This window comes from Rothia sp. HMSC08A08, assembly GCF_001808385.1.
GTDB classification, from domain to species: domain Bacteria; phylum Actinomycetota; class Actinomycetes; order Actinomycetales; family Micrococcaceae; genus Rothia; species Rothia dentocariosa.
Genome location: NZ_KV793076.1, coordinates 1 through 55,700, shown reverse-complemented (window position 1 = coordinate 55,700; position 55,700 = coordinate 1). Strand labels below are relative to the sequence as shown.

Annotated in this window: 60 protein-coding genes, 2 tRNA genes and 1 riboswitch; of the genes, 36 read left to right on the top strand and 26 right to left on the bottom strand. The window is 56.0% G+C overall.

Annotation, left to right across the window (positions count from 1 at the left end; all coding sequences use genetic code 11):
- Positions 1-1,730: 1,730 nt before the first annotated feature.
- The 3 genes from HMPREF3164_RS07640 (at position 1,731) to HMPREF3164_RS07630 (ending at position 5,323) form a co-directional block, all read left to right on the top strand.
- Positions 1,731-2,624, top strand: a complete 894-nt coding sequence (locus HMPREF3164_RS07640; protein WP_048752850.1) for a DsbA family protein — start codon at positions 1,731-1,733, stop codon at positions 2,622-2,624.
- 320 nt (positions 2,625-2,944) lie between these two features.
- Positions 2,945-3,021 (top strand) — tRNA-Thr (locus HMPREF3164_RS07635).
- A gap of 145 nt (positions 3,022-3,166) precedes the next feature.
- Positions 3,167-5,323: an acyltransferase family protein gene (locus HMPREF3164_RS07630; RefSeq protein WP_048754520.1), complete on the top strand. Its 2,157-nt coding sequence runs from the start codon at positions 3,167-3,169 to the stop codon at positions 5,321-5,323.
- Here HMPREF3164_RS07630 and HMPREF3164_RS11520 read toward each other — a convergent pair.
- The gene (locus HMPREF3164_RS11520) at positions 5,320-5,451 is read right to left on the bottom strand and encodes a hypothetical protein (protein ID WP_256387507.1); all 132 of its coding nucleotides are present in this window, start codon (positions 5,449-5,451) and stop codon (positions 5,320-5,322) included. The two genes, HMPREF3164_RS07630 and HMPREF3164_RS11520, sit on opposite strands and share 4 nt — an antisense overlap.
- Positions 5,452-5,519: 68 nt before the next feature.
- Here HMPREF3164_RS11520 and HMPREF3164_RS07625 point away from each other — a divergent pair, with 68 nt between their 5' ends.
- The 18 genes from HMPREF3164_RS07625 (at position 5,520) to HMPREF3164_RS07540 (ending at position 21,814) form a co-directional block, all read left to right on the top strand.
- On the top strand, positions 5,520-6,356 hold the full coding sequence (locus HMPREF3164_RS07625; RefSeq protein ID WP_070450155.1) for an ABC transporter ATP-binding protein: 837 nt from the start codon (positions 5,520-5,522) through the stop codon (positions 6,354-6,356).
- Between the two features lie 193 nt (positions 6,357-6,549).
- Positions 6,550-7,380, top strand: coding sequence for an SGNH/GDSL hydrolase family protein (locus HMPREF3164_RS07620; RefSeq protein ID WP_070450151.1), 831 nt, complete (start codon positions 6,550-6,552; stop codon positions 7,378-7,380).
- A gap of 535 nt (positions 7,381-7,915) precedes the next feature.
- Positions 7,916-8,152 carry a 50S ribosomal protein L28 gene (rpmB, locus tag HMPREF3164_RS07615; protein WP_004005966.1) on the top strand — a complete coding sequence of 79 codons (237 nt, stop codon included), beginning with the start codon at positions 7,916-7,918 and terminating at the stop codon, positions 8,150-8,152.
- A gap of 3 nt (positions 8,153-8,155) precedes the next feature.
- The gene (gene rpmG / locus HMPREF3164_RS07610) at positions 8,156-8,326 is read left to right on the top strand and encodes a 50S ribosomal protein L33 (protein ID WP_004005967.1); all 171 of its coding nucleotides are present in this window, start codon (positions 8,156-8,158) and stop codon (positions 8,324-8,326) included.
- Between the two features lie 2 nt (positions 8,327-8,328).
- Positions 8,329-8,634, top strand: coding sequence for a 30S ribosomal protein S14 (rpsN, locus tag HMPREF3164_RS07605; protein ID WP_004005968.1), 306 nt, complete (start codon positions 8,329-8,331; stop codon positions 8,632-8,634).
- Positions 8,635-8,729: 95 nt separating this feature from the next.
- A complete protein-coding gene (locus tag HMPREF3164_RS07600; protein ID WP_004005969.1) occupies positions 8,730-9,050 on the top strand; it encodes an HU family DNA-binding protein in 321 nt (106 codons plus the stop codon).
- 317 nt (positions 9,051-9,367) lie between these two features.
- Positions 9,368-10,042, top strand: a complete 675-nt coding sequence (locus HMPREF3164_RS07595; protein WP_168160762.1) for a hypothetical protein — start codon at positions 9,368-9,370, stop codon at positions 10,040-10,042.
- Between the two features lie 639 nt (positions 10,043-10,681).
- Positions 10,682-11,524 (top strand): hypothetical protein, encoded by an 843-nt coding sequence (locus HMPREF3164_RS07585; RefSeq protein ID WP_070450139.1) that lies wholly within the window; start codon positions 10,682-10,684, stop codon positions 11,522-11,524.
- A 40-nt stretch (positions 11,525-11,564) separates the two neighbouring features.
- Complete coding sequence (locus HMPREF3164_RS07580; RefSeq protein ID WP_083297369.1) at positions 11,565-12,077, top strand: cell surface protein; 513 nt, start codon at positions 11,565-11,567, stop codon at positions 12,075-12,077.
- Between the two features lie 347 nt (positions 12,078-12,424).
- Positions 12,425-13,066 carry a hypothetical protein gene (locus HMPREF3164_RS07575; RefSeq protein ID WP_070450133.1) on the top strand — a complete coding sequence of 214 codons (642 nt, stop codon included), beginning with the start codon at positions 12,425-12,427 and terminating at the stop codon, positions 13,064-13,066.
- Positions 13,067-13,529: 463 nt separating this feature from the next.
- Positions 13,530-14,423: a hypothetical protein gene (locus tag HMPREF3164_RS07570; protein ID WP_070450130.1), complete on the top strand. Its 894-nt coding sequence runs from the start codon at positions 13,530-13,532 to the stop codon at positions 14,421-14,423.
- Positions 14,424-14,727: 304 nt separating this feature from the next.
- Positions 14,728-15,216, top strand: coding sequence for a hypothetical protein (locus HMPREF3164_RS07565; RefSeq protein ID WP_070450127.1), 489 nt, complete (start codon positions 14,728-14,730; stop codon positions 15,214-15,216).
- Between the two features lie 28 nt (positions 15,217-15,244).
- Positions 15,245-15,400 (top strand): hypothetical protein, encoded by a 156-nt coding sequence (locus HMPREF3164_RS11210; protein ID WP_004005976.1) that lies wholly within the window; start codon positions 15,245-15,247, stop codon positions 15,398-15,400.
- A gap of 65 nt (positions 15,401-15,465) precedes the next feature.
- The gene (locus HMPREF3164_RS07560) at positions 15,466-16,245 is read left to right on the top strand and encodes a hypothetical protein (protein WP_070450125.1); all 780 of its coding nucleotides are present in this window, start codon (positions 15,466-15,468) and stop codon (positions 16,243-16,245) included.
- A gap of 132 nt (positions 16,246-16,377) precedes the next feature.
- A complete protein-coding gene (locus HMPREF3164_RS07555) occupies positions 16,378-16,944 on the top strand; it encodes a copper resistance CopC family protein (protein ID WP_070450122.1) in 567 nt (188 codons plus the stop codon).
- A 203-nt stretch (positions 16,945-17,147) separates the two neighbouring features.
- On the top strand, positions 17,148-17,951 hold the full coding sequence (locus tag HMPREF3164_RS07550; protein WP_070450119.1) for a copper chaperone PCu(A)C: 804 nt from the start codon (positions 17,148-17,150) through the stop codon (positions 17,949-17,951).
- 172 nt (positions 17,952-18,123) lie between these two features.
- Positions 18,124-19,581 (top strand): Dyp-type peroxidase, encoded by a 1,458-nt coding sequence (locus HMPREF3164_RS07545; protein ID WP_371440320.1) that lies wholly within the window; start codon positions 18,124-18,126, stop codon positions 19,579-19,581.
- Between the two features lie 64 nt (positions 19,582-19,645).
- Complete coding sequence (locus tag HMPREF3164_RS07540) at positions 19,646-21,814, top strand: bifunctional copper resistance protein CopD/cytochrome c oxidase assembly protein (RefSeq protein WP_070450116.1); 2,169 nt, start codon at positions 19,646-19,648, stop codon at positions 21,812-21,814.
- Between the two features lie 221 nt (positions 21,815-22,035).
- Here the strand turns inward: HMPREF3164_RS07540 and HMPREF3164_RS07535 are convergent, their stop codons facing one another.
- Positions 22,036-22,719 carry a TetR/AcrR family transcriptional regulator gene (locus tag HMPREF3164_RS07535; RefSeq protein ID WP_048778413.1) on the bottom strand — a complete coding sequence of 228 codons (684 nt, stop codon included), beginning with the start codon at positions 22,717-22,719 and terminating at the stop codon, positions 22,036-22,038.
- A gap of 411 nt (positions 22,720-23,130) precedes the next feature.
- On the opposite strand from HMPREF3164_RS07535, the gene HMPREF3164_RS07530 reads away from it, so the two are divergent.
- On the top strand, positions 23,131-24,369 hold the full coding sequence (locus HMPREF3164_RS07530; protein ID WP_070450113.1) for an alpha-hydroxy acid oxidase: 1,239 nt from the start codon (positions 23,131-23,133) through the stop codon (positions 24,367-24,369).
- 291 nt (positions 24,370-24,660) lie between these two features.
- Positions 24,661-26,649 carry an NHL domain-containing thioredoxin family protein gene (locus HMPREF3164_RS07525; protein WP_070450110.1) on the top strand — a complete coding sequence of 663 codons (1,989 nt, stop codon included), beginning with the start codon at positions 24,661-24,663 and terminating at the stop codon, positions 26,647-26,649.
- Between the two features lie 16 nt (positions 26,650-26,665).
- Here the strand turns inward: HMPREF3164_RS07525 and HMPREF3164_RS07520 are convergent, their stop codons facing one another.
- Entirely contained in the window at positions 26,666-27,646 is a 981-nt protein-coding gene (locus HMPREF3164_RS07520) for a zinc ribbon domain-containing protein (protein ID WP_070450165.1), read from the bottom strand.
- Positions 27,647-27,778: 132 nt separating this feature from the next.
- Here HMPREF3164_RS07520 and HMPREF3164_RS07515 point away from each other — a divergent pair, with 132 nt between their 5' ends.
- Positions 27,779-28,480, top strand: coding sequence for a hypothetical protein (locus HMPREF3164_RS07515; RefSeq protein WP_070450107.1), 702 nt, complete (start codon positions 27,779-27,781; stop codon positions 28,478-28,480).
- Between the two features lie 125 nt (positions 28,481-28,605).
- Here the strand turns inward: HMPREF3164_RS07515 and HMPREF3164_RS07510 are convergent, their stop codons facing one another.
- Entirely contained in the window at positions 28,606-29,256 is a 651-nt protein-coding gene (locus tag HMPREF3164_RS07510; protein WP_013398507.1) for a class I SAM-dependent methyltransferase, read from the bottom strand.
- Positions 29,257-29,340: 84 nt separating this feature from the next.
- Positions 29,341-30,411: a TlpA family protein disulfide reductase gene (locus tag HMPREF3164_RS07505; protein WP_070450104.1), complete on the bottom strand. Its 1,071-nt coding sequence runs from the start codon at positions 30,409-30,411 to the stop codon at positions 29,341-29,343.
- A gap of 26 nt (positions 30,412-30,437) precedes the next feature.
- On the opposite strand from HMPREF3164_RS07505, the gene HMPREF3164_RS11515 reads away from it, so the two are divergent.
- Positions 30,438-30,569 (top strand): hypothetical protein, encoded by a 132-nt coding sequence (locus HMPREF3164_RS11515; RefSeq protein WP_256387506.1) that lies wholly within the window; start codon positions 30,438-30,440, stop codon positions 30,567-30,569.
- Positions 30,570-30,671: 102 nt separating this feature from the next.
- Positions 30,672-31,301, top strand: a complete 630-nt coding sequence (locus HMPREF3164_RS07500) for a DUF4097 family beta strand repeat-containing protein (RefSeq protein WP_004005989.1) — start codon at positions 30,672-30,674, stop codon at positions 31,299-31,301.
- Positions 31,302-31,445: 144 nt separating this feature from the next.
- Here the strand turns inward: HMPREF3164_RS07500 and HMPREF3164_RS07495 are convergent, their stop codons facing one another.
- A complete protein-coding gene (locus tag HMPREF3164_RS07495; protein ID WP_004005990.1) occupies positions 31,446-31,934 on the bottom strand; it encodes a hypothetical protein in 489 nt (162 codons plus the stop codon).
- A gap of 323 nt (positions 31,935-32,257) precedes the next feature.
- Here HMPREF3164_RS07495 and HMPREF3164_RS07490 point away from each other — a divergent pair, with 323 nt between their 5' ends.
- Positions 32,258-33,277, top strand: coding sequence for a zinc-dependent alcohol dehydrogenase (locus tag HMPREF3164_RS07490; protein WP_070450101.1), 1,020 nt, complete (start codon positions 32,258-32,260; stop codon positions 33,275-33,277).
- Between the two features lie 135 nt (positions 33,278-33,412).
- Here the strand turns inward: HMPREF3164_RS07490 and HMPREF3164_RS07485 are convergent, their stop codons facing one another.
- From HMPREF3164_RS07485 to HMPREF3164_RS07460, 6 genes are all read right to left on the bottom strand, one after another.
- Positions 33,413-33,901 (bottom strand): chemotaxis protein CheA, encoded by a 489-nt coding sequence (locus HMPREF3164_RS07485; protein WP_070450098.1) that lies wholly within the window; start codon positions 33,899-33,901, stop codon positions 33,413-33,415.
- A gap of 222 nt (positions 33,902-34,123) precedes the next feature.
- The gene (locus HMPREF3164_RS07480; RefSeq protein WP_070450095.1) at positions 34,124-35,179 is read right to left on the bottom strand and encodes a ThiF family adenylyltransferase; all 1,056 of its coding nucleotides are present in this window, start codon (positions 35,177-35,179) and stop codon (positions 34,124-34,126) included.
- Positions 35,170-35,925: a thiazole synthase gene (locus HMPREF3164_RS07475; protein ID WP_004005994.1), complete on the bottom strand. Its 756-nt coding sequence runs from the start codon at positions 35,923-35,925 to the stop codon at positions 35,170-35,172. The genes HMPREF3164_RS07480 and HMPREF3164_RS07475 overlap by 10 nt, the downstream gene beginning before the upstream one ends.
- A gap of 5 nt (positions 35,926-35,930) precedes the next feature.
- Positions 35,931-36,128 carry a sulfur carrier protein ThiS gene (thiS, locus tag HMPREF3164_RS07470; protein ID WP_023133218.1) on the bottom strand — a complete coding sequence of 66 codons (198 nt, stop codon included), beginning with the start codon at positions 36,126-36,128 and terminating at the stop codon, positions 35,931-35,933.
- 58 nt (positions 36,129-36,186) lie between these two features.
- Positions 36,187-37,242: a glycine oxidase ThiO gene (gene thiO / locus HMPREF3164_RS07465; protein ID WP_070450093.1), complete on the bottom strand. Its 1,056-nt coding sequence runs from the start codon at positions 37,240-37,242 to the stop codon at positions 36,187-36,189.
- Positions 37,243-37,244: 2 nt separating this feature from the next.
- A complete protein-coding gene (locus tag HMPREF3164_RS07460; RefSeq protein ID WP_070450090.1) occupies positions 37,245-37,859 on the bottom strand; it encodes a thiamine phosphate synthase in 615 nt (204 codons plus the stop codon).
- 71 nt (positions 37,860-37,930) lie between these two features.
- Between HMPREF3164_RS07460 and HMPREF3164_RS07455 the strand changes: the two genes are divergently transcribed.
- From HMPREF3164_RS07455 to HMPREF3164_RS07445, 4 genes are all read left to right on the top strand, one after another.
- Complete coding sequence (locus HMPREF3164_RS07455) at positions 37,931-38,359, top strand: recombinase family protein (RefSeq protein WP_070450086.1); 429 nt, start codon at positions 37,931-37,933, stop codon at positions 38,357-38,359.
- A gap of 156 nt (positions 38,360-38,515) precedes the next feature.
- Positions 38,516-38,629, top strand: a complete 114-nt coding sequence (locus HMPREF3164_RS11565) for an antirestriction protein ArdA (protein WP_168160761.1) — start codon at positions 38,516-38,518, stop codon at positions 38,627-38,629.
- Between the two features lie 136 nt (positions 38,630-38,765).
- A complete protein-coding gene (locus HMPREF3164_RS11075) occupies positions 38,766-38,993 on the top strand; it encodes a hypothetical protein (RefSeq protein ID WP_141744116.1) in 228 nt (75 codons plus the stop codon).
- Between the two features lie 154 nt (positions 38,994-39,147).
- The gene (locus HMPREF3164_RS07445) at positions 39,148-39,858 is read left to right on the top strand and encodes a BglII/BstYI family type II restriction endonuclease (protein WP_070450080.1); all 711 of its coding nucleotides are present in this window, start codon (positions 39,148-39,150) and stop codon (positions 39,856-39,858) included.
- On the opposite strand, the gene HMPREF3164_RS07440 is transcribed toward HMPREF3164_RS07445, so the two are convergent.
- The 4 genes from HMPREF3164_RS07440 to HMPREF3164_RS07425 all read right to left on the bottom strand — a co-directional run bounded on the left by HMPREF3164_RS07440 (position 39,833) and on the right by HMPREF3164_RS07425 (position 42,367).
- Positions 39,833-40,684 carry an MT-A70 family methyltransferase gene (locus HMPREF3164_RS07440; protein ID WP_023133224.1) on the bottom strand — a complete coding sequence of 284 codons (852 nt, stop codon included), beginning with the start codon at positions 40,682-40,684 and terminating at the stop codon, positions 39,833-39,835. The two genes, HMPREF3164_RS07445 and HMPREF3164_RS07440, sit on opposite strands and share 26 nt — an antisense overlap.
- 453 nt (positions 40,685-41,137) lie before the next feature.
- The gene (locus tag HMPREF3164_RS11205) at positions 41,138-41,302 is read right to left on the bottom strand and encodes a hypothetical protein (RefSeq protein WP_168160760.1); all 165 of its coding nucleotides are present in this window, start codon (positions 41,300-41,302) and stop codon (positions 41,138-41,140) included.
- A 558-nt stretch (positions 41,303-41,860) separates the two neighbouring features.
- Positions 41,861-42,046 carry a hypothetical protein gene (locus HMPREF3164_RS07430; protein WP_070450076.1) on the bottom strand — a complete coding sequence of 62 codons (186 nt, stop codon included), beginning with the start codon at positions 42,044-42,046 and terminating at the stop codon, positions 41,861-41,863.
- 250 nt (positions 42,047-42,296) lie between these two features.
- Positions 42,297-42,367, bottom strand: a tRNA-Gly gene (locus HMPREF3164_RS07425).
- A 141-nt stretch (positions 42,368-42,508) separates the two neighbouring features.
- On the opposite strand from HMPREF3164_RS07425, the gene dcd reads away from it, so the two are divergent.
- Together dcd and HMPREF3164_RS07415 are read left to right on the top strand one after the other, a co-directional pair.
- Complete coding sequence (gene dcd / locus HMPREF3164_RS07420) at positions 42,509-43,105, top strand: dCTP deaminase (protein ID WP_004005998.1); 597 nt, start codon at positions 42,509-42,511, stop codon at positions 43,103-43,105.
- A 33-nt stretch (positions 43,106-43,138) separates the two neighbouring features.
- Positions 43,139-44,368: a hypothetical protein gene (locus tag HMPREF3164_RS07415; RefSeq protein ID WP_246822646.1), complete on the top strand. Its 1,230-nt coding sequence runs from the start codon at positions 43,139-43,141 to the stop codon at positions 44,366-44,368.
- A 90-nt stretch (positions 44,369-44,458) separates the two neighbouring features.
- Here the strand turns inward: HMPREF3164_RS07415 and HMPREF3164_RS07410 are convergent, their stop codons facing one another.
- Positions 44,459-45,853, bottom strand: coding sequence for an MFS transporter (locus tag HMPREF3164_RS07410; protein ID WP_070450070.1), 1,395 nt, complete (start codon positions 45,851-45,853; stop codon positions 44,459-44,461).
- Between the two features lie 225 nt (positions 45,854-46,078).
- Positions 46,079-46,312, bottom strand: a complete 234-nt coding sequence (locus HMPREF3164_RS07405; protein ID WP_070450067.1) for a DUF4235 domain-containing protein — start codon at positions 46,310-46,312, stop codon at positions 46,079-46,081.
- A 299-nt stretch (positions 46,313-46,611) separates the two neighbouring features.
- Positions 46,612-46,714: riboswitch (TPP riboswitch) on the top strand.
- 56 nt (positions 46,715-46,770) lie between these two features.
- On the opposite strand from HMPREF3164_RS07405, the gene HMPREF3164_RS07400 reads away from it, so the two are divergent.
- The 3 genes from HMPREF3164_RS07400 to HMPREF3164_RS07390 all read left to right on the top strand — a co-directional run bounded on the left by HMPREF3164_RS07400 (position 46,771) and on the right by HMPREF3164_RS07390 (position 49,923).
- Complete coding sequence (locus HMPREF3164_RS07400; RefSeq protein ID WP_004006002.1) at positions 46,771-47,370, top strand: ECF transporter S component; 600 nt, start codon at positions 46,771-46,773, stop codon at positions 47,368-47,370.
- Between the two features lie 90 nt (positions 47,371-47,460).
- Complete coding sequence (locus tag HMPREF3164_RS07395) at positions 47,461-49,119, top strand: ABC transporter ATP-binding protein (protein ID WP_070450162.1); 1,659 nt, start codon at positions 47,461-47,463, stop codon at positions 49,117-49,119.
- Positions 49,120-49,122: 3 nt separating this feature from the next.
- Entirely contained in the window at positions 49,123-49,923 is an 801-nt protein-coding gene (locus tag HMPREF3164_RS07390; protein WP_070450064.1) for an energy-coupling factor transporter transmembrane component T family protein, read from the top strand.
- Between the two features lie 89 nt (positions 49,924-50,012).
- Here the strand turns inward: HMPREF3164_RS07390 and HMPREF3164_RS07385 are convergent, their stop codons facing one another.
- The 8 genes from HMPREF3164_RS07385 to HMPREF3164_RS07350 all read right to left on the bottom strand — a co-directional run.
- Entirely contained in the window at positions 50,013-50,912 is a 900-nt protein-coding gene (locus tag HMPREF3164_RS07385; RefSeq protein WP_070450061.1) for an aminotransferase class IV, read from the bottom strand.
- Between the two features lie 17 nt (positions 50,913-50,929).
- Positions 50,930-51,355 (bottom strand): regucalcin, encoded by a 426-nt coding sequence (locus tag HMPREF3164_RS07380; RefSeq protein ID WP_070450058.1) that lies wholly within the window; start codon positions 51,353-51,355, stop codon positions 50,930-50,932.
- Between the two features lie 161 nt (positions 51,356-51,516).
- The gene (locus tag HMPREF3164_RS07375; protein WP_070450055.1) at positions 51,517-51,720 is read right to left on the bottom strand and encodes a hypothetical protein; all 204 of its coding nucleotides are present in this window, start codon (positions 51,718-51,720) and stop codon (positions 51,517-51,519) included.
- Positions 51,721-51,884: 164 nt separating this feature from the next.
- Positions 51,885-52,532, bottom strand: a complete 648-nt coding sequence (locus HMPREF3164_RS07370) for a nucleoside/nucleotide kinase family protein (RefSeq protein ID WP_083296721.1) — start codon at positions 52,530-52,532, stop codon at positions 51,885-51,887.
- A gap of 3 nt (positions 52,533-52,535) precedes the next feature.
- On the bottom strand, positions 52,536-53,024 hold the full coding sequence (locus tag HMPREF3164_RS07365; protein ID WP_070450052.1) for a low molecular weight protein-tyrosine-phosphatase: 489 nt from the start codon (positions 53,022-53,024) through the stop codon (positions 52,536-52,538).
- Positions 53,025-53,179: 155 nt separating this feature from the next.
- A complete protein-coding gene (locus HMPREF3164_RS07360; RefSeq protein ID WP_070450049.1) occupies positions 53,180-53,707 on the bottom strand; it encodes a DUF2247 family protein in 528 nt (175 codons plus the stop codon).
- Positions 53,708-53,806: 99 nt separating this feature from the next.
- Positions 53,807-55,123: a hypothetical protein gene (locus HMPREF3164_RS07355; protein WP_070450045.1), complete on the bottom strand. Its 1,317-nt coding sequence runs from the start codon at positions 55,121-55,123 to the stop codon at positions 53,807-53,809.
- A 76-nt stretch (positions 55,124-55,199) separates the two neighbouring features.
- Positions 55,200-55,700, bottom strand: a 501-nt coding sequence (locus HMPREF3164_RS07350; protein WP_210398378.1) for a pentapeptide repeat-containing protein, incomplete at its 5' end; no start/stop codon positions are given.

Below are 55,700 nucleotides of genomic sequence, written 5' to 3'. Positions count from 1 at the left end.
TGTGGTTTTTACTCAACAACCCCAACCCGGTAGCAGCATCCCCTTGACCATGAGTGCGGTTGGGGTCTTGGTAAGCTATTCCGGGGGAGGGTCGGTTGCCCTCTTCTAATGTGTTCTGGTTGAACGGGTTTTCTTAGAACACACAAAGGTAACGGAGTATAAGACATATTGTGTCTGCCCTGAACCATCTCGCCCTGTCATGACAGCGAACCATCCTATCTAAGGTACGGATCAAAGGCTTGTAGGTAAAATTGTGTGTCTGCTACCGGGTACTTTGCCCTGTCACCACAACGGATACAGCCTTGAATAACCACTCAATTAGTGGTTAACTCCGGTACAACACCCAAGAATGGTCCTCAAAACCTCCGCTACCGATGCCCTACCTCTGACGGACCTCTGAAGAAAAACGGTACCACCAGCGCAGGAAAACCCGATAACGATGCACCAACTGCGGGGTCTCAACAACCATTCAACACCTCAAATTCACCCAACGGAATTAGCTATGCTTTTATCGCCTGGAATACCAGCATTAGCTTTCAACACGCAAAGCCCCGTAAAAGTACCCGCCAATTCCAGCTGTATATGTAAGCCGGTACTGGGACGTCATGTATTCATACTCCCGTTCACCCCTGTTACGAAGTACAGCTCGACGGGATCTACTTTGGTGCAGATTATGGCATATGTCGCCATAGCCGCGTCGTTCTTATATCGTCTATACAGACAGGAAATTGGGTTACGGAATAGAATGTTGCCTGTTCTAATGTTCCTAACCTGAAGTGTGGGTGGGGCTAAGCCGTATTCTGTTGAAGCTCTTACACAGTATCCCTTACCCACTAGAAACCCTGAACAAGTCAGAATTGTAGGATGATTACTCTGAATATCTATAGCGGTTCTGGAGGTTTTGAAGGTGCCGATACTCTGCTAGAAACTCGCTGAGGAGCACTGCTTGCGGCGTGTGTAGCCATAAAGTACTGCGAGGCTTGTCCACTATTACTGTCCACTAGCAGGGTGCTCATGAAGGAGAACGGCTGGATTACAACGTAGATAACCGCTAAGTGCACAGGGGGACTATAGGATAAAGGGATAGGCGATGTCCCAAGGCGCCCGTGATAAGGTTCGTCAAATTGTGGCTAAGCAAGTAAGATACTGTCAGCATGAGACATTGACATCGCCGATGAAACTAAGCTGATTGTAGTAGAGCCATCGCATGCTAGTATCCCCTGGAATCTTAGGGTGAAACTAATTGGTTAAAAGCTGTTTTAGTAAATATGGGGTTTATTGCTAGCCTCGACTTCTGACTCGGTCTGCGGTCGAAGCTGTCCTACGATCTTTCCTTGGTAACGCAGTCTTGCAGTATGAGGGTCTTATCCGTGGAACTTATAAGCTATAAACGGGGGTCTCTGGAAAGGTATGGTTCACATACATACATGTCACCCGGAGAATAGGGGAACGAGGCAATTTATAAGGCACCAAGTCTGCTTTTGCTCATACCGCTAAGTTTATCCTGAGATGCTATCCCGCAGAATAACGAGTCTTATAATGGTACGCGCGGCTTATAGCCAGCGCAGGTGACTGTGGTTGCCCCGTAAAATAAGCTGTGAGCGTGAGAAAGCGACACAAAGTGTAGAAAACCTGGCTATGACTGGCAGCTACCACCAACCTTCGGTAGGCTAGAACGGGTTAGCGGTAGGCGCATCCACCGCGTCGATCACAAGATAAAGGAGCAGGCAATGTCCCAGGACGCCCGCGAGAAGGCCCGCCAAATTGCGGCTAAACAATCAAAGCGCGGCAATGTAGCGACGAACCGTCGATGGATACAACTTACCGTACTCGGCGTAGTCGTTGTTATTGTTTTCGTTATTGGTTTTGTTTATATCAACGGTCAGAACAATAAAGTACCCGAATCGGGTCCTGTGCCTGCGAGTTCGAATGAGTACGGCGGAATTGTGCTGACTAAGGATGGAATCGTCCAAAACTCCTCAACACGAGACACCCGTAACTATAAGGAACTAGGGGACTCTAACGCCTCCTACACTCCCTCGGTGAACGGTACCCCGCAGGCGGGCAAGAAACTGCCGCTCGGCGTTCAGTCGGCAGATGAAGCCTCTAAGAACGGCAAACCGGTGCGCGTGACGATTTTCCAAGACTACAATTGCGTGCACTGCCATGAGTTTGAGGATCAGTACGGCGAGGAACTGAAGAAACAGGTTCAAGAGGGCAACATCGAACTCGAAATCCGTAACCTGACCTTCCTCGATCAGAATTCGCCCACCCAGTACTCGGCACGTACCGCTAACGCCGCATACGCCGTTGCTAACCAGGTGAGTGCAGATAAATTCTTGGACTTCCAGAAAGAACTGTTCAGTCACCAGGGAACCGGTGACCTGAACAACCAGCAGATCGCCGATATAGCATCTAAATACGGTGCAAATATCGGTTCGGATATGAACGATAACAAGTGGCGTTCTCTTGTGGATGTCGTGACCGCAGAATCCTCGAAGAACGACATTGGGGGCACCCCGACCGTTTTTGTGGATGGTGAACAGTACACCAGCAATGACTTCACTGGCTTCCTGAAGGGGAAGATCGACGCCAAGAAGAATAACAATAATCCGCAGCAGTAATATAAAAGGATTCGCCCGCAAGCGCTAAGCCTGCGGGCGAATCCTTTCTATTGTGTAGCCTCAAAGGATACTGACACACTAGTTTAAGATTCCAATGCATGATTCTACATGAGAGGGCATCTCTGTTAAGGCTCATCGACCGTCTAACATTTTCTGAGTCGTATGAACATAGTTCGAAATCTAAAAGACTTAAAAAGTATAGTAATACGGGAAAATAGCGTTTAAGTAGACACATATAAAAACAGTGAACACGATAAACTTTTATAACATCCACTTTTGAATTAGCATCCCTGTGCGTTTGCTGTACACTAGAAGACGTTGCCTCCTTAGCTCAGCTGGCCAGAGCATCGGTCTTGTAAACCGAGGGTCACCGGTTCGAATCCGGTAGGGGGCTCCACGAAAGTCCTGATTCATGCGTTACGCAGCTGATGCGTTGAATCGGGACTTTCCCCTTACAGGTCGTTAGCATTATATGAGACCACACACACCGATTTACAGAGCAGCACAGGACACGCGATATTATGGCAGCAGGTCAACCCGCAATGCATCAGCAAGCGGCGCAAACCCCGACTGTATCATCACCCTCAAACTCTTACCCCCTCGAAAACTTTATTGAAACTCGGGGATTCCGCCCCGAAATTCAGGGTCTGCGTGCATTCGCAGTACTCCTGGTAGTGCTATACCATGTCTGGTTTGGTAGGGTATCCGGCGGCGTGGACGTCTTTCTATTCATCTCGGCGTTCCTGCTCTCACTCTCGAATATGCGCAAAATCAACGAGGGCAGGCCGCTTAACCTCTTCACATACTGGCTACACGTGTTCCAACGCTTGCTTCCGGTAGCGACCGTAACCATTGCGGGAACGACCATCGCATCATTTTTTATCCTACCGCCAAGCCGCTGGGCCGATATGCTCGCGGATGCGAAGGGATCCCTCTTCTATTACCAGAACTGGCATCTTGCTTTTAACTCGGTAGATTACTATGCGCAAAACGCAGCATCGAAAACCCCGTTCCAGCACTTCTGGTCGCTGTCTATTCAGGGACAGATTTTTATTCTGTGGCCGTTGCTCTTCGCGCTGGTCGCATACCTTGTGCACCGTTTCCGCTGGAATCTGTTCACGACAACCATTTTGGTTTTCGACACGGTCTTTGTGGCATCTTTGACGTTTTCGATTATCGAAACTGAGACGAACCAGGGGTTTGCGTACTTCGATACCCGCACCCGTCTCTGGGAGTTTGCTGTCGGGACGCTGCTCGCCATGGTAACCCTCAAATGGAAGGCCCCTGAGAAGGCGCGCGTCATCATGGGGTGGATCGGCGTTTTTGGGCTTGTGACCTGTGGCGCCTTCCTGCCCGTGCAGCGCTCCTTTCCCGGATTCTTAGCGCTGTATCCAGTAGTTTCAGGCGCTCTCGTCATTATGGCGGGCCGTACCAACAGCCGGTGGGGTGTAGACCGCTGGTTGGTTTCTAAACCTCTGCAGAGTCTCGGCAATATCTCCTACGCCCTGTACCTAGTACACTGGCCCATCCTGATCCTGTACAGCACTGCTGTAGAGAAACCCCACGTGAACTTTCTCGAAGGAACCGCCATTATTGCGGTATCTATTGGCTTAGCCTGGGTTCTGATCCAGTTCGTGGAGAAACCGCTGCGTTACCGTAAAGACCCTTTCATTCCCTGGCTGATGAAAATACTGCGGTTTAAGAGGGTTTTCGCGGTCAAAACGTGGGCCGATCAGCTTGCCTTCCTGGCCGCAACCTTTTTACTGGCAGGAATACCTCTTGCCGGTGCGCAGGCGTGGGTAAACTACTCCAATACTCAGGCAAGTATTCAGGCAGAAACACAGACCCAGACTGCAACCGATAATCACCTAGGTGCTCGCGCCATCGGCACAGATCAGGCACTCATGCACGACGACCCTATCCCCAATGGTGATTTGAAGAATCAATACGAGATGTTGAGCGACGGCAAATGCGAAGGCAATTTTGCCCTCTCTCATGACTCACTCAAGAAGTACTGCTCTTCGCAGAAGAACGGAACAGATGATTCGCCGCTTATGATGGTCGTCGGTAACTCCCACGCGGAACAGGCAATGGCCATGTTCAAACCCGTTGCCGAGCAGTCCAAAGTTAATATGCAGTCGATCCTCTTAGGCGGATGCCAGTATCCGCAGCAGGATGCATCATCCTCGAACGAGTGCGCCGAGTTTAACCGAGACGTCACCGAAGAAATTCTGCAGCGTAAGCCGCAGACCGTGGTGATTATCGCAACCATCGCGGAGGCGCGGTCTAATGAGGAGCGCATCGACCCGGCCTTGGAGGAAACGGTCAAGAAATTCACGGACGCCGGAATACAGGTGGTCGGCGTGCGTGATAACCCGCGGTACGACTACAACGTATATGAATGTGCGCAGAAGGCAGGAGACAGCCTGGAATCCTGTGCACGCCCGGTCTCTGAGAAACTGGCTGAGAAGAACCCCGCCCAGGAAGTTTTCGATAAATATAAGGATAAGGGCGCGGTACTGGTAGATATGACCGACCTGTACTGCCCGGACGGAATGTGCCAGCCGGTGATCGGGAACGTCTACGTATACATGGACGAGAACCATGTGAGCAAGGCATACGGGCGTACCATGGCGAAAACTATGCTCGAACGCGCCGTCAAGGGTGGCTGGATACCCACCGGAATGCTCTCGCTCTAAACACGTGCCAAGAATATACGATGCCGTGTCTTCTTACCGGAAGGCACGGCATCGGTACGTCCGGAGTCTTGAGTCTCGGTGAACGGCAGCCGCAAACCTATTCCGGCATATAAAATTTCTGTAGGCATTTTTATGGTGTCTTCAGTACCCTCATACTTATCTAGTTGCTCGTGCAGAACCGAAAGGAAGGTAAATCATGAAAACCGTAACTGAGCGTACTCTGCGCGTAGACAACGTGAGCCTAGGATACGGCGCACAGCCTATCGTCAAAGACCTGAGCTTAGATTTCCCGCAGGGCAAGGTCACCGCCATTATCGGCCCCAACGGATGCGGTAAATCCACGCTTCTGCGGGGTGTTTCGCGACTCTTGCATCCCCTTGACGGCGAGTTTTTGCTCGATGGTAAGCCTACGCATCAGTACTCCATGAAGGGGTTCGCACGCATGGTCGGGCTTATGCCGCAGCATCCTATTGCGCCTGAAGGCATTACTGTTGCCGATTTGGTTTCGCGGGGACGCTATCCCTATCAAGGGCTTTTCAAACGTAATAGTGCCGAAGATGATGAGGCGGTAGCCTGGGCTCTGGAGGCCACCGATACGATGTCGCTCGCCGAACGTCAGGTAACCGAGCTTTCCGGCGGTCAGCGCCAGCGTGTGTGGATTGCGATGGCGCTTGCGCAGGAGACCGATATTCTGCTGTTGGATGAGCCGACCACGTACCTTGACCTGGCGCATCAGGTGGAGCTGCTGGATTTACTGGCGGATCTGAACGAAGAACGCGGCACCACCATGATTATGGTGCTGCACGAGCTGAATCTCGCCGCTCGCGTTGCAGACTATCTGGTCGCCATGAAGGACGGGCAGATCGTCAGTCGCGGATCTGCTCACGAGGTGCTGACCTCCAGAAATCTTAACGATATTTTTGGGCTCAAGGCCGAGGTTGCCGATCCATTTAGTGACGGGAGCGTGGTGGTGGTGCCGCATCATCGGTCTGCGCACGCTTCGCAGAAGATACTGGACGACGTGAACCCGTGAAATAAGACTTAATAAAACAGGAGCGAGAAACCCGAACAAAACGCGGTTACGGTATGTTTGAGTTTGCTGCACGATTGGTTTGTCCTGCCTGAAACCGCACGCAGCTGGATGTCTGCGGTCGATACCTAAGACAGACATATTATTCATGGGATACTGGCGGGTAGATAATACCAAAAGTTAGGAAGTACCTACCATGCTCAAACTCGATAAAAATGCCAGACTGCACGGCGAACCTGTGCGTTATGTGGCAATGGGCGACTCGTTTACCGAAGGCGTGGGTGATGTCGATACCGACCGTCCCAACCAGGTGCGTGGCTGGGCAGATCGCGTTGCGGAAGCTATCGGCTCAGTCGATGCTCAGGCGCAGTACGCTAACTTGGCGATCCGCGGGCTTTTGATGTACCAGATTGTCGATCAGCAACTGGAGGCAGCCTTAGAACTGAGACCGAACCTTGTTAGCTTCTACGGCGGCGGCAACGACATTATTAGCCTAAACGTGAATATAGATGAGATTATCTCGCACGCAGAGCGAGCCTTTGCGGCTCTGCGCGCGCAAGGAATCGAGGTTCTGACGATTACGGGTCTGGACGTGAAGGGAGAGGGACCCTTTGCTCGAACCCGTCCGCGTACCGCCCTGTATAACGAGCTTCTGCGCACGGTGGCGGATGAATACGGTGTGCACATTATCGATTACTGGCGTATGGACGATTTTCTGGACTGGCGGCTGTGGGCTGATGATCGTCTGCATATGAATGAGTTGGGGCATCAGCGCTTTGCATACCATGTGCTGACGCAGCTTGGGCTGGGGCATCTGGCGCAGGATGTGAACCTTATCGCCGGTGAAGAAGAGCCTCCGCCGCTGCGTGAGAGAGTTGCCGAAAGTGCGTATTGGGTAAGAACGCATGCTCTGCCTTGGATGGGCCGGCAGCTGACTGGGCGCAGTTTGGGGGATGGACTAAGCGCGAGGTACCCGAATTTGGTTCCTGCCGCTGGTCTTGGCGAGCCGGTAGAACTCGAAGAATAACCTGCCGTATGCCGTAAAATACGGGTTTCTACGAGTTAAGATGTTAATCTCACATTTAAAATTTCAACGATGTAATTAGACGTTTGTCACATGGATATCGACAAGGGATGAAAACTTCGTCATGAACTACCTTAAACTCCCTTGTGACTTGAGGAAACAGCGAGAACTGGTAGAATAAGCGGGTAACTCTATCGCGGCCTTTCGGCGTGCCCGGAAGAAGTCTGTATCAAATGGTTACCCCTCAAAATCCAAAAAATCCTTGGTTTTTAAGGGGAGTTTCTGGCGTGCAGGCTTGCGTGAGTTGCTGGATTTACCTAGAATTTAACGCTGTTCGTAGTGGTGGAAACGCCTCTCGACACTAAATTATGCTTCACCGTTTTTCCCGCGGCGGGGATTGACATCTGGATCTCACCCAGATGCCGGTCTCAAACACTCTAGCCCGGAGAATAACCCGGTGCTTCTACATTGGTGACGGGACGTACGAGTAACATCGACTGCGCATCCGTCAGAAAAGTCAATCAATAAGGAGTGAAACATGGCAGCAGTCTGCCAGGTGACCGGAGCTGTTCCCGGCTTTGGACACAGCATTTCGCACTCGCATCGCCGCAATAAGCGTCGATTCGATCCGAACGTTCAGAAGAAGACCTATTGGGTTCCTTCGCTTCGCCGTAAGGTGACCCTGAACGTGTCCGCTAAGGGCATTAAGGTTATCGATGCTCGTGGCATTGATGCCGTGGTCGCAGAAATCATCGCACGCGGGGAGAAGATCTAGTACATGGCATCAAAGGCTAAGGACCTGCGTCCTATTATCAAACTCAAGTCCACTGCAGGCACCGGGTACACCTATGTAACCCGTAAGAATCGCCGCAATAATCCTGACCGTATGGTGCTAAAGAAGTACGATCCCGTGGTTCGCAAGCACGTTGACTTCCGAGAGGAGCGCTAAGAATGGCTAAGAAGTCAAAGATCGCTCGTAACGAGCAGCGCAAGGTCATCGTCGCTCGCTACGACGAGAAGCGTCGAGAACTGAAGAAGACGCTGGTGAACGAGAACGCTACCCCCGAGGAGCGCGAAGCAGCACGTGTAGCTTTGCAGAAGCTACCCCGCAACGCATCTCCCGTCCGCGTTCGCAACCGTGACCAGATCGACGGTCGTCCGCGCGGTACCTTCCAGAAGTTTGGTATCTCCCGCGTACGCTTCCGCGAGATGGCACACCGTGGCGAATTGCCCGGTATTACTAAGTCAAGCTGGTAATTTCTGGTATTTTGTACCTAGGCGAGTTATTTTTCCTCGTGAAAAGCAGCTCGACTTAGTCTGAAAAAGATAAGTCTCAGGAAGGGGCACCCCAAATGGCTAAGAACCGTACCGAACTTGTTGCAGAGGTAGCAGAGAAGTCTGGCAAGAGCCAGGCAACCGTGAACGCAGTGCTCGACGCAGTGTTCCAGGCTTTCGAGACCTCCGTCTCTAAGGGCGAGAAGATCACCATCCCCGGCTGGTTGGCTATCGAGCGTACCGACCGTGCAGCTCGTACTGGTCGCAACCCGCAGACCGGTGAAACCATCCAGATTCCCGCTGGTCACGGTGTGAAGCTGACCGCAGGCTCCAAGCTGAAGGCAGCAGTCGCTACCAAGAAGAAGGCCACCAAGGCCACCTCCAAGAAGAAGAAGTAACTTCTTGAGACTTCTAGGACCTGATAGGGGCTCCCACCACACGGTGGGAGCCCCTATGTTTATGGTTTGTTTTCTCTGTCTGAGAGCTTCTGCCCCCGATACCAAACTCCGTTTGAAAAGGTTGTCAGGACGGGATAAACTACCGGGGACGGAATCTTATTTTTCTAAAAACTTCACGTTGAACATACGCGTCGCAACATTACGCTGTAATGCCTTTCGCCCCAAGAAAAGTGGACAACACCTTGTCGCCTAAAAGTCTCAATCAGGTTAGCTAAAATAGTAGTAAGTAATGTTGCAGCCTGAAAATATATCCTGTTATGACACAGAAATACTCAGAAAGACATACCGTGACCATCGTACCGAGAAAGTATAGCGCTCTTCCGTTAGCCCTTGCAGGGCTTGGTTTGTTGAGCGCGTGTGCATCCTCCGAACCTCAGGATCCGGTGACTCCCGCCGTGGTGACAGTGACTGCATCCCCCTCAACACATGGTACGGCTGCGGAACCTTCGGCAACCTCTAACCCCTCGGCAGATCCCGCCCATGCCCCCGCCGCGACCCAGGGTAATGGGGGAGAAGGAAATACTGCTGGCGGCTCGGTGAATGGTGATACTAATCAGAATCAGCCCGGAACCGGCGGGAACAATACGCCCGCGCAACGTAACAACGGTGGATCTCCGACCGAACCCAAGGTGAATGTGAATGGCTCCTGGACCCACACGAACTCCGAAGGCGATAAAATCACCGTTGAGACGAGCGGTGCGTGGGAGGTTATCAAGAGCGACGGCGAGGTCATTAGAGTGAGCGCAAGCGGCGCATGGACCCAGACCGACCATGATGGCGAGGTTATTACGGTTAACGCCGACGGCTCGTGGTCAGTCTCCGAGAATGGCATTGTTGAGGATGAAGAAGACCGGCCTGAAATCCCTGCAATTCCTGGAAAACCCAATAATCCGGAGGCGGCAACTCCGGTAGCCCCTGCAGCTCCGCGTTAAGATGCGGTTCTATGTAGAAAACTGGTATACACAACATATAAATATAAATGTGTAAGTATTATTAAATACTTTATATGTAAACTTTATAAGTATTTCACCCTGTTCTCAAAATATCTATAAATCAAATGGTCCTTGCGTAAAGATCTCTGTGGTCGACTGCTCGGGTGATATTCTACTAAGCTGAGCTTTCTTGTGTTTCGGCATTTCTTGTTGTTGGGTGTATGCCTCTTGGTGCGCGAATGAAGTTTTTCCTTGTGGGGCAGGGGTTTGCGTGTCGGGAGGATAGAGATCTTCACATAGAACTCTCGTAAGTGTAAAGAAAATATATATAAAAATGCTGATTAACTTTAATCAGTAGTTTCACGTCCGAGATTTTGAAGTGTTTCCCAAGATATTCTTGAGGGTACCCGCAGAAATTAACGTGATATTTTTCAAGAAACGTGTTAATGGATAGCTTCAAGAAGCGGAACACCTTTAGAATAGATGTATCCCTTCTTCCGGAAGGACTATTTATCCCGCAACGACGCTCTTCAGTGGGGATCGCTATAACACCATGTTTTTCGGTGCTGTGGTGCGCTCATGCTGAACGTCTGGGTGGTCGCAACGGGACGTCATCACCGGTTTATAGAAAGAAATGCAATGAGCATGAAGAGAACCTACGCCGTTGTATCGGTGGCTGTGGCGAGTATTCTTGCCCTGAGCGCCTGCGGCTCCTCAAATGAGGCGTCTTCCTCCGTAACGTTATCGCCCAACAGCAGCTCCTCAAGCTCAAAATCTTCTCCCACGAAATCTAAGTCTCCAAGTCCCAGTTCCTCGGCGAGTCCATCCCCTTCTGCGACGGCGACTGAAACCGCAACCCCCGAGCCTGCGGATGTTACTCCCTCTTCAACCGCCGAGAGTAATACTACAGGTGAAGCCGTGAATGCTCCCACGCTCACGGATGCGGCAACAGCCCCCGAATCTCCGGCTGCTAATTCTCCTGAGGAAAGCGCAGCAGCTGGTGGTGCAGATGCGAATAAAAATGTCGATGAAGCGGCGAAGCCGGCTGACGACTCTGGTGGAAGCAACTCCGGGCAGCAGGGAAATTCTGGAGATCAGGGAGGAGCAGGATCCGCAAATAAAAATGGCGGTTCGCAAGGATCTACCGGCAACAAGGGAAATGGCGGTGCTTCTAGTATCAAGGTGAACCGCGATGGTTCGTGGTCTCAGACCGCTGCGGATGGAAGCACTATCAAAGTTGATTCCGATGGCTCGTGGAAACGCAAGAATGCCGATGGAACCCGAATTCGTGTGTACGACGACGGATCGTGGGTGCAAAAGTATCCGAATGGAAGCGAATTCGGCGTCACCGATAACGGCGAATGGTACTCCTCTAATGGATGGCGAATCTCGTCCTACACGCCCCCAGCGCCCACGCATCCTGGGCGGGGGACGGCTCGTCCAGCACAGCCTAAGCGCGCTGTTTGGCAGGGACGCGGGTAATAAAAAACGGCTGACTGTCTGCCCTGAGATGGGAAAATACGTGAAAACTGTAAAAATTATAGCGAGTCTTGCTCTGGCATTTGCTTCTGCTCTGACGCTAAGCGCTTGCGTTGCTCATAGCTCCAGCGGTTCGGCCGCCTCTCCATCGGTGTCGAAAACCCCTAAGCCTTTTCCGTCCGTAACGGTACGCAGTATGGAGGAACAAACCACACAGGTTTCCTCGGATGGTTCATGGTCTTATGTGTCCAATGATGGTTTGCAGGTGAAAGTCAATGCTGACGGTTCTTGGACTAAAACCGGGATTATGGGCGAGGAAACTGCGGTGTCGGCAGATGGGTCATGGACCCATAAAGCTCGAATCGAGATTGCAGAGCAGGGAACAGTGCAAGGCTCCCAGGCTAGGGTGCAGGCGGATGGTGGCTACACGACTGTGAAGAAAGGCGGGCAGCCCGGAACTACGAAACCTACGGTTCCTCAGATGCCTGAAAAACCTGCAAACCCTCAGGCGGTAACGCCTAAGACCCCGGTTGAGCCCTCGTATGCTCTGCAATAGTTTGTGACTGCGACCTCTGTCGTGAGGACTTTCAGGAGTTGAAGCGCCACATCCATGAAAGCTAGGATGCGGCGCTTCGGTTTTTCATCCGCCCGCGATAAGAGTGTGCGGTACGGGGGTATATCCCCTTTTATTCCCGGGGAAATTCGGGGTTTACAATAGGTACATAAAACCTTAATATGATCTTTAAGTTTCTTAGGATAAATACAGGTTTGTATAGGGTCAACATAGGTAGATCCCGTAGAATGAGGGTATTTCCGGGCAGGGTATAGCCCCTATAATTTCAGTTTTGTGACGCGAAATTTTCGGGTACTGAACAGTAATTCATCATCAGAAAGATTACGCACATGATCACCAAGAAAACTTCCGTCCTTCTTTCTCTAGCTGTAGCAGGCGTTGTAGCCATTAGCGCATGCGGTGCCAATAACTCCAACAACGCTTCGAACTCTTCATCGGCATCCGCCTCTGCATCTGAGACTCCCAAGGTCTCCGCCTCCGATGGTTCGGTCACTGTGAATAATGGCGATACCTCTGTTACCGCTGGGGCTGACGGTAATATGCAGATGAAGAACGGCGATTCCACGGTATCTGCTGGTACTAACGGCAGAGTGCAAGCGGATAACGGCTCGGGGTCGAGTGCATCCGTATCCGCTGGAAATAAGGGCGGCGGTGCTGGCTCGCATACTGTTTTATCTGATGGGTCGTGGACTTACACTGAGGCTGATGGCGATAATACTACTGTGAGCTCCGATGGCTCATGGGTTCGCACCGAGACTGATGGCGATATTACCACTGTGAGTTCCGATGGCTCATGGACCGTTAAAGATGGTGGTGATGTAACAACTGTAAGCGCTGATGGCAGCTACACCGTTCAGGAGGATGGCAAGCCGTCCACGAAGAAGCCAAGCCTTCCGGATCTGCCCAATAAGCCCGGCGACTCTAAAGCTGTAACTCCTAAGTCCCCAGTTCAGCCAACCACTGCCGGCTAGATTATTCTAGATAGAGAGTCGATATGCCGTGCGTTGCCTCTGACGCGCTACGGTAACTACTGGTCTAGAAGGCTCCACCCGGACGTAGCATCACGGTATACGGCGCGATAATTCAAGCGGTGCGCATCCTTACGATGAGGATGCGCACCACTTTATTGTGTGCGGATAAAGGGCGGCAAAATAAAAACCCCGAAACTATAAGAGGTACTTGTATAAGTGCAAGGTATGCTCTAAGTTTTCTGAGATCTACGAGAAGGGTAAATATTTTAAAATATTAATTAATTTTAATAACACAAGGAAATACAGTTAATTGTTTGGGCTAGAAATGAGTATGCGTTAAAGGGTCTATTTATTGCTCTTAGCATAAAATGAGCCACAGGGAGGGGAAAATTCCTGAAAAATACCGTCAGTGTGTGAGAGAGTTGAAAACCAGTCAATAATCACCGGCAGAAAGGATAGGCGTATGATCGCCAAGAAGACTTCCGCTTTTGTATCTCTGGCTGTTGCGAGCATGGTGGCGCTGAGCGCCTGTGGCTCGGACAATTCTAACGGCTCCTCCTCAAGCTCTTCCGCAGGAAGCGGGGCGTCCGATTCCGCATCGGCAAACTCTTCAGCTTCCGCTTCCGGCGGCTCAGACTCCTCGAACGCTAGCGGTGGTTCCAGCGGCGATGCTTCGGCAAACTCCAGTGCCGGTTCTGACGCTAGCGGCGGTGCAGACTCAGAGAAGGGGTCTGGTAGCGGATCTAGCGACGGCACAGGATCGGATAATAAATCTGATTCTGGTTCCGATTCTGGCTCACAATCAGGCAGCGAGGGCGGCTCCGGTGGAGGCTCGGGTGCTGAAGGCGGTGGTGGCGCTCAGGGTGGCGCACAATCGGGCAGCGGTGACGGATCGGGCGGCGGAGCGAACGGTTCTGGCGCTGAGGGTGGCGGCGGTGCCCAGGGTGGCAACACTCCTAACTCTGGTGGCGGTGCTGCTGGCGCTGACGGTAGCGGCGCACAGGGTGGTGGCGCCAATGGCGCTCCCGGTTCTGAGGGATACGTTCTGGTCTCGGAAGACGGCTCTTGGACTGCTACTGAACCCGACGGCGATACAGTCACGGTATACTATGATGGCTCTTGGACTAGGACCGACGCTTCCGACGGTCACACCGATCTGGTGGGCATCGACGGCTCCTGGGTTAAGAACGAAGGCAATACGGTGACGGCTGTGCAGTACAACGGCGCCTACAACGTGATGGTTAACGGTCAGGCTACGTCCGAAAAACCCACCGACCTGCCGGATCTTCCCGTGGTTCCCAATACTCCGGGAGCGGCAACTCCTAAAACGCCTCTCAACCCGACCACTGCGGGCTAGTACCTGCGGGCAGCCGTGAGGCGGCTGTGTAATTTGGCGCGCATCCTTAGTGTTTGAGGATGCGCGCCTTATTTCTGCTAAAAATACGGAAGATATAAATATGATGGGGGAATTTAACCATTGGATATGCAATTAAACTACATAATTTTATGCACGCCATTTCGAAAATATTTATGGAAATGCAATGTATTTACGGCTCATAGCATAAAAACGTTCCGCACCTGGGATAAATCCCTGAAAAATACTTTAGGTGTGTGAGAGGGTGGGTTTTGAACCAACAATTACCGGCAGAAAGGATAGGCGTATGATCGCCAAGAAGACTTCTGTTTTTGTGTCCCTGGCTGTTGCTGGCGTGGTGGCGCTGAGCGCATGTGGCTCTGGCAGCTCCGGTGGTGACTCCTCCTCAAGCTCATCCTCAGCATCTACATCGTCAAGTTCATCAGCCTCGCAGGGATCCGTGACCACGGACAACGGCGGCACATCAGGCGACTCCGGTTCAGGCGGTGGCGCTGGCGGCGGCTCGGGCGCAGAAAATAATTCTGGCGGCGGCTCACAGATGGAGAACGGCGGCGGATCCGGCGGCACTGGTTCAGAGCCTTCAGCTGGCGGCAACATGCAGACCGGTGAGAGCGGTACCGGTGGCCACATGCAGACGAAGCCCGGCAGTGAAGGTGGAGCCCGTATGGATAACCCGCCGGAGGAACAACAGCAACAACAGCCCCAGCAAGGGCAGCAACAGCAGCAGCAGCCTCAGCAGGGACAACAGCAGCCTCAGCAACAGCAAAAGCAGTAACCTGAGGCATTCGCCCCTCTGCGGCGGTATGCTGCCACCGAAACAGGCGAGTTTCGGCGTATCTGTGCATATGGCGCGCATCCTTGAACGTGAGGATGCGCGCCATTGCGGCGTTCAAAACGTTAACCAGCCGAACATGTCACATCTTCGCCGTGAAATACCTGGTCAGCTGACAAACCGGTAGAATGTGGGATATTGACAGGTTGCGGGTACGCCCGCATATGACGACTACGAGCGAGGGGGCGGAACATGCACACACGCGCAAAGACGCGCCACCATGCCCGCCTTCTCGCCGTTAAAGACTGTGCCGAGCGGGAATCATCGCCGCGTGAGGTACAGCCAGCAACCGCTACTAGGCGAGGCGCCCGTGTGATGCGTGCCTGGCTTATCTCGGCATCTGCGGTTCTGCTGGGCTCGGCGGGGCATACTCTTGCTGGAGGCGGCGCCGCGCATCCGATGATTCTTGCGCTTTGCACCGCGTTAGGGGCGCTCGCCGCTCTGGGGCTTCTAGCGCTTCTCGAACGTATAACGCGCTCACGGCAGCGAGCCATCTACCTGGGCACCGCAGCAGGCGCCATCACGGTGCAAACCCTGCTCCACGGTGTTTTCAACCTATCCCACGGATCCGCTCAGGCGGCGCATCGTGTGGCGGCACTGCAAGGAAACCACGCGCATGGTCATGCACATGCGCCCGGAACACCCCTTGCCCTTGAACACGGGAATGGGCTCAGCCACGCCGTCGCCCAGCACGCTACCGGCACTATGATCGGGGTGCACGCTCTTGCAGCCCTGCTAAGCCTTATACTTTTGCACCGTGGTGAACGCGCCCTCGCGCAGGCGTTGTGGGCTTTACACTGTTATCTGAATACACGTTTGCAGTCCGCTCTGCGCGTTCCGGTGTTGGCACCGCTTCCTGTCTTTCCCCGTATATACGGACGTTTTGTCATATCCGTTTATCTTCGTCGGCTGATGCTGGCGTTCTCCCGCGTGGAGCGAGGACCGCCTGCAGTCTTGGGAAACCCCGCGTAACCCCAACCATCGCCCGTGCTACGAGTCTGCCCACCGGCTGGCTCGCGTGAGTGTATACACCTTCCTCGACTGAAACCGAGCGTGAAAGCGCATGCAGCATGGGCATTCGATGCAGATAAAGGATTTACATATATGCGCACCATGATGCGTACCCTGGCGGCGGTTTTGCTCGCCAGCCTGATGCTTTTCGGCGGTGCCGCAGCGCAGGCGCATGACGAACTGGTCTCTTCCGACCCCGCCGCGAACGCAACTTTGACGCAGGCACCTGCCGAGCTGAACCTGACCTACAGCGCGAACCTCATGAATATTGAGGGCGGAAACCGCGTGCGCGTGGTCGATTCGACCGGCGCATCCGTAGCTGAAGGCGAACCACAGGTGAAGGGAACGACCGTCACCCAGCCGCTCAAGATCAAGGATGCTAGCGCCGACGAGACCTATACCGTCACCTGGCGCGTAGTCTCCTCGGACGGGCACCCTATTCAGGGAACCTATACGTTCAGCGTTGGCGCAGGTAAAGCCGCAGCGCCCTCGCAGGATGCGGGCACCGGCGAATCTTCGCAGGCCGCAGCTGATACCCAGAACTCCACTAAGTCAGATTCCGGTTCCGGGGTGAATTGGTGGTTGATTGGCGGCGGTGTAGGTGCCTTCGTCGTGCTGGCCGTGGGGATTCTCGCCCTGCTCAAAAAACGTTCCGCATAATACCTTGTACGTTCGTGACGTTACCGGGCAGCTTCCGGACGTCACATCCATTGGCAGGCGCCGCATCGGGATCTTCCCGCAGATTGCGGCACGTGCGATTAAAAGTCGCAGAATAATCGAACGCCGCGAACTGTCGCATGTGCCTGCCGAAGAATTATTCGCACACACAGGCGGGTTTTACCGCCAGAAAAGAGTAAAAGATCATGAAGAAATTTCAGGCTCACCACAAGCTGATGGCTTTGAGCTCCGTAGCTCTCGCCGGGATTCTTACCCTGAACGCTTGTGGCTCTACCAACACGAACTCTGATTCGAGCGCATCCGCAACGAGCTCTTCCAGCGCAGCGGCAAGCGGTTCGGCACAGTCGTCTTCAGGCCCGATCAAGATTGAGAATACTTGGGCTAAGGCAACCGACGGTGGTATGACCGGCGTTTTCGGCAAGATTACCAATACCAGCGATCACGATGTGAAGGTCGTCTCAGCAACCTCGACTGCGACCGATGAAGTGCAGCTGCACACCACGGTTAAGGATACCAACGGAAGCACCAAGATGCAGCAGGTGCAGGAATTTACGGTGAAAGCGGGGGAGACCCTGGAACTGAAGCCCGGAGGCAACCACATTATGCTGATGGGTCTGAACTGCTCGCTCTCGGCGGGTGCCAGCACCACGGTAACCCTCAAGACTGAGGACGGCGCAACCCTGGAGTTCAAGCCTGAGGCACGCGACTACTCTGGCGCTAAGGAAGAATATCAGGGCGATGCACAGTCCACCGGCTCGGCTTCTGCGGATGCATCTGCATCAGCTTCGGGTGACTCCCATGACGGACACGAGCACAGCCACGAGCATGGTCACGGGGATGGCGAGCACTCTGATCATGAGCATAGTCATGGGGATGGTGAACACTCCGATCACGAGCATGGCACACACGAACACGGTGAGCACAGCGACCACGACCATATGAGTGGCGAAGCTTCGGGGAGTGCATCCGCAAAACCGCAGTGTAAGTAGCCGCAGCGCTCGGCAACGGGTGTTCTGAACACATCAACCGAGCCTATGCAGGATGCGCGGCGCACGAAACCGCAACATTTGGGGGACTGGGCACCGCGCATCCTGCCCCACTCAACTGAGGCGCCGATAGCGCGCATGAGAGATAGCCGCAGGCATAGAGGAATGAAAGATTATGACGACGGAGAATGACAAGATGGGTACCCCGCAGCCTCCGCATGAGCCTTCTTCGACGGAGGCCAACGAGCCGCAGGAGGGTACCGCCGGGATGTCTGAAGGATCGGCAGTTGCGGACTCTGAACGGCATCAAGACACCCGGTCTGCGGAATCTCCAGGGGTGCGTCGCCGTACAGCACTCGCCGGTGCTTTCCTGGGGGTGGGGACCGGTGTGGCCGTTGGCGCCGGGGCACGCGGTCTGATAGCGTCGGGGCATGAAACGGGTGCGCACGAGCCTGTACCCGCGCAGCAGGCGCTGACCACTCAAACCGTGAATTTTTATGGCGATAAGCAAGCCGGAATTATGACCCCGGCACAGGCTCATGCGCGTTTTATTGCTCTTGATCTGAACGAAGGGCTGGAAGCCCCCGGGGTGCAGCGTCTGTTGAGGATTTTGACCTCCGATGCGGCCGCCCTGACTATGGGGGTGACTCCGCTGACGGATCAGGAACCTGAGCTTGTGCAGGCTCCCGCACATTTGACTATCACATTCGGGTTTGGCGAAAAGATTTTTGATATTGTGGCACCCGCCAAAAAACCGGCGTGGCTTAAACCTCTCCCAGCGTTCCCGAAGATCGACCAACTGCAGCAGAAGTGGAACGGCGGTGATCTGCTCCTGCAGATTTGCGGGGATAATCTGCTGACGGTCTCGCATGCCCAGCGGATGCTCACCAAAGACACCCGCTCCTTCGGGCGTATCCGCTGGGTGCAAGAGGGCTTTCTGAGCGCCTTCGGTACCGGTCAGGGCACTCCGCGTAATCTCTTCGGACAGGTAGACGGCACCGTAAACCCGGTCGAAGACCCTCACGAGACACCCGGGCGCGGCGGCGGGTCGGCACACGAGATCGTGTGGGGTGAGGGGAGCGCTGAGCAAAACTTCCCCCAGGCCTGGGAACCGGGCGGTACCTCCGTGGTGATTAGGCGCATCCATATGAATCTGGATACCTGGGATGAGGTCGATACCCCTGCTCGCGAAGACGCTATTGGGCGTAAGCTCTCTAATGGTGCGCCCTTGACTGGCAATGATGAATTTGATGACCCCGACTTTGATAAGCTCGATAACCTGGGCTTTGAGGTCATCGCCCCGTATGCGCATATTCGCCGGGCGCACGGCACCGAACTTGAGAAGAAGCCGTGGGAGCGCATCCTGCGGCGCGGCTATAACTATGACGAGCCGGTCTTTAACGCCTCCGGGTTCTCAGAACACGGGCAGATCAGCGGCGGCATTTCGGATGCGGGGCTGATTTTCGTGGCCTACCAGGCAGACCCGGTGGCGCAGTTTGTGCCTATCCAGAAACGGCTTGAACAACTGGATATGCTTAACACATGGACGGTTCCGGTGGGATCAGCCGTGTTCGCAATTCCTGCCGGGGTACGTGAGGAAGGCGGGTATATCGGCGAAAGCCTCTTCGCCTAGCCGCCCAAGATTTACGCGCATACCTAACACGCACCATCGCACACACCACAGATGAAAAAGAACTATGGCTACTACGTCTTCACAACCGCAGAAAACCGAGACTGACCCTCAGCGCGCCGCCGTGCGCCCCGGGCTGTCCGCGCCCTGGATTACCGCCTATGTTGGGGTCGGTCTGCTGACTCTGCTGGTCTCGTTAAGGCTAACCCTAGCGAACTCGGCGACCGAGCTTGCCGATGCTGGCAGTTTTGTCCGCTGGGCGCTGCCTATTTCCGAGGTTATTCATAATTTCTCGATGGCGACGACCATGGGTGCGCTGATCTTCGCGATGGGCATTATTCCCCGCTATGCAGCCGATGCCGCCGGAACACGCCGTGGCAAGCGCACCACGAAAAACGCCGTCGATAAAGAGTACAAACCATTTGCCGATGTGCTGAACCTTGCCGCCGCCTCCGCCGTGCTGTGGACTCTCGCAGCGCTTGCCGTTCTGATTCTTTCCTATGCCGATATTTCGGGGCGACCCATTGGCTCTGGCACCGATTACGCTAGTGAGCTCATCAGTTATATCACCACCTTAGATGCGGGCAAAGAAAAAGGTATGACCGTCGTGGTCGCCGTCGTGGTCGCCACCGCCTGTTTCGGGGTGCGCTCGCTTATGGGACTGTTTTTCATCTTCATGATCTCGCTCGTCGGTATCGCGGATATGGCGCTTTCGGGGCATTCCTCGGGCGGGCAGGACCATATGGGCGCCGTCAACTCCCTGGGACTGCACCTGCTGGGGGTGAGCATCTGGTGCGGTGGGCTGATCGCGTTGGCGTTTATCTCGCGCGGTATTTCGGGTAAGGATGCGGGCACCGGCACCATCGTCGAGGCACACCGTGGCGAACAAACGGCGGCGTCTCGTCGCGTGCCGATGGCCCAGGCGGTACTGCGCCGCTACTCGCTGCTTGCCCTCATCGGGTTCATTCTCGTGCTGCTCTCGGGTATTACGAACGCCGGGGTGCGCATGTCGTCGTGGCGGGATTTAGGTACCGACTACGGCAAGATTGTGCTGCTCAAACTGGGGTTAACGCTTCTGCTCGGGGTAATCGGGGCAGCGCATCGGCTTTATCTGATTCCCGCGCTCTCTGCCGGTAAGATGAGCGGCACCCGTGCCCTGTGGAGCGCCATCTCTGCTGAGCTCGTGATCATGGGGGCGGCCTCCGGACTAGGGGCTTCGCTCTCACGTACACCGCCACCGGTTCCGGAAACTCTCGCGCCGGATGCCACGCCGGTGCGCATTATCACCTGGTACGATATGCCGCCCGAACCGCATTTTCAGCGCTGGTTCACCGAGTGGCGCTGGGACTGGTTCTGGGTTGCCGTGCTCGGGTATTTGGCGATTGTATATCTGTGGGCGTTCGTGAAAGTACGTCGTGCGGGTGACTCTTGGCCCGTGATGCGCGCTGTCTCCTGGATGTTAGGGCTGCTCGTGCTGAACTACATCACCTCCGGTCCACCCGCCGTATATTCGCGTGTGCTGTTTTCGGTGCATATGTTTGAGCATATGGTGCTCACGATGGTCGTGCCGATTCTGCTCGTATTAGGCGCACCCGTAACGCTGCTACTTAAGGCGCTGGAACCCCGCCAAGACGGTACGCGAGGACCGCGCGAGTGGATTGTGCGCATCGTGCATTCGGGGTGGTCGAAAGTTGTTACACACCCTATTTTTGCCGCTGTCAACTTTGCAGGGTCGATTATTATCGTTTATTTCACGCCGCTTTTCGGGGTGATGCTGCGGTACCATATCGGGCACGAATTCATGATGATTCACTTTACGCTCACGGGCTATGCCTTCATGCTGGTGCTTATTGGTATTGACCCGATTCCACACCGCCCTCAGTACCCTATGCGTCTGATTATGCTGATCGCCACCCTGGGGTACCACGCCTTCGTAGGTATTTCGATCATGAACTCCAAGGCGCTCTTGGAAGCTTCTTGGTTCGGCAATCTGGGGCGCACCTGGGGTCTGTCGGCGTTGGATGATCAAAAGATGGGCGGCGCGCTCATGTGGGGTATCGGCGAAATCCCGACCATGATCGTGGCGATCGCGGTGGGTTTCCAATGGTCTATGGCAGATAAGAAACTTGCCGCACGCATTGACCGGCAGGCCGACCGCGACGGGGATGCCGAGCTGACCGCCTACAACGAGATGTTTGAGCGCCTGCATGAAGAGGACGCGCGCCACGGCTCCTAAACGGCTCTCATTCATTTGCTCTTCCAAGCCCCTCGCGAACGCGGTCAAGCTACCTTCGTAGTTAAGCTTTGTCACCGTGGCCGCGTGTGGTGTACCCGCAGCAAAGCTTTTGAACCCGGCCGTTGCCGAACATACTCATGGTGTAAAAAAGGGCGTAGGGGATCCCCAGAGGGACACCCCTACGCCACATAAGACAGGGTATCGGCAGATGAAGCCGTTCGTTATGACTTGAGCGAGTATTCGATGCCGTCGAGCAGAATGGTCATTTTATGCCGCAGCCACTCTAAGGGATCCGAGGTCACCGAATCCCGCAGAATAGTCCGGATCTCTTGACGCTCGGCGGAAGCACCTGGGTCTTGGAAAGACTGCAGGTCGGTTGAATTGCGCTGCATCTGATGCTGAATTTCTTCACGTCCAGCGCCGGTTTCAGCAATAAACGCATCGCTGTGTTCAACGCTTCGTCTGCTGTCGATAACCATATCCAGCAGCATATCGCAGGTGAGAACGGCCTTCTTTGCCGAAAAACCTTGTTTGATGAGAATTACACAAAGCTCTTCGAAAAAGTATGTAGCAATGGGGGGAACGATGCCGCGTGCCACTTCGGTTGCCGCGCCCGGGTATTTCTCAAGGCTGTGCCAGGTATTGAGGGCGTGTGCAGTCAGAACCTCACGCCAGGGACCTTCAAAGGAAGGAACCTCAATACCGGAATAGGCATATTCGAGCCCCATACGTACCAGTTCGTCGCGGTCCGGTGCGTAGCGATATAGGGTGGTTTCCCCTACCCCTAGACGGTCACGAACGGCGGCAAACGTGAGATTGGCAAAGCCTACGTCTAAAACGGTTTTGGCAATCTGCTCACGGGTTAGGCTTGGGGGACGTCCACGGCGGGCTTTGGGTTGGGTCATGGTTGGTTTCCTTGCACGGTGATTGCATATTCATATCTGATAATAGGTCTTTACGAGGCGGAATAAAAATAGCAGTTTGCCCGGGTATCTCAGGGTGAGACAAGAATGAAAATTCTTGTCACCTGATCAAAAAGTCGCAGATGCACTCGTCTCGCAGCGTCGCGAGAGCAAGGTTTGCGGGTCCTTCCCCCGAAAAACCGCCTCAAAAACGGTGTGTAGCACTCGGCGCTGGTTAATAAGTCAAGGGTTGCCTTATTTATTAGTATGGGTTAGCTTAAGATTACGGGCATTGTGTGGTCCGACCATAACTGTGAATGAACACACACCATACTTTTGCGTTATATCGCGGTATATGACGCTTTGAACCTCGTATAGCAATGAAGCGGCAACCCCGCAGAAAGAAGGCGCCCCATGGTACAACGTCAGTTCCCCAAGCCCAGCGAACTCAAAGAATTTATGACGTTCAAGAAGCCCAGCCTGGACTTCGCCGGGAACCGCCTCGAAAAAGCCCTCACCATTTATGATCTGCGCAAGATCGCCAAACGCCGCACCCCAGCTGCCGCTTTTGACTATACCGATGGCGCTGCCGAAGGTGAGTTCTCCATGAATCGTGCACGCCAGGCCTTCGAGGATATTGAGTTTCACCCCGGCGTGCTCACTGATGTTTCGACCGTAGACACCACCACCGAGGTCTTAGGCGGTACATCCGCCATGCCTTTCGGTATCGCTCCCACCGGCTTCACCCGCCTCATGCAGACCGAAGGTGAGATCGCTGGCGCCGGTGCAGCAGGTGCCGCGGGCATCCCCTTCACCCTGTCTACTCTAGGCACCACCAGCATTGAGGATGTGCGCGCCGCAGACCCCAATGGTCGCCTCTGGTTCCAGCTGTATGTGATGCGCGAGCGCGAAATCTCCTACGGACTGGTAGAGCGTGCCGCCAAAGCAGGATTTGATACGCTCTTCTTCACCGTGGATACACCTGTTGCTGGCGCTCGTCTGCGCGATAAGCGCAATGGTTTCTCTATTCCTCCGCATCTGACGATGAAGACCCTGCTGAACGCGATTCCGCGCCCCTGGTGGTGGTTTGACTTCCTGACCACGCCCAAGCTGGAATTCGCCTCGCTCTCCTCGACCGGCGGCACCGTGGGCGAGCTTCTGGATAACGCGATGGACCCCTCCATCAACTATGAAGACCTGAAGATTATCCGTGAAATGTGGCCCGGCAAGATCGTGATTAAGGGCGTGCAGAACCTCGAAGATTCTAAGAAACTCGCCGATCTGGGTGTGGACGGCATTCTGCTCTCTAACCACGGCGGTCGTCAGCTGGACCGTGCGCCCGTACCTTTCCACCTGCTCCCGGAGGTTGTGCGCGAGGTCGGTAACGACGTTGAGGTGATGGTCGATACCGGCATTATGAACGGTGCCGATATTGTCGCCTCTATGGCGCTGGGCGCGAAGTTCACCCTGATCGGGCGCGCCTACCTGTACGGGCTTATGGCCGGTGGCCGCCGCGGCGTGGACCGGACCATTGAGATTCTTTCCGACGAGGTGCGCCGCACCATGAAGCTGCTTCAGGTGCACAACATTGCCGAACTTGAGCCCAAGCACGTGACCCAGCTGCGCCGCCTGCAGCCGATCCCGAAGGCGTAAGTTCTAAACCTGATAACCTCCCTTTCGCTAGGGGATGATAAAAGGCTCTTGAGGTGAATACGGCGGAGTTTCTAACACTTCGTTCACCTCAAGGGCTTTTTAGTATGCGCATGGGGTAAAACCTAGGGTGATGTCTTCGCTTCTATGACAGAATATGACGGCGTATTGCGGGACGAGTTCATAAACTTTTACCGCCCGGTGAACATGCCCGCACCGCTGGCATAATAGGGTGAAACGAGCGCACCCTGTTACTAAGCGGGGTCTGGGCGCGAAACCATAGGGGAGAGAATCGTGATCGAAACCAGCAACCAGCATACCGGGCAGAAAACCGTGCGCGTGCGCGCCAGCGAACTGATCGGACGATCCTGGCTCAACACCGGCGAGAAGAGCCTAGACCTGCAGACTCTTCGCGGCAAAATCGTGATCCTCGACTTCTGGACCCTGTGCTGCATTAACTGCCTGCACGTACTCGACGAGCTGCGCCCCCTCGAAGAAGAATTCTCGGATGTGCTCGTCACCGTGGGCGTGCACAGCCCCAAATTCGAGCATGAGGCAGACCCGGTAGCGCTCGCCGCAGCCGTAGACCGCTACGACATCAAACACCCCGTACTCGACGACCCCGAACTCACCACCTGGCAGGCCTACACCGCCCGCGCCTGGCCCACGCTCGTGGTCATCGACCCCGAAGGTTATATTGTGGCGCATCTATCCGGGGAGGGACACGTGCAGGGGCTTACCTCACTCGTGCGTGAGCTCGTTGCCGAACACGAGAAAAAAGGTACCCTGCACCGTGGCGACGGCCCCTATGTACCCCGACCCAAAACCGAGGGAACATTCGCTTTCCCGGGGAAGGCTATTGAACTCCCCACAGAGTTCGGGCCCAAAAACCTGTTCGGCACCGGCTCACGCACCTACCTGGTGTCCGATACCGCTAGGCACCGCATCCTGCAGGTCGCCGAAGACCTCAACACGGTGCTGGCAACCTACGGCGGGGGAGAGGGTGGCGATAAAGGCTACGCCGACGGAATCGGAACCACCGCACGCTTTAACGAACCGCAAGGGCTTGCCCTGGTACCCGCCGAACTCCGCGAAAAACTTGGGTACGATGTGCTGATTACTGACACTGTGAATCACCGGCTGCGCTCGCTGAACCTGCGCACGGGCGAGGTTCGTACCCTTGCGGGCAACGGCGTGCAGCGCGTTATTGATGGAGATAATGCCGTCACGGGCAACGCAAACCATATCCCCGCAGATGCGCCCGCCACCGCTGTAGCCCTCTCATCCCCGTGGGATGCGGTCTACTCGCGTGAAGCCGGGCAGTTCGTGATCGCGATGGCTGGCACCCACCAGCTCTTCGGCTACGACCCCGTTTCTGAAACCATCAGCATTTTTGCGGGCGCCGGGGTTGAAGGGCTGCAGGACGGTACCGCCGAGGATGCATGGTTTGCCCAACCCTCCGGCATTATCGAGGCGCGTGACGGCAGTCTGTGGGTAGCCTGCTCGGAAACCAGCGGGCTGCGCCACGTAACCTTTACGCGGGATGAGCACGGGCACCAGAGCGTACAGGTGACTTCTGCCGTAGGGCTGGGTCTGTTCGATTTCGGGTTCGTGGACGGCGACTCGCAGACCTCTCGTATGCAGCATCCGCTGGGACTTGCAGAGCTTCCCGACGGTTCTATCGCAGTGGCAGACACCTATAACGGTGCGATTCGCCGCTGGGATCCTGCCGCGAAGGAACTGAGCACCTTGCAGCGCGGACTCGCCGAACCTGCCGACCTCCTGGTGGAGCATAGTCCGGGCGAGGACCCCCGCCTGATAATCGTGGAAACCAATGCGCACCAGTTAGTGCGTGCCGCAATTCCGGCGCAGGCGCAAAAAGTGGACGAAGGCGCGATCACAACCGCCCGACCCGCCACGAAACTCACCGGCGGAACCCTTAAATTCACCTCGCGGTTTACCGTGCCGACCGGGCAGAAACTCGATACCCGCTGGGGAGACCCGACCCAGCTGAAAATCTCATCCACCCCCGAAAACTTCCTGCTGGACGGTGCCGGTACCTCCCAAGGGCTCAGCCGTACCCTCGTGCTCAACCCCGAAATTCAGGAGGCGGTGCTGCACATTACCGCCCGCGCCGCCGCCTGCGACGGCACCCCCGACGGCGATATTCCCGAGCACGCCGCATGCCACCTATACCAGCAGGACTGGGGTATTCCGGTCATCGTCACCGGTGATGCAGCGGATGAGAGCGAACTCGTGCTGGATTTGCGAGGGATTAACTAAGCTAGGGTAAGAGCTTTCAGAAGCTCACGTGCACCGCCGTGCCGTTGCTGACGTTCACTGTCGGTTTGATGGTAAACGGAACTTCCTTCTCAAAGGGCTGCCGCTCGCCCGTGTACAGGTCAAGCTGCGTGAAGGAGACCTTGACCTTGCCCTGCGCCTGGTCAGCGCTCCATTCGCCATTCGCGGTGACCGTCACGTGTGGATGCGGATATTCCGTGACCGACCAGGTCACCTCGCCATCCACGCGCCCGGGGAAAGTGTACTCGAAGGGGCAGCCGCTCGGGTAGAGAGTCTTTTGCTCGGTGCAGGAATTTACGTAATCCTCCACCTGATGCTGCACGGATTCTCGGGCCTGATCGCTCGCCTTCAAATCGAGCGTGACCTGCGAATTTGCGTCCGCTGAGAGTACCTTTTGCGAGTACGGCTGTGCGGTATACACCGTCGAATCATAAGAAATGGAATAGTTTCCGGGGTAGAGTACCGGGAACGTTGCCTCACCGTCATCAACCGCAACCTTGCGGGTGTTCACGGTCGCCGCCTGCACGCCCTTAATCGAAACCTTCAGCTCGGGCAACTCGCCGGGTTCAATCTCCCACCGCGGAAAAAGACCCCAGTGATCGCCCACATGACGCAGTCTGAAATCGGTGTGTTCCTGTGCGCCGTCCAAGGTGTAGGAGGCTCGCACCGTCGCATGCTCGCCGTCACCGCTGCTTTCCACTACCTCATAGGTAATATTAGACAGCCCCGAAACCGACTTCTTCAGAACCTCACCATCGAGAAGAGAACCGTCGCCCTCAGGTACCCGCGCCCCCAAAATACCGAGCGCATGCGAACCATTACCGTCCTGCAGCGCTCTAAAATACTCCTGAACTTGACCCGTGGGGGTGTACACCAGCCGATTCAGAGCAAAGAGCGCGCCAAAAGCAAGGGTTACCGACACGAAAACGCCGATAACCCAGGTAGCTAGAACCCGTTCCACGGGAGAAAATTTGTGCATGATTACAGCGTACCGCACCGCGCGGGCGCACCTGACACCGGGCAGATTTATGTACCCGCACGAACCCTCAGGTTTGACACTGCGGGGCGAAAATCTTAGCGTCGGGCAGGTGCGACCGCTAAAGTGGTGTGTATGGCAGAACGCGCACACGAAATTCCCGCCAAATATGGCGATGTTCTAGAACTCTTCCACCCCCGCATGCGATCCTACGGCAGGCGCATCGAGGCGGCGCTCCCGGGAACCATCCCCCTCGTCGCCGCGATCGCATTCTTAGCGTATAAACGCCCCGCCCTGCCGTACCTGGTGCTGGTGCTTATCATCTGTTTTTTCGCGGGTCTAAGCCTGTATTCGGTGCTTAAACCCACGATCGTGGCAATCACCAAAACCCATGTACTCCGCGCCCGAATCTTCGGCTGGCATGCGGTGGAACGTAAAGATATGGACCACACGATCTTCGTGGAAAAGCTCTACGGCAAGAAAGCACACGGGCAAGACCTCAGCAACGTTGTAGCCAAGCTCAAGTACCGCAGCTTCCCGAGCATGTGGGCGCTGGATAAGCAGGGAAAGTCTCTTCTTCGCCTCGACGGTCGCGTGTGGGATGCCAAGACTATGTCTACGGTGGCCTCGAAACTTTCCGACCAGACCACGGTCTATAAAAAAGCGAACGTTCTCGATATTGACCGGCTGCATCACGGTCTGATTACCTTCACCGAACTGCACCCTGGCTGGAAATCCGCCACTATGGCGATTCTCGCAGTACTTATCGTGGCTATATTGGGCGGCGCCGCAATCCTGCCCGAAGACATGGCACGTTCAATCCACCTGATCCCCTAGAGGCTACGATTCCCGCGTTCTGCACGGGGCGGAAAGAGAAAAAATGCGGTGGTGCGCATCCTACACAAAACCAGGATGCGCACCACCGCTTTTATCAGCCATAAAGCGTGCCGCCTGAGCGCCGCCTACCGCGAAAGAACCGCCACAATAAACTCGGACCCCTCAGCAAACGGACGCAAATCCCAGGAACTAAACGTCGAATCAACATTCAGACCGACCTCGCGCGCATCCTCAAGAAACTGAGCAAACGCATAGTCACGACCGGGACCGGAACCATACCCAATCACGGCGCGCCCACCCGGAGCCAGCACCTTCCGGAAATTCTCCAACACCGGCTTACGGGTTGAACGCGCAAGAAAACCCATCACATTCCCGGCACATACGATCAGCTCAAAACCATCCTCACCGGCATCAGACTCGAATCCGAGAGCCTGCGGCAAATCCACCAAATCAGCCGTAACCCAGGTGGCCTCCGGGCATACGCGGCGCGCCTCATCAATAAGCTCAGGGTCAATATCAACGCCGGTCACCCGATGCCCCAGCGCATGCAGCTGCTTACCCACACGGCCCGGGCCGGAACCAGCATCCAGAATCTTTGCCCCGCGCGAGGCCAAAGCATTTACCAGGCGAGACTCACCCGCCATATCCTTACCCTCAGCCTCCATAGCCTTAAAACGGTCGATATACCATTGCGAATGTGCCGGATCGTTCTCTTTCTTGATGAGCCAGAGCGACTTTTCGCGCTCGCCGGGGGCGTTAAAACTCAATGCTGACACCGTATTCTCCTCGGTGGTAGATGAATAGATAGCGTGTGTGCAAACGTAGGGGTATCGTACCGCATACGGGTAAGAACGCGCCTCCTAGGGCGTCTGCCCGACGGTATTCTGCTCGCTGTGTTCATCCGAGTTTTCGGCGCCGGTGAATTCCTCAATCAACTGATCCATAACATCGGATACATCGGATGCGCCCCGCACCGGCCCGCCCGCCAACAGTCCGTCAGAGCCCAGTACTACCGCCAGTGGGGTGCCGCGGCCGAAAGCGTGCATTGCCGCAAATTTTGGATCTACCAGCGGGGTAATGCTCTCGGGTACAGACGCAGTCTTTGCGTTGCTCTCACTGCTGAAAACAGGATGCAGCTCAAGCTGCGGCAGTTTGTACGCCCAGCCCGCCAGCTTGTCGAAGATCGACAGGCAGGCGCCGCATGTGGGGGAGACGAAGAACAGCACCCGCGCCTTGAGCTCGGCGAGCTCGCGGATCGAAAAATTCTTGCCGTCGAGCGTATGCAGGGTTGCGTACGGAATGGGCATGCGCACGTATTCTTCGCCGTCGCCGCGATCCTCATAGACGGGAAGCAGAAGATGGTTATCATCGCTTTCGCCGAAATCTGGCTCAGCCAATGCCTCGCCGCGCTGTACCGCCCACATGGTGAGGGTAATCAGGGCGGCGCCGAGCACCCAGCCCCAATCGGCAGAGTTGAGGTTGTACAGCTCGTAGATAAGTGCTCGACCTGAGCCCAAAGACGCGGCAAAAACCGTAGCTGCGGCTACGGTCAACGCGATATTGCGGATGAGCGTATAGCGGCTCACGGGTGCGGCGGATTTTGAACCGAAACAATTGCACCCCGCGGTGCGGCCGGTGGCAAGTGCCCGCGCAATAACGATCAGGTAGAACAGCATGAGAACCAGGGAGATGCCCGATATTACGGTGAAGAGAGCACCCGGCGCTGCGAGCATCCCTAATGCCAGAAGCAGTTCGACCCAGGGGAGTGTGCGCGCGGTGAGCTTCAGCGGAGCAATTTTTTCGAGCCCCAGGTTGAGAATACCCGTGACGGTACTGGAAGGGTCCTTAGCCTTGGCGAACCCGCTCACCGCCAGAGTGATGGCGATCAGCGCCGTACAGAGAAGAAAAGATACATTCGGAAAAGCAGACATGATTCCTTGAAAGTTTGAGTGAGTTTGTGTCTACCACAGATTTTACGCCTGGTGAGGGTCTGCACGGCGGATATGGGGGCGCATCCGGCGGCATAAATTTATGGGGAGGGCAGCACGTTCTTCGTGTTCGGAGTCGGAATAATACCGGGGTAGAATAGCTCATGAAGGTGTTAGGTGACTGGCAGAGTCAGCGCCGGATGCCCAGGCTGTGCGCCGGGTTGCGCCTTCGTCACCGTGATAAAAAATAGGGAGTTAAGTGTATGCCTATCGCGTTGCCTGAGCCCGTGTCTTTAGCTGTTGAAGCACTCGACCTTGAGGTCGCTATTACCGCAGCAGAAACCCAGGATGCGACTGCAGAGTTACCGCATGAAGAACTTTTTGACGTAAGCACCGAAGATGGTGTGATCCAGATTGTTCAGCGGGAACGCTACTGGAAATCCAAGTTTGCCAAGCGCACCTCGTTTTTATCCTTTGGGGGACCGAAGATCGTTATCAGCCTTCCACACGATTCTTTTCTTGACGTTCTGCGGGTTCAGACAAACTCAACATGCCGCCTAGAAGGGGTGCGCACCACGCACGCAGATTTGGCGGCGACCACGGGCACCATTCGCTGTTTGAACGCATCGTTTACACATGCGAAGGTGACCGCGAAATCTTCGTCCGTGAAGATGGTAGACAGTACGGTTGCTGAGGATGCGACTCTCACGGTCACGGGCGGCTCGGTGACAACGACCGGGACTTTCACCGAGATGCCGGGGTACCGTATCGAGGATGTTTCGGGCAAGGTGCAGATTTTGGATCAGCCGTGCGAACCGGGCGACTCACACAATGCGAAGGGGCAGCCCAGCGTGTTTATCAACTGCATCGGCGGGTCCGTAACGCTGGCGTAGGCGCTGTACGCTTCTTTGCCGGGTCTCTTCCCGGTCGCATAAAAAGGCTCTTTATTCCACTAAAGCGGGTTTTCCGCCACGTTAGTGGAGTAAAGAGCCTTTTTAGCATCTACCCATAGTGGCATGATGCTCAGCGGTAGAACGTTAACCGACGTACTGGTTGATTTCGTTCTGGAGAGCCATGATGGTCTGGGAAGGACCGTCGAGGCGAGCATCTGGGGAGATCCCATAATGTTGTTGAAGAGTTCGAATAGTCTTACCATTCATCGTTGAAGTGGCTCCAGAGCCACGACGGAGCTTTAACCAGGTTTGCATTGCCAAAATAGTGGGTGACCCATGGTAATCTTCTACCCATTCCCATCCGCCCACAATTCCTGGACAACGAGCAGCTTCACGAGCGGGTTGTGAACTAATGACCCCATCAACGACAAGACCAGCACCCCTGACGGCATTCATAAACCGCTGCAGTCCTGCGCTGGTTTCTTCGCCCCACCAGCCGTCGGCGGAGATGGCGTTGGCGGAGGTTGCGGTGACCAGGGTGGAGCCGAAGGCGAGTACACCTGCGGCGGGAACACCTATGGCGCCTGCCTTGAGGAGCTTGCGGCGGGAAAGGTTAGTGCTTTCGAGGGACATAAAAATATCCTTTCATCGGTGATGCAGGTTATTCCTGCATTTTCACTGTAAAAGGATTCGTTGGCAAATATCAATCCTAAATTTATTCTTCTATAAAGTTAAATAAAAACTTTTTAAACTTTTTCTGGGTATATTCATGAGCGAAATATTATTATATACGAATAAAATTTTTAAGCATTTTAAATAATAGTGGAATATGTTTATTTAATGAATGATGTACGAAAAATAAAATATTGTGCCCCAGTGGTGTTATAGTCCTTGAACTCGTCTATTGCGGATGGATAGTCTAAAGAGACCGCATGAGAACGCAGGGAGAGATAACGATGAAAGCTAGTTTTATCACCGGAATTCGGAGCGTCGAAGCGCGCGAGATCGAAGATGCGCAGCCCCAACACCCCGATGAGACCCTCATTCGAGTTGCCTATGTGGGCATCTGCGGGACCGATCTTGAGCTGTACGACGGCACCTCAAACTATCTGCGGCGCGGTCTGACCGAGTATCCGCATCATTATGGACATGAGTGGGTGGGTGTGATCGAGACCCCGCCGCAGACCGCTCATGACAGTCGATTAAAAACCGGTGCCGTGGTCACTGGAAGCACCATGATTCCCTGCCTGATATGCAATTTCTGTCAGTGCGGGCGGCGTAACCTCTGCACGAACCTGCGTGAAGTTGGTCTTTATGAGCATGGTGGGGCGGCGGCGCAAAAGCTTGTGATGCCAGCGCACGTGCTGACCGTCATTGACGACGGTTCGAGCGCAGAGCCGCATCCCGAATATATTCTGATCGAGCCCCTCGTGACGGTTTTAGAAGGTCTAGCGAAAGCCACCCCAGAACCCGGCGATAGGGTACTCGTGCTGGGTGGTGGCACGATCGGCACCCTCGCGGCGCTGGTGCTGGGGCAGTACCCCATTGAGGTTGCGGTGGTTGATCCCTCGCAGCCCGTGCACCTTGCCGAACTTGGGATTCAAGCCTACAAGACCGTGGATGCGCTCCCTGCCGGAGACTGGGATGCTGTATGGGAGTGCTCCGGTTCCGCAGCGGCACTGCAAGCTACACCGTCCCTGCTGAGGAACGGGGGTACGGCGGTGCTGATTGGTTTCCCGCCTGCGCAGACCGATCTTGATGCCTCGGAGTTTGCCCTGCGGGGGCAGTACCTGGTGGGCGTCCGTCACGGCATCGACCACTATGCGGCTGCCGCGCAGTTCGTGCGGGAGCACCGGGATGAGCTGGGCACGCTCATCGATCGCAGCTACAGCCTCGACGATGCACAGGCCGCCTTCGAGCGCCTGGAAGCGGGGGAGCGGGAACGCCCCAAGGTGATGTTGAGTATCGATAAATAGTCCCCTAATTTTTCGCCAAAAAAAAGGCTCTTTATTTCAATAAAGCATTAGAAAATCCGCTTTATTGAAATAAAGAGCCTTTTTAGGTACCGAACCTAACAGCCGATACCTGGCGCGGCTTGAGGATTAGTTAATTTACCCAACCCACTGGTTAATTTCGTTCTGCAAAGCCTTGATGGTCTGGGACGGACCGTCGAGCGAGCCATCTACGGAGACACCGTAGTGCTTCTGAAGTGCAGCAATGTCAGTCGGAGAAAACTTGCCGTCTTCTGTAGCCTTGTTGCCCAGCCATTTATGCATGTAGGTTATAGCGGGTGAACCCGTGGCCTGGTAGTAGGGAACCCATTCCCAACCACCGACGATTCCAGGGCACCAGGTCTGCATAGCTGCATCCTGACCACTGATAACCCCATCGACAATAAGGTTTGCACCCATAACTGTGTTCATGAAGCGCTGGAACCCGGCTGAGGTCTCGGATCCCCACCAGCCGTCGGCCGAGATGGCGTTCGCGGAGGTTGCGGTCACGAGGGTGGAGCCGAAAGCGAGTACGCCTGCGGCAGGGACGCCCAGCGCACCGGCGCGCAGAAGGTTACGGCGAGAAAGATTGGTGTTTTCGAGTGACATAATGCATCCTTTCGTCTGCACTGCGGATAATTCCTGCATTTCCACCCTAAAATTAATTATCTAAGAATTGCAACCATAGTTTTATTCCACTAAAGCATGCATGAACGCTATATATAATTTATTCAATATTGTTATACACTTAAAAGATTCTTGATGGTAAATAAATTAGAATTACTGATTATTTGCTTTGAAAAATATTTTTAGCAAAATAAAATATAACCACTAAATTCCAACCAGCGTTATATTGTATTCTTCCGCAACCGCATCCCAATCCTTTATAAACTTCGCTGCGCGTGCCCCGGACTTACAAAACACGCCTACGCGTTCCCCGGCAAGCGGCTTCAACATGGCGCGCACCGCATCCTCGGTAGCTGCAGACAGCGGAAGGTGTAAAGAATCCGGGTACTTCACCTGGGTTTCGCGTTCGCTCTGCTCGCGCACATCCAGCAGAATCTTCGGCAGTTTATAGGCGCTCAAATCCGTCACGGGTGCCCGCTCAGGATCGGGGGAGAGGGCAAAATTCTGGAAGGTGCCGCTCAACGCCTCGTAGGTGAGCAGCCGCCCCTCAAGCGTGGGCAGCCCCGCCAGGAACTTGAGTGTTTCGGTCGCCATGAGCGATCCGATGACCGCTGTAGTAGCGCCCAGCACCCCGGCCTCGGCGCAGGATTCCAGGGTCGCGGGAGTTGTAGGGAACAGGTCGCGCAGATGTGCCGACCCCGTGCGGAAGACGCTCACGCTGCCTTGATACCGCAGCACCGACCCCCACACCAGCGGAATACCGGTTATCTCGGCGGCGTCGGCAATCAAATATTTAGTCGCAAACGTATCGGTACAATCGACGATCACCGAAGGGTTCTCCTCGGCGAGCAGGTCAAGAATCCAGGATGCCTCCAGGTACCACCGATACACCGTCACCCTCAGCGCCGGGGCAATCTCGCGGGCACGATGCGCGGCAACCTCAGCCTTCGCCCGGCCGCAATCGGCGATCCCGAACAACGGCTGGCGCTGCAGATTCGACAGCTCAATCACATCGTGATCGACGAGCGCAATCGACCCGACCCCGGCGGCGGCGAGCGCCTGCACCACGGGGCAGCCCAGGCCGCCCGCACCGATAACGAGCACATGCGCATTGGCGACCGCCTGTTGGTCGAAACCGGGCAGACGATCCTGCCGCAATACGCGCTCAGCTTCGAGAGCCTGCGCCTGCGCGGGGTCCTTTGGCGCTAGAATCTGCGGTGCGTCAGGCACCGAAGGGCGATCATACGAGGTCACATCCATGACACCAGACCCTCCGCCGGGGAGGAAGCCTTCGCGTGCTCGCGCTGAGGAATCCTGCCCGCGCCTCGCGCCAGATAGCCTGCCTCAACAGCGGCTTTCATAGCTTGCGCCATCGCCACCGGATCCTGCGCACGGTTGACCGCCGAGGCCAACAGCACACCCGAGCAGCCCAGTTCCATAGCAAACGCGGCGTCCGATGCGGTGCCAACCCCCGCATCCAGCAGCACCGGAACCGTGGCGCGGGAGCAAATCAGCTCAATATTGTGCGGGTTCAAAATGCCCAGCCCCGTGCCGATGGGTGAGCCGAGCGGCATGACCGCCGCGACTCCCACATCCTCTAGACGCCTGGCGATCACCGGGTCATCAGAGGTGTACGCCATGACCGTGAACCCTTCCGCCACCAGCGTTTCGCAGGCTGTCACGGTCTCGCACACATCCGGCAGCAGGGTATCTTCATCGCTAATCACCTCAACCTTAACCCAGTTCGTGCCCAGGGCTTCGCGTGCGAGCCGGGCGGTGATAACGGTGTCGCGTGCGGTACGGCACCCCGCCGTATTGGGTAGAGGCGCAATATTTAGCCTAGTCAGAAGCGGAAAAATGGGGGTGCCCGAGGCGTGCCTGCGCATCGCGACCGTGGTCATCTCGGTGCCGGATGCGACCAGCGCTTTTTCGAGCAGGTCCATGCTGGTGGCGCCTCCGGAACCCATAATGAGCCGGGATGAGAACTCTTTCTCAGCAATAATCATGGCCTCTACCCGCCCTGAACTGCGGTCAGCGCATCGACCCTAGCACCCTCGGGCACTTCGGTACTCGCCCACCGTGAACGCGGCACCACAGCACCATCGAGTGCGACAGCGACACCCTGATCGGTGCCCGCCTGCTGAAGAATCAGCGCCTCAAGATTCGTGGCAGAAATGTCTAATAGTTCGCCGTTATAGGTTATTTTCATGGATTATTCCTCTCGTTGTTAGTGCACAAACTGGCGGTATGTACTAGCAAATCGCGTATCAGTGCTCAAACCTATTCGGCGAGCATGGCGCGAACTCCGGCGGAATATCCCCGCCCAAAAACACCTCCGCACCGGCTTTCCCAGCGAGTGCCGCCAGTAAAATTCCGTGCCGAAAATACCCGTTTGAGATCAGCTGCCGCCGCCCGGTCGCCGTTATGCAATAGCCAAAGATCGGCAGATCATCCGGGGTTCCGGGTCGCACCCCCACATTCGACTCGATAAGCTCGCATTCCTCCACCGCAGGAACCACCCGAATCGCATCTTTGAGCAGCTGATACACGCCGTCCACACCGGGGCGTGTGCGCGTGTCCTCGCGGCTTGTCGCACCGATACACACCTCACCGCCAGGCCGTGGAATCACATAAACGGGCCGCCCGTTCACGAACCCGCGCACCACATGCTCCACCAACGGATGCGGCGCCTGCAAACGCAGAATATCGCCATAAACCGGTCGCAGTGGATACTGCTCCGCCGCGCCCAAACCGGTGCACACAATATCCCCAAAATCCGGGTCAGTCACACGCTCACGCACAAACTCGACCCCGCGTGCCTTCAGCGTCTTCACGAGAGCCTGCATAAACAGCCGGGGCGCCAGCTGATGATCGCCCTCAATCAACGCCGCACCCGCCAAATCCGGGGTAAGTGCAGGTTCCAGGGCGCGCGCCCGGCTCACGGGAATCGCCTCAGCACTGCGGTTGAGCGAACGGTAATAGTCAGAAACATCGCGCAGATGCGCCGCATCCGCACGGTCACCCGCCACCACCAACGTGCCGGTCGTATCGTAGCCGGTGGGTGCATCCGTTACCGCAGCGAGCCTGCGCATGAGCGAAGGGTACGCATTCGCGCTGGAGACCATGAGCGGGAAAAGCGCATCCTGCTGAAACTGCACTTCGGCAATAGGCGCGAGCATTCCGCCCGCAAAATAGCTGGCGCCCGTGCCGCGCTCGCCGGGGGTTGGGTCATAGACGCGCACCCGCTGGCCGCGTTCGGTAAGTTCAAAGGCGGTTATCAGCCCGATAATTCCGCCGCCCACCACGGTAATAACTTCTGCCATGATTATGCCTGCAATTCCGGGTTTTCCACGAAGGCACGCGCCATTGCAACCCCGGCAACCCCTGTTTCGCGGATGCTCGGGCAGTCTTGCGGCCAAATATCGCCGATAGCGACCACCGGAACCTCCGAGAGCTCGGCAAGTTCACGCAGCCCGTCAATACCCAGCGGCGGGCGGTTTGAGGCTTTGGTCGGGGAGGGGCGGAACGGCCCGGCACCAATGTAGTCGATCAGATCCGCAACGGCGTTAGCGCGCTCAACAAGCTCGCGGGTGCCGGTCGTGAGACCAATAATGGCGTGCTCGCCCAGCAGCCGGCGGGCATCGGCGACAGGCAGATCGTCTTGGCCGATATGTACCCCGTCTATGCGCACCCCGCGAGCGCGCAGGGCAAGGACAACATCCACCCGGTCGTCGATCAGTATCTTCTGGTGGGGGAGCGCGATGCGCGCAATCTCTTCGGCAAGAGCATACAGGTCGCGGGCGCTGATGGGCTTGGAACGCACCTGTATGCATGTAGCATGCCGTGCCCGCCGCACCGTTTCGACGGGGTTTTCGCCGGTGACCAGATACAGCGAAAGATCTAAAGGCGTGGCGGTTCCGGCGGTGTTACTGGTTGTCATGGGACCACGATTCGACTGTGAAAGTAGTGTTTCCTGCGTGCTCATGCGGGTGTCGCGGTGATTTTGCGACGATGCGGCACACGCAGATGTTTCCCACTCAGGCTAACACACAACCTTCATCTGAGTGCATAGTCACGGACTACGAGGCCGGACTACTCGACTCGATAGTATGTTACGACATGGATCGCCTAACCCGCCAGCCACGCGAACTCGAAGACTGGATCGACCGCGCAGAGCAGCGGGGGCTGCTTCTTGTCACCGCGAACGGCGATGCTGACCTGAGCACAGACGGGGGTCGCATGTACGCCCGGATTAAGGTCGCAGTCGCACACGGTGAGGTCGAGCAGAAGGGAGCTCGACAGTCCTGCGCGCAACGGCAGCGGGCCGAGCAGGGCCGACCGCCGAAGGGTTGCTGGATGGCGTTGCTTGCACAGCGAGCTCGCCTAGCGGAGGGACTAGCTCAGAACTCTCACCTGTTTCCGCATGCCTGTTTGATGTGAGTACGGGTCACGGCGCGACCCCGAGCTACCTCTTGGAGATTGGGATGTTCCGGCGTGCCATTACCGAGACTTGGCTGTCCGCCCCAGCCTCCACCTGCTTGGAGGTTCAAAATGACTGTTCAAACCACTGTCCGTCCGTCCGTATGAATCGGGTGCTTGGCCAGCTACAACGCTGGCGTACTCAATGGTCGCTGGTTCCCAGCTGAAGATGCAGCCGACGTAACGCCTGCTGACTTGCACAGGAATACCGACTCTCATGAGGAGCTATAGTACCTTGATCACGAAGGTTTCCCGCGTGGAACGGGGGGGGGGTGAACCTGTCAAAGCCTCCCTGTGGGTGCGCTATTCAATGGGTGAGCACCTCTGGGAGCCGCTCCTCACCTGGGGGAGAGAGAACGGCTCCTACGTGGAGAACCCAGACAATCTGTCTGACTTCTTCTCCTTTGAGGATCGGTACAGAGACTGCTGGCCTTCGCGCAGCGACTACCTCGTTGAGGAGATCGAGCTGATCCAAGAGGGCTGGCCTGAGGAAGCGATCTGCTACTTCGATGAGGATGCCTACGAGTACGCAAGGCTCGACTACACCGTGCTGGATGCACCTCAAGGTGAGGTGTATATGTTCAAAGATCTATGAGGCCTCAAGACCCCAGTCACCACTTAGTGACCGTGGTCATTTCTTTCTGGGGCTCCTGCTGGATGTTGCACGACGCGCTCTCGAGCAGGGGTGTGTATACGCGTAACAGTGTCGTTCCCCTGGTAAACGAGGCGAACTTGATAGCCTAGAAGGTATGGAACTGACTACCTCGCACATGAGCGTCTTCCCTGAGGAAGTGCTCTCTCGCTACCAGATATGCGAGACACGTAACGCTGCGACGATTCTACGCGCCACTAACCCGACGCTCTTCGATGAGCTTGTCGTTGTTCTCAATGGGTTCGAGGTTATCAGCGACGACTTGATCCTCGCAGGTGGTCAAGAGTCCGGTCTCGCACGCCGCTTCAACGAAAGCTTCCGCTCCCGAGGCTGGCGCGAGGCGCGCGTGGACACCGAGATCGACCTCAAGTTGCGAATTATGCCCTACAGGCCCGCTGGTGAAACGGCGGTAATCGTCACGTCATCCCTCGTGTCCAACGAAGGGTATAAGGTCGATAACTTCAAGGGTCGGGTTGCCCTCGATCTGGAGTGGAACGCCAAGGACGGCAACCTGGATCGAGACATCGGTGCTTACCGCGCGCTCTATGACGCGGGCTTCATTGACGTAGGTGTTATTGTCACCCGCACACAAAGCGATCTGCGCGCCTTCGCGACTGAGCTACGGCTCCAGCATGGAATGTCGTCGGATGAAGCGAAGAAGATGCTGGCGACAACGACCACCACGAACCTCGAGAAGCTCTTGCCTCGTATGAAACGGGGCGACGGAGGTGGCTGCCCCTTGCTCGCCATCGCGATCAGCCCGAAAACGTTCGAGAACTCGCCTACGATGCGACCTGACCTTTCTTAGGGCGTCCGCGCCCGCGAAGGGGTACCCCACTGTGTGTGAGCAATGTGCGCACGCGCGCAATTGAGTACCCCGATTGATTCGCAAGCTCCTGCACAGATGCGCCCTTGGTATACTCCTCGGCAAGGAGCTCGCCAACTCGGCCTGAGAGCCACTCGCTCATACGCTCGTTGGGCTCAAGGATCGGTAGGCGGTCGATCTCGCCACCTCCATATCCCTTCTGTGCCTTCCCCCGTGGCTCGATCTCATTACTCGCCTCGTTACCCCAGACAGACCATCCTGGACGTGCATACCGTGCGAACAGCTCCAGGTACGGACCAGGAGAACACGCCTCGATGAGGTCATACTGCTCATCCGGCTTGCGACTGTGCTCGCGCTTGCGCGTCTCGATCATGTTCACCGTTGAGCGTCCTGGCGCGAGAGTCCTCATCGAGCCCTTCACGCCGAACAGGATCGGCTCAGTGACGTTGCGGAAGTAGAAGCCGACGCCGCGACCATCGGGGCCACCATCCTTGCGACGCTTCGCCCAGATGATATTCGAGACGTACCGGAACCCCCACGCCTGCATGACCTCGAGCCCTTCAGGGAGCAGAGCGTTTGGCACCCACAGGTACAGATGAGCGTTGTCCGCAGTGACATCACCCACCCGCAGAGCCTTGATCTCGTCCAGCGACATCGTGCCGTACCGTCCGAGGCGGTGATGTTCTGGTGCAACCTTGCCCGTGCGGTTCGTGAAGCGCCACGGGGGATCGGCAAGCACGGTCTGGAACCCACCCTCTACGGTGGGCAGGGGAGCGAACTCCTCGTTTGTGTTCATTGGATCAAGCATGGATCCCAGTCTACCAAATAAAGATCTAATTGAGTAATAATAGATCTTTTCTGAGCGTGCTGTCATGCCCCCTCACAGCTTCTGCCTCATTATCAAAGCCTGGTAGTCCAGTGGGTTCTCGCCTTTGTATGCTGAACCATCGAGTCTCTTCGCTTGCTGTGCGCGCTTAGAGCGGTCGTTCTATCCACGCGGCGCTGATCCTCAAGCTCGACCCCATGATCGGCTTTGTCCTCATCTCCATCGCCCCCTTTCACTATGTTCGAAGCTCGTCGTTGATCTTCTTCGCCGCCCACCAGACGACGGGCGCAAACGCTGCAATCCCACCGAGAGTACCTACGGCTATCAGCGCTTTACTCCACCACGTGTTTGCCACAACGAACGAGCTCCAAACCCAACTCAGCAATGGTCCGAAACCAAGGGCGTAGAAGCCCCCCATCGTAAGCCTGCCGATAACTAAAAGCACTGCGGTGAGGGGGAGTAGCGCGAGGTACAACCTCTCCACGGATGCCCCTCCAGAGCCTCCAGATGGCGCTCAGCGCGCCAAACACCAGCGCCGTACAGCGCGTAGTTCCCTGCCGCCCGTACACTCGTGATGGGCTGTACATTGACTGTGCTCATAGGCTCATTTCGCCTCCGAGAAGCATGCGAACATCAGCGACTGCACCGCGAAGGATGTCCTCGTCAACAGCACTGCCAGCACGCACGACTCGATTCAAGTTCACCCTTACACGACGAACCTACTCAACTGCCCTAGCAAGCTCGGGAGGAGGCCGAGGCATCGCTGCCTGAGTAGCTAGTGCCTCGACCTCATGGTGACGGCTGTCCAGCGCGTTGCGCACGCCGCTTTATGGCGTTGTTGCTCCTCACGGGTGACGCGCACATCGATATGTGCGTCGAGTGTCACCCGCGTGGATGTCCCCTGTGTTTCCGCCACTGGAGGAGGCATCCACATCGGTGCACCCACCGCTCTCCATGAGGAGGTCTTGTGGTTGGTACACCGTAGCGTCAGCAGACACGGTGTCGGACAATCGGGGCAAACCCCTCTCCTCCAACCCGCTGCTGGCCTTCATCCTCGTTCACTGCGGGTAGGGAGGCGAAGGGAGAGGGCACATCACTCCAAGTCGCCAAGCTTGTTGTGATGATGTACATAAACTGCGAAATGAGGCGTTTTCTACGTCAGCTCTCTGAGGTATCAAGTTCTTCGAAAAGTTCCTGAGGCGAACTGTACTGCTGGGAGGTCAGCGCTCCACCCATCATGGCTCGGGTTTCTGCAATGGCCTCTTCAGTTGTTTCGTTATATTGCGGATATTCGCTCGTGGGGAAGGCCGTGTTTTCTGGGGTAGGTATGGGGGAATTATTCATAATATTCCTAACAAAAAGATTATCAACGTACTGCTACACACATAGACTTTACTGTAAATTCGATTATTTCTATCGCGGGGCTAGCTGAGGAAAATGAAAAGCCCTGGCAAATACCAGAGCATTTAAGAGCGGCTGACGGGCTGGAGGGCGCGGACTCCGAGCGAGCGAGGTACCAAATCCGCGCCTGGAAGCGATTCCCGTCTAAAATTGGGCACACGAAAACCCCTAACAGAAGCTAGGGGTTTATGTGAGCGGCTGACGGGAATCGAACCCGCGTATCAGGCTTGGGAAGCGTGCGCTCTACCATTGAGCTACAGCCGCGCATCCGTGATCGGACTTAACCTAGTGTAGCGTGTGCTGCCTCGGTTCGCACACTTTGCCGCAGATTTTTATTTTTGACTTGTCGGCTGTTCTTTTTGAGCAATGGTGAAGTATGGAGTCTGGAGTCGGTATCCTTAGAGTGTGCTTATTTCAGACCGCGATATTCGACGAGAAATTGCTGACGGCCGTATCGTACTTGAGCCGTTTGACGATTCGATGATTCAGCCGGCGAGCGTCGATGTGCGCATCGACCGCTTTTTCCGTCTGTTTGACAACCATAAGTACCCGCATATTGACCCGTCGCAGGAGCAGGAAGAACTGACTCGCCTGGTGGAAGTTGCCCCCGACGAGCCTTTTATTCTGCATCCGGGCGAGTTTGTGCTCGGTTCCACCTACGAACAGGTGACCCTGCCTGCGGATGTGGCGGCTCGCCTGGAAGGTAAGTCTTCACTCGGGCGTTTGGGGCTTTTGACCCATTCAACCGCAGGGTTCATTGACCCCGGATTTTCAGGGCACGTGACCCTGGAACTGTCTAATATGGCGACCCTGCCGGTCATGCTGTGGCCCGGGTCTAAGGTCGGTCAGCTGTGTTTCTTCCGGCTCACAAGCGAGACTGAGCATCCGTATGGTTCCGGCGCATACGGAAACCGCTACCAGGGGCAGCGCGGACCAACCGCATCGCGCAGCTACCTGAACTTTCACCGTACAGAGATCCCCGTTGAGAAATCTGGCGACTAGTCGCCGTCCGCATGATTTTTTCAAGGAGATACCTTGTCGTTCAAGACAATGGCTTTAAGCCCTGCCGGTGCCGATCTGAAGGTTATTTTTGGTCCCGGTGTTCCCGATGCGCTGCGCGAGCAGATCGTACAGACCTGGGGGAGTCTATCCCCGCGCCTCTTCGATAGTGTGCACGATGCCCTTGAGGCAACCCAGTCTGTGGCGCACGCGATTGTGCTCACGGATGGGAGCGTGAATCTGTTTGATGAGCACCCCGACCTGGTGAACCCGTTCGGGATTCTGCAGATTCTTAATATTCAGAACGAGAAGCAGGCGTTGGAGACTCTGACGTCTAATCTGACGGTTGCGATGATTCAGCAGTTGGCGGGTAAGCGTACTATGTTGCACGCCGCCGCCATTGGCGACCCTGCTACGAAGCGCGCGCTGGTGCTGGTGGGTGCTTCGGGGCGGGGGAAGACGACTGCCGCGCAGTATCTGGGGAAGAAGTTCACCTATCTGACGGACGAAACCACGATCGTGGGTGCCGACCGTGAGATTTACCCCTACCCAAAGCCGCTGTCGCTGGTTGTTTCTGACGACGAGCCGAAGGAACAGCATAACCCCGTTGAGCTGGGTCTGAACGCGGCGGACTGTGAGGATACGAGCTATACAGCCACTCGCGTCGTCATGGTGGGGCGCACCGATGAGCCCACGAAACCCTATCTTGAGCGTGTGAGCCTGGGGGATGCGCTCATGTCGATTGCCGAGCAGACCTCCGGCGTGGCGCTCAACCCCGAAGGTGTGCTCTCGATTATTCGCCTGTTTGAGCAGTGCGGCGGCGTATGGCGGCTGGTGTATTCCGAGGTTGAAGATATTGAGCCGCTCGTGCGTGAACTTCTCGCCGAGAATGCTGTGCTCCCGAACTCCGAGAGAGTGGACGAGTACGAGACCTTTGAGGTGCCCGACCGCCTGCCGAACGTATACCCTAACGGTACGCAGGTTCTTCAACGCATGTTCGGCACCACCGGGTATCTGGTGGATAGAGAAAGATTCCTGCTGCATCACGGAGATTCACTGGATGAGCTTTCCGCATTCGCGGCAGAGTGCTGGATTAACGCCGCTCACGAACTGACGGTGCGGGAGCACTACGAGGTTATGCGTGAGTTGTTTGAGGGGTTGCCCGAGGATGCGCATCGCCAGGTCGTTGAGCAGCTATCCGAAAGCGGCATACTCACGATGCGCACCGTAGATGATCCGCTGTATACCGAAGAAGACTCGAACTAAAAAACCCAATAAATACGCGAGCAGATAGCAATTCGCTATCTGCTCGCGGGTTAAGACTCGTAGGTCGGAGGGGTGTAGGTGAGTAAAGAACTACCGCTGCGCCGCCTTGGCCGCTTTCTTTTCGGCGCGGCGTGCCTTGCGCAGGTGAAGCGCTTGTGGCGATTCTAACGGCAGGGCCAGCAGCAGGCCCGCCAGCACCACGACCATAATGCCGAGAATACCCCACACCTGAGCATTAAAAATCGTGACGAACAGACCGAAGAGCAAGGGGGACAAGAAGCTAGTTGCGCGACCTGTTGTCGAATACAGCCCGAAGAGCTCACCTTCCGTACCGGGATCGGCGATACGCGCCAAGAAGGTACGCGACGAGGACTGCGCGGGTCCCACGAAAAGGGCGAGAATGAGCGCGCAAATCCAGAAGGTCATAGGGTAGGGGAACAAGAGCAGGGGCACGGCAGCAATCAGGATGCCTACCAGCGAGAAAATAATAATCTTTTTGGGGCCCAGATAGTCATCCAGGTACCCGCCCAGCACCGCGCCTACGGCAGCAACACCATTGGCGGCAACACCAAAAATAATGACATCCGAAGTACTGAATCCGAAGGAACCAGCCGCCAGCACACCGCCGAAGGTGAAGATACCGGCTAAACCATCGCGGAAGATAGCGCTGGCACACAGGAAATAGAGAGTCTGAGGGGCAGTTTTACGAAGTCTGACAATGGTGCGCCACAGTTCTTTATAGGAGGCGAATAGTCCTCCCTGCCGCGCTGGGGAAAGACGCGAGAGACCGCGTTCTAGGAACCTGAGCTCGCGGGTGGGCAGCACCTCCGGCAACACGTGTTTGCGTCGGCGCATCCGAATCAGGATGGGGGCGCAGAAGACCAGGCACCACAGGGCGGAAAACAACGTTACCGCACGAATATTGAAAGCGTTATCGGTGCTCAGGTGCAGCCCATTAGGCTCAAAAATAAACCCCCACAACACGATAATCAGGGCCACCAGACCGCCCACATAACCCGCCGACCAGCCGATTCCAGAGATTTTGCCAATATTGTTCGGGGTTGAAACTCGCGGCAGTACGGCGTTATAGTTCACGGCGGCGAATTCGCTGAAGATATTCGCCGCAGAAATCAGGATCACGCCTAACCACAGGTGCCCGGGGTTAGGTTCCACGAAGAAACACAGAGCAGAAAGAAGCACCATGCTGAGCGTGTTCACACCCAGCCAGAAGATACCTGTACCGGATTTATCGGCGCGCTGGCCGCTGACCGGAGCAAAAAACGCAATGCAGACCCCGGAGACAGTCAATCCCAAAGAGAGAGCTGCAGAAGCACTTTCGGTAGACCCGAAATAGGAGCTGGTGAGGTAGACCGTGAAGATGAAGGTCATCATGATAGTGCCAAAGCTTGATGAGCCAACATCCCACAGTACCCAGGACGTGACCGAACGGCGGCTTGTACTGTGATCGGGAACGTGTGAGGTCATAACGGATGTGTTCACTTTCGTGTAAGACGCAGCTAGGCGCCCTCAATCTGCTGCTGGTTTCGTGGCTTACCCCGGCGACACTGCCGTAGGCATCGCCTCCCAGCCTGCCGAGTGCCTTATTCTCTTCTGAACAGGCAGACTATTCAGCACATCAGAAAGGATGCGCACACCGCTGCAGCGGGAAGGCTGCGGGGGCGGCGCATCCACCCAAAATACACCGTGAAATTATGAGAAGAAACGGCGCTGTGCGCGGGCAATACCGACGCTTACCAGGGCACCCACCACGGAGGTGATGACGGTCCACACAATAACATTGCGCAGAGTGTCTTCGGACTCGGGGCCGATGGCAGGAGGTTCGTTACCGGTCACACGCTTCCACGCTGCGCCAAGACCTTTGCTTGTCAGGGCGGCGGCGGCCATATTGGCACCGGTGATAGCAATCTTTGCTACGGGGTTCATATCTTCTCCTCAAAAATCAGAAGTGACTATCCCTAGCCTATCGGCTTTGCGGCTCAGATGCAGAGAACATGACCTGTTTTAACGCGCGTATACACGAAAAATCGGGGTAAAAACTCTAGAATGTGAGAAAAAGCACAGTATTGCGGGTCTGAAAGGCGTATACTAGCGGCAAATCAAGGAATCATATTACCGACCTGCCGCACGTTCTTGTCATAAACCGATTCAAAAGCTCAACGAACTCACAGAAAACGACTCATACAGCATAGAATGTAAACGTTTATAGGCTTCGAACTCTCGAAGCAACACGACAGGGGAGCGCCGCAGACGGGCGCTGAGAGTGCAACGCAGACCCTCGAACCTGATCCGGTTAGTACCGGCGTAGGGAGTCGAAATATGTTTTCTCAACACCTCACCCGCAACGGGTGTGGATGTTCCCCTTCCAATCATGGGAGGAAAATATGTCTCAAAAATCTCGCCTCAGCTGGCGGGTCAATGAAATCGTCATCGTCTCTGTGGTCGCCGCCGCCTGCGCGGTAATCTTCTGGATCTGGGATATTGCCGTAGACCCCGCCACTAAAACACTCTTCGCGGCGGTTCCTGAATACCGACCCATCGTCGCCGGTATGTGGCTGCTCGCCGGTGTGCTCGGCGGGTACCTTATCCGCAAGCCCGGCGCCGCGCTCTACTGCGAAATCGTCGCCGCCGTCATCTCCGTATTCCTCACCGGAGGCGCCTGGAGCCAATCAATCCTCATCGCCGGATTCTTCCAGGGAATCGGCGCAGAAATCGCCTTCGCCGTGTTCGGATACCGCGTCTGGAACCTCAGCACAGCAGCCTTCGCAGGCGCACTGAGCGGGCTCTTCATGGGCGTCAACGAAATCATCATCTACTACCCAGACATGGAAATCTTCAAAGCCGTCATCTACGTGGTATGCGCGGTCGTCTCAGGAATTGTACTCGCCGGGGTACTCTCCTGGGGACTCACGAAAGCGCTCGCTAAAACCGGGGTACTCGCCTCGCTAGCCTCCGGCGTGCAGGCACGTACCGCACGCGGATAACGGGCAGGCAGGCGTATGTCACAGCCTATCTCAACGCTCAAACCCTCAAACACGGAACATCCTGAACCACCCGCAACCCAGGATGCAACCATGACCGAACCCCACAGTACCGCCCCCGATGCGCCCGCCCGCGGTGCCGCAATCGACCTTCACAACTTCGGTTGGCACCACCCCGGGCGCGAAAAACCCGCGTTCTCGAACGTGAACCTGCGCATCGAACCCGGGCAGAAAGTACTGCTGCTGGGGCCCTCCGGCGCAGGAAAATCAACGCTCCTGCACGCTATCGCCGGGGTGCTGCACGATCACGACGGGCAGAGCCAAAGCGGTAGCGCGCGCATCGACGGCGTAGACCCCGAAGACGCACGCGGACTCATCGGACTCATGCAGCAAGACCCCGAATCATCGGTCGTACTCGCCCGCGTGGGCGATGACGTAGCCTTCGGCCCCGAAAACCTCGCGGTCGCACGCGAAGAAATCTGGGCGCGCGTTGATGATGCGCTCGCCGCCGTCGGGCTCGGCTACCTGCCGCATGAGCATCCCACGAATGCGCTTTCGGGCGGGCAGAAACAACGCCTGGGGCTCGCCGGAATCCTGGCGATGCACCCGCGCGCCATTCTGCTTGACGAACCCACCGCAAACCTCGACCCCGAAGGCGTTCAGCAGGTGCGCGATGCCGTGGTGCAGGCGGTCACGGCAACCGGTGCCACCCTGATCGTCGTCGAACACCGGGTGGGCGTGTGGGCGCAGCATATGGACCGCGTCATCGTGCTTGGTGCCGATGGAGGCATCACCCACGACGGCGCGCCCGAAACCGTGCTCGCCCAAGCTCGCGAAACCCTCATCGCCAACGGTGTGTGGGTGCCCGGGTATGTTCCCGAACCCGCCGCCGCTGCGGTACCGAGCGGGCGCATGCTCCTAAGCGCCGAAAACCTTGCGATTACGCGGGAATTCCCGAGCAAAAAACAGTTACGGGCACGCCGACGACAGCTCAAAACCATGCCGGAACCCGCATCCGTACCCCTGGATATTCCTACCCTGCGCGGGGGCATTAACCTGAGCATTCGAGAAGGCGAGCACCTGAGCATTCTCGGCCCCAACGGCGCCGGAAAATCAACCCTCGCACTCACTCTCGCCGGGCTCCTCTACGCCCCCAACGGAACCCTGCACGCGCACGAAGCACTGCGCGAGTTCGACCAAAACCCAACGGCAGAAAGCTCCCTCACCCGCGAGAAAACAGCCGCCAGCTGGGATATTCCCTCCTGGACCCCCGCCCAACTGCTCGGGCGCATCGGCTACGTTTTCCAAGAACCCGAATACCAATTCGTGCGCGGCAGCGTGCGCGAAGAACTCGAACTCGGGCCACGCCGCCTCGCCGCCCTGCGCCGCGAAAAAATTGATGATGATGCGCTCGCCGCCGCCACCGCCTCCCTCGCCGAACGCTTGCGTTTAGAAGGGCTTTTAGATGCCAACCCGTTCACGCTTTCGGGCGGGCAAAAACGCCGGCTGTCGGTTGCATCCGCTTTGGCGACGGCGCCGCGCGTGCTGATTCTTGACGAACCGACTTTCGGTCAGGATGCGAGCACCTGGGGCGAACTGGTGCGCTTGATTCGCGGGCTTCTTACTGAGGGGGTTGCGGTGATCTCGGTGACTCACGATCTCGAATTTACGGCGGCTTTGGGCGGGCGGAGCATCACGCTTGAAAGCTTGCCGCATGAGCCCGCAGACCGGAGTCTTCAGGAAGGGAAGTAGCGCATGAATACCGATTTTTTCGGGCCGAGTGCTGAGCGCAACAGCTGGTTTGGCGGGCTTAACGCGGGTGTCAAATTAGTGGTTGCGGGCGTGCTGGTTCTTGCGGCAATCCTCATTCAAGACCCGATAACCGCGGGTATCATCTTTGGGCTGGAACTGCTGGGGTTTATTGCGGTCGGGTTTCGACCGGTAAACCTGCTGGCGCGCAGCTGGCCTATCCTGATCGCGGTGCTGACCACCGGCTGGAGTGTGGCGATCCTTGTTAATAAAACCGGTGCCGTACTACTCGATTTTGGGCTGAACACCATCACGGAAGGGTCGCTCGCGGCGGCGTTTTCGATGATGATTCGTTCCCTGGCGATGATTCTGCCGACCTTCGCGTTTGTGCTCTCAACAGACCCAACCGACCTGGGTGATTCGCTTGCCCAAACTTTCCGCCTGCCCGCCCGTTTCGTGCTTGCCGCGTTGGCGGCGTTACGCCTTGTCGGCATCCTATTTGGGGAGTGGAATACGCTGGGGCAGGCACGGCGTGCACGTGGGCTGGGTGCGGGTCAGGGCCCGCTCGGGCGCATCAAAACCGGTGCAGGGCAGGCCTTCGCGCTCATGGTACAGGCAATTCGCCGCGGTTCGCGCCTTGCGGTCACGATGGAGGCGCGTGGTTTCGGTACCGGCAAACGTTCCTGGGCGCGCGTGCCCGCCTATTCCCGGCGTGATGCGTATGTTGCGGTTGCCGCCGCCGTGATCGTGGCGTGCGCCTACGGGGTTTCGCTGGGACTAGGAACCTTGCGTTTCTTGTGGCAGTAGCCGCACCGAAGCTGCCGCCAGGTACTCGGGTCTGAAAAACCGGGCTGAGGTAGCGGCGCAAGTATCAGCCTTGCGCCGCTCCCTGTACCTTAGCCCTGTGCCAGGTATTCCAAGAACCGGTGCGTGAGCTGCGCATCGTGCGCTAACGCCGTACCGTTCAGGTGCGTGACCGGGGCGAGCAGACGCACCGACGAGGCGAGCCACACCCCATCTGACTCGAAAAGATCCTGCGGGTACAGCGGACCGTAGCCTAGCTCCCAGCCGTCGCGCCGCGCCGCCTCAAAAATAGCGCCCTGCGTGGTACCGGGCAGGATTCCGTGGTTCGGTTCGGGGGTGTACAGCGTCTTTACACCGTTTTCGATACGCGCCATCAGTACCGACGAAGTTGCCCCCTCCAGAATGCGGCGGTTGTCGGTCATAAAAATCGCGTCATCCGCACCCCGGCTGTGCACATACCGCAAAACCGCCATATTGACTGCGTACGACAGGGTTTTCGCGCCCGCCAACAGCCACGGGTATGCGGTGTTGTCGGCGGGGTCGTGCCCGCGCGGCAGCAGCATGGCCTTCACGCCGTTCTGTCGCTGATTCACGGTAGTTTCGGGTACCGGGGATGCGATGAGCAGGGTGTATGGCCCGGCGGGCATTCCCGCAGAAGCATTCGGCAGCCCGCGCGAGATAATGATTTTGACAATATGCTCTTCGCCAAGTTCCGTGTGAGCGCCGGGTACGGCCTGGGTGAGAAGGTTTGCCAGCGCATCCCGAAGCTGGCGCAGGTCGGGTTCGGGCAGGTCGAGCATACGCGCCGAAGATTCGAGTCGGGCGAGGTGCATATCAAGTTTTCGTACCCGCCGATCAACGGCGAGCATGGTCTCAAAAACGCCGTCGCCACGGGTAAATCCTTGGTCTTCCACGCCGATAAGCGGCTGGGTGGGGTCTACGGAAACGCCTTGCGGGTTTTCTGAATTTAGGAGTATCACGGAACTAGTCATGTTTCCAGTGTAGTGGCTCACGTGCCCTCACAGCAGTGCACGCCGAGCGGGCCCAGCTCCCAGGTGGCGTTTTCGGCGATAAAGTATATGTCTGCCTCGGCGATGTCCTCGAAGGTTTCGGGGTTGTCGTTGTCCCCTTCGATATCGAGCCCGATTTTGCCGTCCCGTTCGAGAACATGAACCCCGCTGCATATGCTGATGAACGGGCCTTGCACCCGGTAGTCCGAAATATCTTCCAGGGTTACGGTGACGTGCCGCCAGACGTCGTCGGTAGCGGCCTTCTCCCAGCCGCCGTCTACATGGGTCCGGTCCACCGCGCAGAATCGCAGACGAACAGCTGTTCCCTTTGCATAGGTTACGGTGATCGAATCCAGCCAGCAGTCGTAGAAGTGGTTGAACCGTTTGATGATCTCTGCACTTGTGAGGTTTTCGTCAGTGCTCACGGTCAGCCTCCTTAAAAATCTTAGGATTTATCAGGATACCAGCAGCTAGGGCGATTACGAGGAGAAGCGGGTTTCTGCTCGAAAATGATGATATTTTTTCACCTTTTCGGCAAAAACCCGCTTCTTGGGGATCAAAGTCTTAACACGCTCGATGCGAAGCGCTAGCGCCCACCTTCGCCGCCGTCTGCCGCATAGTCGGCGTCCTTACGCGGGGTTGTGAAGAGCACGAGTGCTGTCATCAGTGCGAAGCCCAGAATTGAGAACGCCATCGGCATATAGGAGCCCTCGCCGCCCAGCGAAACCAGGGGCGCGGCAAGTCCGCCCAGAAGCGCCTGAATCGTGCCCATCACGGCGGATGCGCGCATCCGGCGTAAGTGGCGTGGGTGCTAAACTTTTTTGCCGCCGCTGGGCACATAAAAAGCCTTGTTCGTGAATAAAGCTGGATTTCTAACTCTTTATTCACGTTTCAAGGCTCTTTATCTCAGGGGAGGGTAAACACGGGTACAGCAAACGGCAGGGTAGAGGGCTACTACGCCGTGCGGTAGATGATGTCCGCCTGCGCATACGTGGCGGAGTATGCAGCGAGGAGGGCTTCTTCCTGCGCCGCCCAGCGTTCCCAGTGCGGGCGGTACATATCGCCGTCGCGGTTTATAGCCCGCCTGTACCGCAGCTCGTCGGGCGCCCTCACCACGATGCGCACATCGCAGGTACCGGCGATTGCCCCCACACCCTCACAGATAATCACGGTTTCCTGAGCGGGGTCGATCGTGTGTTCGGTGCCGGGCGCATCCGCGTGCCAGTCCCATTCCCGGTAGCTGGCGGGCTTGCCGCTGCGCAGGTTCCGCGAGATTTTCTGCCACGCTTTTGTGCCTTCCTCAAGCCCGTCCCAGCCGGGGTAGATAGAGTCTAGGTGGAGCACGCGCACACCGATTCCTTCGGCAGATAAGGACTGCTCTAGGAGCTCAGAGAGCCTTGTTTTGCCACTTCCGCTGCGCCCGTCGATACCGATGATAAGCGGTAATGCGGCGTCGCTGAGGGCGTTGGTATCGAGTGGTATCCCGTCTTCGTCGGTAGGCGGCAGGGCGAGTCCGCGGTATGTTTTCAGGCAGAATTCCAAGATTTCTTCAACGTTGTTGGTTTCGTAGCCGTTGCCGAAACCTGTGCTCCACACACCCATGCGTTAGTCCTGCGGGGTTGCGCTCAGCTCGGCGATCAGCGCCCGCGCCGCGGTGTCGATAAGCTCGGTCGTGTACTCGAAGTCGCGCATCTGCCCGTACCAGGGGTCGTAGATGCCCAGCTCGTCCAGGTTTTTGCCCGCCATTGCGGGGTCGAAGGAGCGCATCATACGGATTTTGGCTTTGTCGTCTTCGGTGCGCGCAAGCTGTTTCAGGTGCAGGTAGTGCGGGGTGTCCATCGCCAGAATCAGGTCGTAGCGGTCGAAGTCTTCGGCAACGAATCTGGATGCGCGGTGCCCACTGGGGTCGATGCCGCGCGCGGTGAGTATGCGCCCGGCGCGGGTGTCGATGGGGTTGCCGATCTCGTAGTCCGTGATGGCGGAGGACGCAACCTCAACCTCAAGCCCCGCCTGGCGCGCGTGCTCACGAATCAGGTACTCGCCCACGGGGGAGCGGCAAATATTTCCGGTGCAGACAGTCATGATGCGGTACATGGTTTTAAGTGTATGCCAGCGGAACAGGAAAGGCAGCGGTATTAGGGCTGCCTGCCGAAGCGTCGTTTCTATTCAGAAGAGTTTTTTGCATTCAGAAGAGCTTATCGCTTCTGAATGCAAAAAACTCTTCTAGATAGGCAGGCAAGTTTTGGCTGTTACACCTCAAAACGGGTTTTAGCCTCGCGCAAGTACGCCTCCCACAGAGCATAGAGTCTGTCGATGTTCTCTTGGCGAGTGTATGTTGAAGGGTCATAGTCGGTCGGGGGCATGTATCGCACGAACGGGGTCACATCCTTGGGGTAGCCAAAATCGGCGTAAAGAATTTCTACCTCGCCCAGCGGGTCGTCAAAGTTCTTGCGGTGCTCATACACATGTTTGAGTAGCAGGTACAGCCAGAGCGCGTGGCGGGGGTCGGTGCTTCCGGGGTCGGGGTTGGTGAGTTCAGGGGAGTCTTCGTGCTGCGCGAGTTCGGACAGAATCCCATCAACCCGGTAGGCGTGTTCGGGTTTGCACTGGTAGAGCTTGTATTCTAGGTCACTGGAGTCTTCCTTCAGCCGATCGGATGCGTATCGCAGAATATCCGCGCGGCTGATGTATCCCTGCGCGAGCCCCCAGCGTAAACCCTGCCAGGTGAGGGCACTCTTTCTGATACCTTCATAGCCTATGTAATACGTACTCAGCATCTAGTAGTTGCTTCCCATCTTTGTAGCCCCGCGAGTAACACAGCATTTGGCGTATTACCAACCCCCTAGGGGATGTAAGCTGCGTTATTCAAGACGGTTTTAGCTGTCGTTGCTGTTGTTATCTTCCTGATCGGAAGGTTCGTCCGGGTCGAAAAGTATCGCACCTTTGGGGATCCTGAACGTAACGCCGTTGTATTCTTGTTCTTCGGTGTCGATTTTGCAGCTCTTAGGAGAGACATCGAAGTTATAATTTTTTGGATTGACCTTATAAGAGAACCTCGCTTTATAGGTTTTATTGTCTAGTGTGTATACAAATATTGGTTCGTATTTGAAGGTCGCCAAGGAGAAGTTAGCGTCCTGGGTGAAGGTCGCCCAGGAGAAGTCAGCACGCCAGGTGAAGGTCGCCCCGATGAAGTCAGCACGCCAGGTGAAGGTCGCCTTGAAGAAGTCAGCCTCCTGGGCGAAGGTCGCTCCGGAGAAATTTAATGAAGCACCGAAATATCTGTTGATGAAGTTAACAGGATAGAAGAAATGGGCGTGTGAGAAGTCATAATCAAAATCTGACCAAGAGCTTGATTCTGAATAATTTTTAGATAGGTGCTCGCGTATTTCTTTGATGATGCTTTGACGTATCTGGCATTCTTCTTCTAAAGCGGCTTTTTCTTGGGCAAAGGCTCGCTTGTCTGCATCAAACTTGTCTTTATCTCCGGCGAAATCTTCCTGTAGGTCTTTTGCGTAGGGTTCATCTAGTTGCTCGGCGCGTTCTGCAAGAAGGAAAGGTGAGCGGATATAGGCGCAGAGATTGTTGATAATGACTTGACCTTCTTTGCGGCGTTCCTCAATATTGGGGATGGCTATTTCATCTGCTAACCATTCATCCACCAGCCCCACGAGAGTGTAGACGCCGCCAAGGCGGATAGAGGCTTTATCGTTGGAAAGCTGTTCAATCGCTGTGGTGTATCGACTACGTCGCTCAGCGTGTACCTGTCGTATATAATCCTGCTTGTTTTTGGCTTTATCTGCTTCGATTTTTTCGCGTTCCTTTGCGATGGTTTCGGTAAATTGGCGAGCTTGTTCGTCGAGCATCTTTGTCTGGTGACTTTGTGATGCCTGATAGTTCTGAATATCGGCGTCCGCTTTTATTCTGTCTGTTGTGTTTTTGCGATGCGTCTCTACGAGTCCCAGAACAGCAATAGTGCCACCGGTGACATAGAGGATGTGAAGGCGAAGATTCGCATCGGTTTCACCAGTCAAACCTGTAACGTAGAGTAGCCAGGTTCCAAAAATTGCCAGAACGCCACCGCTAACTGCGAGCCAGACTAATAGTCGTACAAAGTGCTTACTAACAAAGTTCTCAGTTTTACCAGCAGGGTTGGTGGTGTTGGTTTCTTCATTATCTCTTGGTGTTTCTACCATCTTGATGTACTCCTAAGGGTCAGTGATTTTCTTTTTTGCAAGGAAATTTAATCTGTCATTTTATGTGGGTATACCGTTAACTGTCACCGTTGTCTTCCTGCTCAGAAGGTTCGTCTGGATCGAAGAGGGTCGCACCTTTGGGGATAGTGAAATTAACGCCGTTATGTTCTTGTTCTTCGGTCTCGATTTTGTAGGGGCTATCATACGAAACCTCGAAGTTATAATCTTTCGGTTCGGCCTTGTAGGAGAACCTCGCTTTATAGGTTTTATTATCTAGCGTGTATTCAAATTTTGGTTTATCTTCGAAGGTCGCTGCGGAGAAGTCTGCGTTCTGGGTGAAGGTCGCCCCGGAGAATTTAGCGTATCCGATGAATTTCGCCCTAGAGAAGCTAGCCTCGGTAAATTTCGCTGCGGAGAAGTTAGTGTACCCGATGAATTTCGCTGCGGAGAAGTTAGCGTTTTTGGTGAATTCCGCTGCGGAGAATTTAGCGTACCCGATGAATTTCGCCCTAAAGAAGTGAGCGAATCTGGTGAATTTTACCTCGGAGAAGTCTGCGTTCTGGGTGAAGGTCGCTGC

Coding starts and splice junctions, on each gene's coding strand:
- HMPREF3164_RS07640 (WP_048752850.1), top strand. CDS start 1,731: ATGTCCCAGGACGCCCGCGAGAAGGCCCGCCAAATTGCGGCTAAACAA.
- HMPREF3164_RS07630 (WP_048754520.1), top strand. CDS start 3,167: ATGCATCAGCAAGCGGCGCAAACCCCGACTGTATCATCACCCTCAAAC.
- HMPREF3164_RS11520 (WP_256387507.1), bottom strand. CDS start 5,451: ATGCCTACAGAAATTTTATATGCCGGAATAGGTTTGCGGCTGCCGTTC.
- HMPREF3164_RS07625 (WP_070450155.1), top strand. CDS start 5,520: ATGAAAACCGTAACTGAGCGTACTCTGCGCGTAGACAACGTGAGCCTA.
- HMPREF3164_RS07620 (WP_070450151.1), top strand. CDS start 6,550: ATGCTCAAACTCGATAAAAATGCCAGACTGCACGGCGAACCTGTGCGT.
- rpmB (WP_004005966.1), top strand. CDS start 7,916: ATGGCAGCAGTCTGCCAGGTGACCGGAGCTGTTCCCGGCTTTGGACAC.
- rpmG (WP_004005967.1), top strand. CDS start 8,156: ATGGCATCAAAGGCTAAGGACCTGCGTCCTATTATCAAACTCAAGTCC.
- rpsN (WP_004005968.1), top strand. CDS start 8,329: ATGGCTAAGAAGTCAAAGATCGCTCGTAACGAGCAGCGCAAGGTCATC.
- HMPREF3164_RS07600 (WP_004005969.1), top strand. CDS start 8,730: ATGGCTAAGAACCGTACCGAACTTGTTGCAGAGGTAGCAGAGAAGTCT.
- HMPREF3164_RS07595 (WP_168160762.1), top strand. CDS start 9,368: ATGACACAGAAATACTCAGAAAGACATACCGTGACCATCGTACCGAGA.
- HMPREF3164_RS07585 (WP_070450139.1), top strand. CDS start 10,682: ATGAGCATGAAGAGAACCTACGCCGTTGTATCGGTGGCTGTGGCGAGT.
- HMPREF3164_RS07575 (WP_070450133.1), top strand. CDS start 12,425: ATGATCACCAAGAAAACTTCCGTCCTTCTTTCTCTAGCTGTAGCAGGC.
- HMPREF3164_RS07570 (WP_070450130.1), top strand. CDS start 13,530: ATGATCGCCAAGAAGACTTCCGCTTTTGTATCTCTGGCTGTTGCGAGC.
- HMPREF3164_RS07565 (WP_070450127.1), top strand. CDS start 14,728: ATGATCGCCAAGAAGACTTCTGTTTTTGTGTCCCTGGCTGTTGCTGGC.
- HMPREF3164_RS11210 (WP_004005976.1), top strand. CDS start 15,245: ATGCTGCCACCGAAACAGGCGAGTTTCGGCGTATCTGTGCATATGGCG.
- HMPREF3164_RS07560 (WP_070450125.1), top strand. CDS start 15,466: ATGCACACACGCGCAAAGACGCGCCACCATGCCCGCCTTCTCGCCGTT.
- HMPREF3164_RS07555 (WP_070450122.1), top strand. CDS start 16,378: ATGCGCACCATGATGCGTACCCTGGCGGCGGTTTTGCTCGCCAGCCTG.
- HMPREF3164_RS07550 (WP_070450119.1), top strand. CDS start 17,148: ATGAAGAAATTTCAGGCTCACCACAAGCTGATGGCTTTGAGCTCCGTA.
- HMPREF3164_RS07545 (WP_371440320.1), top strand. CDS start 18,124: ATGACGACGGAGAATGACAAGATGGGTACCCCGCAGCCTCCGCATGAG.
- HMPREF3164_RS07540 (WP_070450116.1), top strand. CDS start 19,646: ATGGCTACTACGTCTTCACAACCGCAGAAAACCGAGACTGACCCTCAG.
- HMPREF3164_RS07535 (WP_048778413.1), bottom strand. CDS start 22,719: ATGACCCAACCCAAAGCCCGCCGTGGACGTCCCCCAAGCCTAACCCGT.
- HMPREF3164_RS07530 (WP_070450113.1), top strand. CDS start 23,131: ATGGTACAACGTCAGTTCCCCAAGCCCAGCGAACTCAAAGAATTTATG.
- HMPREF3164_RS07520 (WP_070450165.1), bottom strand. CDS start 27,646: ATGCACAAATTTTCTCCCGTGGAACGGGTTCTAGCTACCTGGGTTATC.
- HMPREF3164_RS07515 (WP_070450107.1), top strand. CDS start 27,779: ATGGCAGAACGCGCACACGAAATTCCCGCCAAATATGGCGATGTTCTA.
- HMPREF3164_RS07505 (WP_070450104.1), bottom strand. CDS start 30,411: ATGTCTGCTTTTCCGAATGTATCTTTTCTTCTCTGTACGGCGCTGATC.
- HMPREF3164_RS07500 (WP_004005989.1), top strand. CDS start 30,672: ATGCCTATCGCGTTGCCTGAGCCCGTGTCTTTAGCTGTTGAAGCACTC.
- HMPREF3164_RS07495 (WP_004005990.1), bottom strand. CDS start 31,934: ATGTCCCTCGAAAGCACTAACCTTTCCCGCCGCAAGCTCCTCAAGGCA.
- HMPREF3164_RS07490 (WP_070450101.1), top strand. CDS start 32,258: ATGAAAGCTAGTTTTATCACCGGAATTCGGAGCGTCGAAGCGCGCGAG.
- HMPREF3164_RS07485 (WP_070450098.1), bottom strand. CDS start 33,901: ATGTCACTCGAAAACACCAATCTTTCTCGCCGTAACCTTCTGCGCGCC.
- HMPREF3164_RS07480 (WP_070450095.1), bottom strand. CDS start 35,179: ATGGATGTGACCTCGTATGATCGCCCTTCGGTGCCTGACGCACCGCAG.
- HMPREF3164_RS07475 (WP_004005994.1), bottom strand. CDS start 35,925: ATGATTATTGCTGAGAAAGAGTTCTCATCCCGGCTCATTATGGGTTCC.
- thiS (WP_023133218.1), bottom strand. CDS start 36,128: ATGAAAATAACCTATAACGGCGAACTATTAGACATTTCTGCCACGAAT.
- thiO (WP_070450093.1), bottom strand. CDS start 37,242: ATGGCAGAAGTTATTACCGTGGTGGGCGGCGGAATTATCGGGCTGATA.
- HMPREF3164_RS07460 (WP_070450090.1), bottom strand. CDS start 37,859: ATGACAACCAGTAACACCGCCGGAACCGCCACGCCTTTAGATCTTTCG.
- HMPREF3164_RS07455 (WP_070450086.1), top strand. CDS start 37,931: ATGCGGCACACGCAGATGTTTCCCACTCAGGCTAACACACAACCTTCA.
- HMPREF3164_RS07445 (WP_070450080.1), top strand. CDS start 39,148: ATGGAACTGACTACCTCGCACATGAGCGTCTTCCCTGAGGAAGTGCTC.
- HMPREF3164_RS07440 (WP_023133224.1), bottom strand. CDS start 40,684: ATGCTTGATCCAATGAACACAAACGAGGAGTTCGCTCCCCTGCCCACC.
- HMPREF3164_RS11205 (WP_168160760.1), bottom strand. CDS start 41,302: ATGAGCACAGTCAATGTACAGCCCATCACGAGTGTACGGGCGGCAGGG.
- HMPREF3164_RS07430 (WP_070450076.1), bottom strand. CDS start 42,046: ATGAATAATTCCCCCATACCTACCCCAGAAAACACGGCCTTCCCCACG.
- HMPREF3164_RS07410 (WP_070450070.1), bottom strand. CDS start 45,853: ATGACCTCACACGTTCCCGATCACAGTACAAGCCGCCGTTCGGTCACG.
- HMPREF3164_RS07405 (WP_070450067.1), bottom strand. CDS start 46,312: ATGAACCCCGTAGCAAAGATTGCTATCACCGGTGCCAATATGGCCGCC.
- HMPREF3164_RS07400 (WP_004006002.1), top strand. CDS start 46,771: ATGTCTCAAAAATCTCGCCTCAGCTGGCGGGTCAATGAAATCGTCATC.
- HMPREF3164_RS07395 (WP_070450162.1), top strand. CDS start 47,461: ATGACCGAACCCCACAGTACCGCCCCCGATGCGCCCGCCCGCGGTGCC.
- HMPREF3164_RS07390 (WP_070450064.1), top strand. CDS start 49,123: ATGAATACCGATTTTTTCGGGCCGAGTGCTGAGCGCAACAGCTGGTTT.
- HMPREF3164_RS07385 (WP_070450061.1), bottom strand. CDS start 50,912: ATGACTAGTTCCGTGATACTCCTAAATTCAGAAAACCCGCAAGGCGTT.
- HMPREF3164_RS07375 (WP_070450055.1), bottom strand. CDS start 51,720: ATGCGCGCATCCGCCGTGATGGGCACGATTCAGGCGCTTCTGGGCGGA.
- HMPREF3164_RS07370 (WP_083296721.1), bottom strand. CDS start 52,532: ATGGGTGTGTGGAGCACAGGTTTCGGCAACGGCTACGAAACCAACAAC.
- HMPREF3164_RS07365 (WP_070450052.1), bottom strand. CDS start 53,024: ATGTACCGCATCATGACTGTCTGCACCGGAAATATTTGCCGCTCCCCC.
- HMPREF3164_RS07360 (WP_070450049.1), bottom strand. CDS start 53,707: ATGCTGAGTACGTATTACATAGGCTATGAAGGTATCAGAAAGAGTGCC.
- HMPREF3164_RS07355 (WP_070450045.1), bottom strand. CDS start 55,123: ATGGTAGAAACACCAAGAGATAATGAAGAAACCAACACCACCAACCCT.